This is a genomic window from Duganella sp. CF458 (assembly GCF_900113115.1).
In the GTDB taxonomy this organism is placed as follows: Bacteria; Pseudomonadota; Gammaproteobacteria; order Burkholderiales; family Burkholderiaceae_D; genus Rugamonas.
The window spans coordinates 1-57671 of sequence record NZ_FOOF01000016.1 but is presented as its reverse complement, the minus strand read 5'-3'; the positions used below and the strand labels follow the sequence as shown (position 1 = coordinate 57671).

Below are 57671 nucleotides of genomic sequence, written 5' to 3'. Positions count from 1 at the left end.
GAGCAGATAACCGCCGGTCGGCGCTTCCCAGTCCAGCATTTCGCCGGCCACGAAGACGCCCGGCATCGCCTTCAGCATCGTTCCATCCACAGCCTCGAAACGAACGCCGCCGGCGCTGCTGATGGCTTCATCGATCGGGCGCGGGGCACGCAACGTGACGGGCAGCGCCTTCAGCGTCGCCGCCACCCGTTGCGGATCATGGAAAGCTTCCTTGTCCAGCACCTCGTGCAGCAAGCCGGTCTTGACGCCCTTGATGTGGACGCGGCTTTGCAGGAAGCTCGACATCGAACGCGAGCCGCGCGGATGCGACAACTCCTGTTGCAGGCGCGCCAGCGGCCAGTCCGGCAGCAGGTCCAGTTCGATGGTGGCGCTGCCTTGCGCCGCGATGCGGTCGCGGATACCCGCCGACAGGGCGTAAATCAGGCTGCCTTCGACGCCGGTCGCAGTGACGACCATCTGGCCTTTGCGGCCGCCTATCGCCACGGTGGTGAGGGGCTGCCCCGCATATCTTTCGGAGAAATGCGCACTCCAGGAGGTGTCGAAGCCGCAGTTGGCGGGCACCAGTGGCGCGACTTCAACGCCGCGTTCAGCCAACAGCGCTTGCCAGGCGCCGTCCGAACCGAGCCGCGCCCAGCTTGCGCCGCCCAGGGCGAGCAAAACCGCGCCATGGCGCGCCGTGCGCTCTCCTTCCGGCGTCTCGAACCGCAAGGCGCCATCTGCCGACCAGCCGAGCCAGCGATGCCGCTGGTGGAAATGCACGCCACTTTCGCGCAAGCGGTGCAGCCAGGCACGCAGCATCGGTGCTGCCTTCATCTCGGTCGGGAACACCCGGCCCGAGGTGCCGACAAAGGTATCGATGCCCAAGCCATGGACCCAGGCGCGCAGGTCATCGGGTTTGAAGGCATCCAGCATCGGGCGCAAGGCGCCGGCACGGCTGCCGTAACGCGCCATAAAGGCTTCATACGGCTCGGAATGGGTGATGTTCATGCCGCCGCGCCCCGCCAGCAGGAATTTGCGGCCGACCGACGGCATGGCGTCATACACATCCACACGCACGCCTGCCGCTGCCAATACTTCGGCCGCCATCAGGCCGGCGGGCCCGCCGCCGATCACCGCTACGCCTTGTAATTGATTGCTTTCCATAGGGGCAGCATTGTATTCGATCTCGGGCGATCGGCTGCTAGGAGTTGGGCAAGGGCGTCTGCCGCCATCGGCAGATCGATGATGGAGGGGCAGCTTCCTGGGCCGAATGAAAGCTGGATGCCAATCGCCTTGAGTTCATTCTGCATCGACACGACCTCGCCGAGGAAGTCCTCGCCGATAGAATCAGTGATCTCAAAGCTCAGCATGGCGGGCGCGACGCCGTACTCCTCCATTGCCACTTCGATATGCTCAACGAAGCCGTCTTCGCCGAGCTGGCGCGGCGACAGCGTGATCGAGACCGGTAAAATCGGCCCGCCCGCCTCCCGCCACGCGCGTTGCTGGCGGCATACTTCGCGGATCGCCCATGCCCCCAGAGGAACGATCAGGCCGCTGCTTTCAGCCACTTGCACGAAGTCGGCCAATGCGACCAGCCCGCGCTTCGGGTGCTGCCAGAGTACCCGCGCTTCGGCGCCAACCGGTCCCTCCTCGGCCGCCCCCGCGCGCAGTTGGTAATGCAGCAGCAGCTCGCTGTGCAGCAAGGCGCGCCGCAGCTCGGCCTCCTGCGCAAACATGCGCGAAGCGCGATCATTCATTTCGTGCACCACGAAGCGGAAGCGATTGCCGCCATGGCCCTGCGCTTGCGCCATGGCTGAATTGGCTGAATGCAGCATGCCCGCGGCTTCGCTGCCACCCTGGCCCATCAATGCAATGCCAATGCTGGCAGTCGTGGTCAAGGGGCTGTCCTGCCAGTACATTGGCTGCTTGATTGCCTGCAGCAGCTTCGACGCCAGCGGCATCACATCGTCCTCGTTGGCCATATCGGGCAGGATCACTGCGAACTCGTTGCACAGCAAGTGCGCTACGGTATCGCATTCCCGCAAACAGGACTTGATGGCCAATGCCGCATGCATCAGCAGCGCGCTGCACGCCTCATGGCCCAGGCTGGACTTGACGCCACGATAGCAGTCCATGGTCAACGCCAGCACCGCGACGTTCCGGCCGCTGCGCCCGGCGGCCATCATCGCCGCGCGCAGGCGGTCGTTGAATAAGGATCTGCTGGCCAGGCCTGCCGCCGGATGTTGGCAAGCCGATGCATAGTCCGCCACGCGGCGCTCGGGCGCTTCATGCATGCTGCTCAGGGCCAGGTTTTCCATGGCGTCAATCCAGGTAAGGAACAAAGTCGAAGGCCGACAGGATGCCGTTCACTTGCGCCGAAAGGCAGAAGGCGAAGAAGCTTCGCGCGACGCCGGTTGGCGCATCCCTGCTTGCCAGGGTCAGTACGCGGCAGATCGGGTAACTGCCGTTGCGAATGTTCACTGTGCTGGCTGCGACGCCGGAAATCGGCAGCAGGCGCACCGACACGCCTTGGGAGATCGCGCGCTCAGCAGCGCCTACTGAAACGTAGGCGATCGCGTTCTCGCAGGAGGCCACGACGGCCAGGCGCTCGATGTTCGATTCGATCGCCGCGTTCAGGCTGAGAGCAGCCAGCGGCTGCCTGAGGAAGCGTGCAAACAAGGCACTGGAAGCACCGTCAACCGGCCCTCCCAGCGCATAAATCGAATCCCGGCCACCCTGGGCATCGCGCCATGCGCGCCTGCGGCCGGTGAAGATGGCCTGCAGCTCTTCGTCGCTCAATTGCCGCACCGGGTTATTCGCATGCACCACAACGCCAACCCCGTCGCGTGCAATCGGAATGCCATACAGGTCGCGTTCGGCCGGCGCCAATGCGCGCGACAGCATGGCGATATGCGCATGCCCGGAACGCACATCGTCCAGTCCACGTGACGATCCGCCCAGCTCCACCTCGACCCCGATCTCAGGGTGCATCAAGTTGTACTTGGCGGCGATTTCCTGCAACAGGGGCGCCATGGTGGTGGAACCGGCGATATGCAGCTTTTGTGCGCGCTTGCGCGGCGGGACGGGTGCGTGCCCCCGGGCGATGGCGTTCAAGCCAAGGGCGGCAAAGACGAAACCCATTGCGACTCTCCTTGCAGTGAAGGGAACAAGCCGCAGGGAGGAGGCGACGGGAAATGTGTGAGGTGATCGAGGCGGCGCAGGTTTTGGGCCGCATGCCAGCAAGTATAACGTGGCAAGGCTTACGGTCAACAGTCAGAACCCGACTGTTGCGTGCACACAGCAATAAGCGTTAACCGCCTGTCACTGGTGGGAAAAAGGCAACCTCGTCGCCAGGCGCCACACGCGTGCCGGCATCGCACATGCGCTGGTTGCAGGCCATGCGCAAGGCGCGCCCTTCAGCCAACGTACTTGCCCACGGCTCGCCGCGCGCCAGCAACCAGGCGCGCACATCGCCCACCGTCTCGGCGCTTGGCGGCAGTACCACCTGCTCGCCACCGCCCAGCACTTCGCGCACACTGGCAAAATATTTCAGGTTGATCAACATATCAATACATCAGTTCACTGAAGGGGATGAAGCGCACGACATCGCCCGCCGCGATCGGGTTGCCAGGCGGGTTGTCCACCAGGCCATCGCCCCACACGGTCGACGTCAATACGGCGGAGCCCTGGTTCGGGAACAGGTCCAGGCCGCCCTGCCCGTTCAGTTTAACGCGCAGGAATTCATTGCGGCGGTCCGCCTTCGGCCAGTTGAAATCGGCGCGCACCATCATGCCGCGCGCTTGCGCCGGCGCGTCGGCGCCCTGCAGGCGCAGCAAGAACGGCCGCACGAACAGCAGGAACGTCACGAAGCTCGACACCGGGTTCCCTGGCAGGCCAAGGAAGAACGCCTGTCCCACCTGGCCGAATGCCAACGGCTTGCCCGGCTTGACGGCGATCTGCCACATATTCAGCTTGCCCTCGGCTTCGACGGCCGGCTTGATGTGGTCCTCTTCGCCGACGGACACGCCGCCGGAGGTGATGATCAGGTCATTGCCCTGCGCAGCCTGGCGCAGCACACTGCGCGTGGCTTCCAGCGAATCGGGTACGATGCCGAAATCGCGCACTTCGCAGCCCAGGTTTTCCAGCAGGGCGCGCAGCGTGAAGCGGTTGGAATTGTAAATGGCGCCCGGCGCCAGCGGTTCTCCGGGCATCGTCAATTCGTCGCCGGTGAAGAACACCGCCACGCGCAGCTTGCGGCGCACGCTCAGCTCCGCCATGCCGATCGATGCAACAAGGCCCAGCTCCTGGCTGCGCAAGCGGGTACCGGCGGCCAGGATCACACTTCCCACACTGATGTCCTCACCAGTGCGGCGGATCCATTCACCTGCTTTCGGCGTGTGGCGGATGGTCACCAGGCCGTCATTCGCTTCGCATTGCTCCTGCATGACGACGGCATCGGCACCCTCGGGAATCAAGGCGCCGGTAAAAATGCGCGCGGCGCATCCAGGCAGCAGCGGCTGGCCTACATGGCCGGCGGGAATGCGCTGCGTCACCGTCAGCGTAGCATCGCCCCCGGCGCAATCCGCTGCACGCACAGCGTAGCCGTCCATCTGCGTGTTGTCATGGCCGGGCACGTTCATTCCGGATACCACGGCGCTCGCAAGCACACGGCCATTGGCTTCCAGCGTTGGGATCTTTTCCACTTCTGCCACCGGACGGGCGGCCGAGAGCAGGAAATCGAGGGCTTCGCGTACAGCGAGCATTGCCATGTTCTTACAGTCCTGTATTGGCGGCGATGTAAGCCTTCATCTTGCTCACATCGGCCGGCATCACTTCAAAGCGCTGCGGCAGCGCTTCGATATTTTCGAAACCGGCCGGGCGCTCGGCGTCTTCGCCCAATGCTTCCAGGATGGTTTCGTTGAACTTGGCGGCCAGTGCCGTTTCCAGCACGATCATCGGGACGCCCGCTTCCATGTTCTCCTTCGCGACCTTGATGCCGTCCGCGGTGTGGGTGTCGATCACGATGCCGTAATCGTCGGCCACGTCGCGAATGGTCTGCACACGGTCGTCGTGGGTCGACTTGCCTGACTTGAAGCCGTAGCCGGCGGCCAGCTTGAATTCATCGCCGTCGCTGCCCGGTGCACCGGATAGATCGAAGCCGCCGTCGGTTTCCACTTTCTTGAACAGCTCGCGCACGCGCTTGCCGTCGCCCTTCACCAGGTCGAACACGAAGCGCTCGAAGTTCGAGGCTTTCGAGATGTCCATCGATGGGCTGGAGGTGTGATAGGTCTCGGCCGACTTGCGCACGCGATAAATCCCGGTGCGGAAGAATTCGTCCAGCACGTCATTTTCGTTGGTGGCGACAACCAGCTTGTCGATCGGCAGGCCCATTTGGCGCGCTATATGGCCGGCGCAGATATTGCCGAAATTGCCCGATGGGACGGTGAACGACACCTTTTGCTCATTGCTCTTGGTCGCTGCCAGGTAGCCGCGGAAGTAGTACACCACCTGCGCCACCACGCGCGCCCAGTTGATTGAGTTCACGGTGCCAATCTTGTGGCGGGCTTTGAATTCCAGGTCGTTCGACACGGCCTTGACCATGTCCTGGCAGTCGTCGAACACGCCCTCGACAGCGATATTGAAGATGTTCGGATCCTGCAGGCTGAACATCTGGGCGGTCTGGAAAGCGCTCATCTTCTTGTGCGGCGACAGCATGAACACCTTGATGCCTTGTTTGCCGCGCATTGCATACTCGGCGGCGCTGCCGGTATCGCCCGAGGTGGCGCCGAAAATGTTCAGTTGCGCGTCCTTCTTGGCCAGCGCGTATTCGAACAGGTTGCCGAGCAACTGCATCGCCATGTCCTTGAAAGCCAGCGTCGGGCCGTTCGACAGCGACTGCAGCACCAGCTTCTTGCCGTCGGTTTCTTCCAACACGCGCAGCGGGGTGATGTCGGCCGCGTTTTCTCCATCGCGCACGTTGCGGTAAACGTCGGCGGTATAGGTCTTCTTGGCCAGGGCCCGCAGGTCGGCTTCCGGAATGTCGCCGGCAAACTTCTTCAGGATTTCTACTGCCAGGTCAGCGTAGGACAGGTAGCGCCACTTGTTCAGCTCTTCGCCGGTGACTTGCGGGTACTCGACTGGCAGGTACAGGCCGCCGTCTGGCGCCAGACCACCCAGGAGGATGTCGGAAAATTGCTGGGGAGAGTGTGATGCAGCCGACGCGTCGGCCCGGGTAGACACGTATTGCATAGAGTAGAAAGTCCGGTGGCGGGTGAAAACGGACACTTATTATAGTGCCACCAGACTTTCTTTGTGAATTTAGCTAAATTTCGGAATTTTCTAGCGTCAGCAAGCGGCGTGATTCACCGACACGACATGAATCGCCAGGCCGCCCAGCGACGTCTCTTTGTACTTGGCCTGCATGTCGGCGCCAGTCTGGCGCATGGTCTCGATCACATTGTCCAGGGTGACAAAGTGGGTGCCGTCGCCCTTCAGGGCCAGCGATGCGGCGGTAATCGCTTTCACCGCGCCCATGCCGTTGCGTTCGATGCACGGAATCTGTACCAGCCCACCGATCGGATCGCAGGTCATGCCCAGGTGATGCTCGATCCCGATTTCCGCGGCATTTTCGATCTGCGCGTTGCTACCGCCCAGTGCCGCCACCAGGCCGGCAGCCGCCATCGCGCATGCCACGCCGACCTCGCCCTGGCAGCCTACTTCGGCACCGGAGATCGACGCATTGCGCTTGCACAGCATGCCAATCGCCGCAGCGGTCAGCAAGAACGCGCGTACGCCGGTAATCGGGTCGACCGGTTTGCAGTCTTCCGCATAGTATTTCAGCACAGCGGGAATGATGCCGGCAGCGCCATTTGTAGGCGCCGTTACAACACGTCCGCCCGCTGCGTTCTCTTCATTGACAGCCATCGCGTACAAACTCACGCCGTTCAGCGCATCGTGCGGAAGCTGGTTGGCACGATCGCCGCCCTGCGCCTGGCGCCAAAGATCGGCTGCGCGGCGCTTCACATTCAGCCCGCCCGGCAGTTGGCCGCTGGTTTCCAGGCCATGCTGGATACAGTCGCGCATGACGTGCCAGATGCGGTCCATGCCCTCGTTGAGCTCAGCCTCGCTGATGCGCGTCAATTCGTTTGCACGCAGCATCTGTGGAATCGTCTTGCCGCTGCTGACGCCATGCCCCAGCAATTCAGCCATGGTGTTGAACGGGTATGGCAGCCGGACGGCAGGCTTGCCATCGGTGGCCGCCCCTTCGCCCTCGGCGCGAATGAAGCCGCCGCCAACGGAGTAGTAAATTTTGGAAGCGGTGCTGCCGTCCGTACGCGTCAGCGTGAAGCGCATGCCGTTCGGATGCTCAGGCAGGTTGTCCGCCATATGGAACACCAGGTGCTGCTTGCGCGTGAACGCAATTGTCTGCCCACCCAGCAGGCGCAATTCGCCGTCGACATCGGCTGCCGCCAGCATGTCTTCCACCGCGTCAGGATCGACGCCTTGCGGCGTTTCGCCCATCAGGCCAAGCAATACAGCCTTGTCGGTGCCGTGGCCGATACCGGTCAAGGCCAGTGAGCCGAACAGTTCCGCCGTCACCGAGGCGACATCGTCCAATGGACTGTTTTCGACCAGGAAGCGGCGTGCCGCCACCATTGGTCCCACCGTATGCGAGCTCGATGGGCCAATGCCGATCTTGAATAAGTCGAAAACACTCATGTCCATTGTTGCTTGTCTCTCTCTAGTTATGCGGCCTCGCTGAGGCTCACGTCGATATTCGCCAGCATGTCCTTCACCATTTCTTCCACGCCGATCTTGGCTTTCCAGTTCCAGTCCGCAGTCGCCTTGGAATCATCCAGGCTGCGCGGCCAGCTGTCGGCGATGGCCTGGCGGCTGTCCGGCGTGTAGGCGATCTTGAAGTCGGGCATTGCGCGGGTAATCGCCGCCGCCAGTTCTTCCGGGTTGAAGGAAACGCCGGCGACATTGTACGACGAACGAATCTTGATTTGTGAAGCGGGTGCGTCCATCAATTCAATGGTTGCGCGAATCGCGTCAGGCATGTAGATCATCGGCAGCGTGGTCTTCGGGCCGAGGAAGCAGTCGTAACGCTCACCGCGCAGCGCGGAGTGGAAGATCGCAATCGCGTAGTCGGTGGTACCGCCACCGGGAGGCGATTTGAAGCTGATGATGCCCGGGTAGCGGATCGAACGCACGTCCACGCCGTACTTCAGGAAGTAATATTCGCACAGTCGTTCGCCCGCCAGTTTGGAAATGCCGTAGATCGTGGTCGGGTCCATCACGGTGTACTGCGGGGTGTTCTCGGCCGGGGTGTTCGGGCCGAAAGCTGCGATCGACGACGGCCAGAAAATACGCAGCGGCTTGCCCTGCTCGCCGCGCTCACGCGCCACTTCCAGGATGTTCAGCAGGCCGTCCATGTTCAGGTCCCACGCCTTCAGCGGAGCCGCCTCGCCGGTGGCGGACAGCATTGCAGCCAACTGGTACACCTGGGTGATGCCTTCATCAGCGACCAATGCCTGCAGCGCGGCCTTGTCCATCACGTTCAGCACCTGGTAGCGCACTGCGTTGTACTTGTTGACCGGGCTGATGTCGGTTGCGATGACGTTTTGTTCGCCGTGCTGTTTGGCCAGGGCTTCCACCAGTTCACTACCGATTTGGCCATTGGCGCCGATGACGAGAATGCGTTCCATGATTCTTACCTGTTTTCCTGATTAATTCTTGATGATGCCCAGCTCTTTGCCGGCTTGTTCGAATGCTGCGAGGACCTTGTCCAGTTGCTCGCGGGTGTGGGCGGCGGAGAGTTGCACGCGCACGCGCGCCTGGCCCATCGGCACCACCGGGTAGAAGAAACCGGACAGCAGCACGCCCAGTTCATACATGCGGGCTGCGAACTTCTGCGCGACCGGTGCCTCGAACAGCATCACCGGCACGACCGGGTGGGTGCCTGGCTTGATGGTGAAGCCGATACGTTCGATCTCCTTGCGGAAGTAGGCGGTGTTTTCGTGCAGGCGATCGCGCAGTTCGGTTGACGCGGACAGGCGCTTCAGCACTTCCAGCGAAGCGCCGGCAATGGCTGGAGCCAGGGTGTTCGAGAACAGGTAAGGACGCGATTTCTGGCGCAGGGTGTCGATCACTTCCTTGCGGCCGGAGGTAAAGCCGCCCATAGCACCGCCCAATGCCTTGCCCAGGGTGCCGGTGATGATGTCGATCTTGCCCAGCACGTTGTGGTGCTCGTGGGTGCCGCGGCCGGTCTTGCCCATGAAGCCGGAAGCGTGGCACTCGTCGATCATGACCAGGGCGCCGTATTTTTCGGCCAGTTCAACGACCTTGTCCAACTGGGCGATGGTGCCGTCCATCGAGAATACACCGTCGGTGACGATGACTTTATGGCGCTTGTCGGCGGCTGCCTGCAGTTGCTTTTCCAGGTCGGCCATGTCGTTGTGGGCGTAGCGGAAGCGCGCGGCCTTGCACAGGCGGATGCCGTCAATGATCGATGCGTGGTTCAGCGCATCGGAGATGATCGCATCGTTTTCGTCGAACAAGGGTTCGAATACGCCGCCGTTTGCGTCAAAGGCCGCTGCGTACAGGATGGTGTCTTCGGTACCCAGGAATTCGGAGATGGCCTTCTCCAGCTGCTTGTGCACGGTCTGCGTGCCGCAAATGAAGCGCACCGACGACAGGCCGTAGCCGTACTTTTCGGTCGCTTCGATGGAGGCCTGCGCCACCCATTCCTGGCCCGACAGGCCCAGGTAATTGTTGGCGCACATATTGATCAGGGTACGGCCATCTTCCGACTGCACCTCGCTACCCTGGCGGGAAGCGATTACGCGCTCAGGTTTGTACAGGCCGTCACTGCGCAGCTTTTCCAGGTTTTGTTGCAGGCCGGTGTAAAACGCATTCGTCGCTTGGCTCATGGTCGTCCTCTGATGTAAAGTTTACTCTTATTTCACTATTTCGACGCGAATTCACTATATTGAACGTAAATTCGATATACGGGATCGTACTTTACTATATTGAACTCTGCAAGCGTGAAGCCGAACATTTCCACCAACGCTCCGCCGGAAGTCGGCGCCGCCCTCCAACGCTTGCGCCTGGCGCGCGGCCTGACACTGGAAGACCTGTCCCGTATTGCAGGCGTTTCCAAGTCCATGCTATCCCAGATTGAGCGTGAAAAAGCCAATCCGACCATCGCGATTACCTGGCGCCTGGCCAATGCACTGGGCGTACAGATCGGCGAGCTGTTGTCCGATGTCGAGAAGGATGTCGAAACGATAAAGTTGGTGGACGCGCACGAAACCCCTACCCTGCCAGGCGCCCACGCCGGCTACGTGCTGCGGATCCTGGGCCCGATGGAGTTGGCGGGCAAATATGAGTGGTACGAACTGACGCTGTCGCCGGGCGGCGAACTGGTGTCGCAGCCGCACGATCCGGGCACCACCGAGCACCTGACCATCCTGCATGGTTCGATGGAGCTGGAGGTAGGATCAAACAAGAAGAAGATCAAGCTGGGCGGCACCGCGCGCTACGCCGCCGACCTGCACCACGCCATCCGCAATCCGGGCAAATCCGAAGCAAAGGCGCTGCTGGTGGTTATTCACCGTTAAGTGGCTGCGAAGTGGGCGTCGATCTCGCGCGCAAGTGCCTCCACATAGGAGAACACTACCTGATCGGGATCGAATGGCATCCCAACTGTAACGGACAGGCTCGTCTGCTCAAGGCAGCTCATTACATTCTTTCGCTCGTCCTTAACAAAGATGCTCCAATGGGCCTGCTTGCCGAGTCCCGATTGAATCGGAATGGTGTCTTTTCTTGCAGCCTGGTCGAGCGTCAACTGGGAGGGTGCGTCTTCACCTCGCCAGTCCAGCACTGAGAAGACAGGATCGACACTTTTTCCCAAATCAAGAAACCCAACCAAGACAAGGAGCGCCCTGTTCGCGCTCGGCAGGCTCAATGCAAACACGGAACCAACAGGCAGGTTGGTCCGGAACTTTTTTGGTTTTGGTTTTGATACCTCGATCGCCTTTGGCACCGGCTGCTCGGAAAGCAAGCGCTGCTCGAGCGTGCGGAGCACTTTCTTTCGAGCGGTGACTTCAGCAGGTGCATCGCGCTCCCAGACGGCGATGTCACCGCCATGCCCGAGAAGCTCAAGTGCTTTGCTTCTGATGCTATTGTGGAGTCGCCCAAACTTCCAGGACGTGTCCGCGAGCGCGAAATACACAAGGCACGCAACCTCATCATCGCCAATCAGCCCACCATAGCCGTCCAGTATTCGTTCATATGCTTCGGTATCGGACAGTCCATGTTTCAGGTTCTCCTTGTACGCATCGCGCACTTCGCATGTCGTGTCATCTGAATACAGCCCCGCACCCCAAGCTCCCATAAAAACCCCTAACGTTTGCTAGCTTCACCACAATGCAAGGCACTGACAACATCCGCTTATGCCTCATGCATGCTGTTCAGAAAATACGCTCCGCCTCCGGCGGCGGGACTACCCAACTATGCATCCGTTCCTCATAGACTGAGACCCGCGGCGAAGGAAAGCTTGGATCGGCAAAGGCCCCAACTGGAATGCCCACGAAGCCGTCGACACTCTCGAGGCCGTAATAAACAGTCGAACCGCAAGTCGGGCAAAAATGGAACGTTACCTTGCCGCCTTCATCTCCCACCCGTTCGTACTGCGTGGATGCGCCGGACACAGTCACGTTCTCACGTGGGAATCTGGCTTGTTCACCGAACACGCTGCCGGTCCTCCGCTGACAGGCCAGGCAATGGCAGATCGAGATTCGCACAGGTTCTCCGATAACTTCGGCGGTGAGCTGCCCACAGCTGCAGGATGCGAGGCGTTTGGTCATCACATTGCTCCTATTTGACGATAGACCTGAAGGTCAGGCTGATACGCGGACCGGCATCTTCCATTTTCGGAATAGCGTGGAGCCAGTGATCTTGTACCTCTTTGGTCATATAGATCAACGACCCTGGCGGGAGTGGGTAATCGAACTCCACCGTTTTGTCGGTTTTACTTCTGAAAACGAGGGATCTAACGCTTCCAAGTGAGACAATCGCTACGCCAGTCCCTGCGCTGAGTTCTTCGCTCGAGTCGGAATGGAAGCCCATAGAGGAACTGCCATCCTCATAATAATTGAGCAGGCAGTTATTGGGCGTGAAACCGAGCACCTGTCCGATGCGCTCCGCAACCGAGGCGAGTTCGCGCGGCATTGGCGCCGGCTGGTACGATATCTGCGAGTAATCGTAGGAAACGCCAAAGCTCGCAGTCTTCCGGGCTTTCATCCGCTCGTCCCATTCGATAGACGTCAGCAGATAGTCGAACAGGTTCTCTGGCGACCCAAGAAACTGCGGCTCGAAACGTATTGGGGGGCGAGTCATAAATATTGAGGGAAAGCCCTAAGCTGCGTACAAACCGGGAAAGTACCGCTCCATGAGCGACTGTGGATACAAGGGCGCAGTAAATCCGAACTGTGCGTACAGCCCATGCGCATCCCCGGTGGCCAGCGTGAATCGGCGCAGCCCCTGAAGGTCCGGATGCGCGAAAACTGCGGTCATGAGGGCCTTGCCAAGCCCCTGGCCGCGACATTCGGGCAAGACGAAGACATCGACCAGATTGGCGAAAGTCGCGTAATCGGAGATAACCCGCGCAAATGCGACTTGTTCCTTGCCCAGAAATCCGCCGAAACAAAGCGAGTTGGCAATCGACCGATCGACCAAGTCGCGAGAAATACCCTTGGCCCAACTACTTTGCGATGAAAGGAAACGATGAACGAGCTCAATATCCAGCTCGTTCACCTGTGTGGTGACCCGAAATCCATCCATGCCCAAAGTTACACTCAATTGAAATTGCTGCAAATATTAGCATGGCTACATATGCCGTCGCTGACGGGGCGCTATCCCCAAGCTCATTCGCTAGTCCCGGCCAAATCCATGCGCGGGCTTCGACCATACGGCGACAGGTATCCGATTTCGCCGGTCGAAGAAGTCGTATGCCGCTGGCCCCTGCTGATAAGCGACGCCCTCTTCGAAGCCGGAGCGTTGCAATCCAATTCTATTATTGCCCTTGTAGGTGTACAAAGAGGTGCCATGGCCTTGCCCCGTTGCGACTACAACATAGTAGGTGAACGGCCCCTTGTCAAAGAAAACGATATCTTCGCCGGTATGCGGCGTGGTTGAGCCGCTGTAGATCCGGAACTTCGAACGGCGCGTTGCAACTGCTTCAATCTCCGGGTGCTTCAGCTTGCCGTAGCGGTAGGCCAGTTTTGTTGTCGACTCGCCTTGGCCCTCCGTGCAAAGGGATAGCAGCTTGCCGCTGGCCGGATAGCGCTCGCCGCCCCCCTGTTCGTCGTCAATTGGGCCCATCCATGCGTCAAGGAGCGCAACTTCGCCCGCCCGGCAATGCGTTGGCATAGAGTCCTGCGCTTGCGCCAACGGGCCGTGGAGAGCCAGCAATGTACAAGTAAGAATCAAGCGCATGATCGACAAATTACCTTCCTGCGCGCACTCAGATTGGCGCACCTGGCGGGATTGGCGGCAGCGTACGCAGCTTGACGCTGCGCGGATCAGCCAGATAACGCAATATGTGTTCGACCGCCTGGGCCCGGCTGGCGGCGATAGTGCCTTTACCGGGATTTGTTTTCAACCAGCCGGCAAAGGCACGCAGTTGCTGGCGCAGGCCGGCGTCCACGTTGGCGTGCAGTTTGCCGCCGTCCAGCGCTTGAAGCAGTGCGTCGAGCACGACCCAGTTGGCGGCGAGCTGCACTGCCTCGCCACCTGCCACGGTAGCGGGAACCGGGCCGCGCTTCCAGCCTCGGCCCAATGCCGCTTCGACCACTTCGTCGGCACCGGGCATTCCAGCGTCGCGCGCGTGCTGCCAATACAGGCGATTCAGGCGACCAGCGTCGAACAGGAAGCTGGCAGTCTGCGCGGCGCCCGATTCCGCGGCGGATAGCGCGTCAAACACAGCGCTCATGCGGGTGCCGAAGTACTCCTTATTGCGCTCAAATCCCGTCGATGGCGGCGACAACTGGTCGAGCACACCCGCCGGCAAGGCAAGGTATTCGGCGCGCAGCGTATCGGCCAGGCGCGCGAGCGCCGCCCGTTGCGTGGCGGCGGCGGTGGTCTTGATGCCTGCAACAGCGCGACCGGCGCGGATGTCGGCACCGGTGGCGGATTCGTATTCGCCGCCTGCCAGCAAACGCGCTACGGCTTCCCCCTGGTAACGCTGCAGCAGGTACACGGGCACCAGGCGCGCCTCCAGTTCGCCGGCCTGGCGTTCATCGGGCAGCACGTCGAAGGAGAAGTTGTCCAAGGCGCGGCGGCGGATGACGCCCAGTTGATCCCAGGTTGTCAAAGTGTCGGGGCCAAAGTCCCACAGCAGTCCATTCGGATGCGATGCGCCGGGTGCGCGCGCATCCTCGTCGGAGACATATTGCAGTCCGGCGGCACGGGCGTCGCTGCGCAGCTTGGCCAGTGCCGAGGCTTCAGCTTCGCCACTGCCAAAATCTCCGTAAATATGCTTCACGACATAATCGTCCCACGCCCCCACGCCAACACCATAGGCGTCCTGCAGGTCGATTGCACCGTCCGCGCCAAGCTTCAGGACCGGATGCGGGTAGTCCATTACCGAGCCATTGCCTTGCCGGCTGGCGGCAAAGTTATGGGCAAAGCCGAGAGTGTGTCCGACTTCATGGGCCGCCAACTGGCGCAAGCGTGCCAGCGCCATTTGCTCCGCAAGCTTGCGGCGCTCGGCGGGCGCGGATTTGCCATAAGGCGCCAACAGGGCTTCGGCAATCAGGATATCCTGCCGCACGCGCTGCGAGCCGAGCGTCACGGCGCCGCGAACGATCTGGCCCGTGCGCGGATCGGTGATCGCATTGCCGTACGACCAGCCACGCGTGGCGCGGTGCACCCAGGTGATGACGTTGTAGCGCACATCCGCGGGATCGGCCCCCTCCGGCATCAATTCGACGCGGAAACCGTCTTTGAAGCCAGCCTTTTCAAAGGCGTTTGCCCACCAGCGCGCACCTTCCAGCAATGCCGAGCGCACCGGCTCCGGGGCTCCGCGGTCAAGGTAGTAGATGATTGGTTTGCCGCCTTTTTCCAGGCGGTGGCGCACTTGCCAGCGCACGTCAAGGCTCGTCGCCAACGGTGTCGCGAAGTCGTAATAACCGGTGTCGAACCCGCCGGAGAACGGGTGGTAGCGGCGTGGCTGGTAGCCATTGTCCGGCAGCCGCACCATCGAGATGTGCTGGCGCATCGACAGGCTGGCAGGGTCGGCCGCCACCTGCTTTACATACTCGCCTGTGCCGGGGCCGGCAAAGGTCAGCAGGGCCTCCATCTCGATATTGTCAGGGAATGCCTTCGCTTCCGATGCCAGCACGGCGCTGCGCTTTTCATCCACGCGATATGCGCCCTGCTTGGTTTCATCGAGCCGCTGCACTACGCCATGCTGGTCGGCCAACAGGAAGCTGGAGAAGTCGACCAGGTGGCGCTGCCCCTCGCTGGCGAGGATCTCGCCCGACCACAGCACGGCCCCGGCGAAGGACTCCGCCACAGCATTGCGCTCGTCGGCATCGGCCGAACGCGCGACAAAGCGGGTGTTTTCCTGCAGCAGGAACAAGCGGTTGCCGAATTTCTGGAAGCGCACCAGCTTCGGGCTGCCCGGCTGCGCGCGGTCCAGGCCGACGTCGTTCGAACCAAGGGCGTAAGGCAGCGATGAAACCAGCAGGAATGGCTGGTCCAGTTCACTCACGGAGAGCAGCACCCTGCCCTTCGCCGCGTCGCGCCAGACTTCTATGAAGCCGGGCTGCGCGGCGAGTGACTGGGTCTGCTCGGCGAAGGTTTTTGGCGCTTCCGCCGCCGTGGCCGGCGCAAGCAAGGCTGTCCACAGCAGCAGGAGCGCGCGCATGGCTTACTGACCGCCGGTGGTGCTTGCCGGTGCGGCCGGATGCATGTCGAGGGCACGGGTCAGGAAGCCCCAACGGTCGGCCACTTCCTCGATCTGCTTGGTGGTCGGCTTGCCCGCGCCATGGCCTGCTTTGGAGTCGATGCGGATCAGGATCGGTGCCGCACCGGCTTGCGCGGCCTGTGCTGCAGCAGCGAACTTGAAGCTGTGCGCCGGCACCACGCGGTCGTCGTGATCGGCAGTCATGACCATGGTGGCCGGGTAACAGCCGCCCTGCTTCAGGTTGTGCAGCGGGGAATACTTGACCAGGGCCTTGAATTCATCCGCGTTGTCGGACGAACCGTAGTCCGAGGCCCATGCCCAGCCGATGGTGAACTTCTGGAAGCGCAGCATGTCCATCACACCCACCGCCGGCACCGCAGCGCCAAACAGATCCGGGCGCTGCGTCATCGCGGCGCCTACCAGCAAGCCGCCGTTCGAGCCTCCGCCGATCGACAGCTTGGCCGGCGAAGTCACCTTATTGGCCACCAGCCATTCGGCCGCGCCGATGAAGTCATCGAATACGTTCTGCTTCTGCAGCTTGGTACCAGCCTTGTGCCAGGCCTCGCCGTACTCGCCGCCGCCGCGCAGGTTGGCCACGACGTACACGCCGCCCATTTCGACCCATGCCAGGTTGGACACGGAGAAGCTTGGGGTCAGAGAGATGTTGAAGCCGCCGTAGCCATACAGGTAGGTCGGGTTGCTGCCATCCAGCTTCATGCCTTTCTTCGACACGATGAACATTGGCACCTTGGTGCCATCTTTGCTGGTGAAGAATTCCTGGCGGGTATCGAAGGCGCTCGGATCGAAGTCAACCTTCGGCTGGCGATAGATGCTCGATTTGCCGCTCTTCAGGTCCAGGCGGTAGATCGTGGCCGGCGTCGTGAAGCTGGTGTAGGCGTAGAAGGTCTCGGTATCCGTCGCCTTGCCGCCGAAACCGGAGGCGGTGCCGAGCCCCGGCAGCGCGATATCGCGCACCGGTTTGCCGTTCAGGTCGAACACCTTGACCGCGCTATGCGCGTCGCTCAGGTAGTTCAGCACAAGCTGCTTGTTGACGATGCTGGCGCCGGTCAGGGTTTGCTCGGTTTCCGCAACGATTTCCTTCCAGTTCTCGATGCCCGGCTTGCGAATATCGATCGCGACAATGCGCGAACGCGGCGCGTTCTTATCGGTCATGAAGTAGAACACCTGGCCGTCATTGTCGATGAAATTGTAGGAAGCATCGAACGCTTCCAGCAGGCCGACAACTTGCGCGTCCTTCGACTTCAGGTCCTTGATGAACACGCGGTTCTTGGCTTCCGTACCGTGCGAGCCGTTGATCAGCAGGTAGCGGCCGTCGTCGGTCACTTCCGCGCCAAAGCCCCATTCTTTCTGGTCCGGACGGTGGTAGGCCAGCGCATCGGCGCTTTGTGCGGTGCCCAGCTTGTGGAAGTAGACTTTCTGGAAGTAGTTCACGCCGGCCAGCTTGCCTTCTTCGGTCGGCTCGTCGTAGCGGCTGTAGTAGAAGCCGGAACCGTCGGCGGCCCAGGCGGTGTTGGAGAACTTGACCCATTTGATATGGTCGGCCATGTCCTTGCCGGTGGCGATGTCGCGAACCTTGATCTCGTTCCAGTCGGAGCCGGATGCGGCGGTGCTGTAGGCCAGGAACTTGCCGTTCGGGCTCACGGCGGTGCCGGCCAGCGCCACGGTGCCGTCTGCGGCCAGGGTGTTCGGGTCGAGCAGCACGCGCGGGGTTTCGGACAGGGTCTTGGCGATGTACAGGACCGCCTGGTTCTGCAGGCCGTCATTGCGGCTGTAGAAATAGCGGCCACCCTTCTTCGACGGCACGCCATAGCGCTCATAATTCCACAGCTTGGTCAGGCGCGCCTTGATCGCTTCACGCTCGGGAATCTGGGCCAGCCAGCCTTGCGTTACCTTGTTCTGCTCCACCACCCAAGCCTTGGTCTCGGCGCTGTTGGCATCTTCCAGCCAGCGGTACGGGTCGGCGACCATGGTGCCGTGGTAGTTGTCCTGCTGCTCGACCTTCTTGGTGGTCGGGTAGCTCACTGCTGCACTAGCTGCCGGGCAGGTCTGGGCCTGGGCCAGGGCTTGTGCGGAGAAGGCGGCAATCAGGGAAAGTGCAAGGGTGGCGCGCTTGAATGGCATGTGTCGTCCGTAGAGTAGTTATGATGCGGCAGCGATCATAACTTGAACTTTGACAAATAAGTAACTCTCCAAAGCCTGCGCCGCCGGTTTTTATTCGGCCAATGCGGTGGCTTTCCAGTTCTCGACCCAGCTCGCCAGCTCGCTGGCCGGGATCGGGCGGCTCATGTAGTAGCCTTGGCCCTGGTCGCATCCCATCTCGGCAAGGATGCACCAGGCGGCCTCGCTTTCGATCCCTTCGGCCACCACGCGCAAGCCCATGTTGTGGCCAAGGTCGATGGTGGACCGCACGATCTTGGCATCGCCCAAGTCGTTCGCCATGTTCAGTACAAACGATTTATCGATTTTCAGTTCGTCGACGGGCAGCCGTTTCAGGTAAGCCAGCGAGGAATAGCCTGTGCCGAAATCATCAATTGAAAGATCGCAGCCCATGCTGTGCAAGCGCTCCAGTGTTTGCTGGGCCCGCACCGGATCTTCCATGATGGCGCTTTCGGTGATCTCCAGGCAGAAGGCGCCCGGCGAAACATGGTGGCGCATGAAGATTTCGCCGAATTTGAACGGCAGCTCCTGGTCCAGTAAATCGCGGGTGGACAGGTTGACCGATACTTTCAGGTGGATGCCGCGCTGCGCCAGCTGGTGGCACAACTCCGCCGAACGCTCCAGCACCCAGTGGGTAATCACGCGGATAAAGCCGGTCTGCTCGGCGAACGGGATGAACTGGTCCGGGAAGACATTGCCGCGCACCGGATGCTGCCAACGCACCAGCGCTTCCATGCCCACCACATGCCCGGTCGCCAGCGTCACCTTCGGCTGCACGAACAGGCGCAGCTCATTGCTCTCCACCGCCTGGCGCAGCTCCGTCAGCAGGGACAGGCTTTGCTGGCTGCCCTTGTCGATCGCGTCCTCATAGACCACCGCGCCTTCGTTGCGCTGCTTGGCGGTGTACATGGCAATTTCCGACTTGCCAAGCAACTCCTCGCCATCCATGCCATGATCGGGGAAGCCCGCGATGCCGATGCCGGCACCGATGTCCACCATCTGCTCATCGAGCGACAGTGGCGATTCCAGCGCCTGCAGGATCTCAGCCGCCACCACCACCGCCTGGTCCAGGCCCGACCCGGGCAGCAGGACGGCAAATTCGTCGCCGCCCAGGCGCGCCACCTGCGCCGGGTTGCGGCGGTTGGCCAGCTTTTGCAACAGCCGGCCCGCCACCTGCTTCAGCAACGCGTCGCCAAAACTGTGCCCCATCACGTCGTTCACGTGCTTGAAGCGGTCCAGGTCCATCATCAGCACATAGACCGACCCGCCGCGCTTGCGCGCCTCGCCGATAGCCTCGTTCAACAGCAGCAGGAACTGTGCGCGGTTCGGCAGATTGGTCAACGGGTCCCAATACGCCAGGCGCCGGATCTCCTGTTCGCGCTTGGCGATACCGTCGCGCATGCTGCCGAAGGCGTGCGCCAGTGCGCCGATTTCGTCGGCACGGGAGGAGGCAATATCGACCTTGTAATCGCCCTGCTCCAGCTTTTTCGCGGTATCGGCCAATTGGCGCAACGGCTGTGCGATGCGCTTGGCGGTGACCACGCTGGCGATCACGCAGACCACCATCCCGGCCACGGTCAGGCCAAGCAGCCAACGCTCCAGGCGCGCATATTCGGCAGTGGCCTCGTCGATCGAGCGGCCCAGCATCGCCACCGCGGCATTGCCATCGTCCTCGCCGATCTTCGTCATGTGAACACTGAGCTTGTCGCCGCCGATGTCGACGTCGAATGCTGCCCCGGGCATGCCGCCCATGCCCTGCAGGTGCGACATGATGCGCTCCACGGCGGCAGACGCCAGGCTCGACGCCACCGGCAGCCAGCGCCCGTTCGGGTCGCGCGTCAGCAGCAGGGTTTGCAGCGCCGTGGTTTCCTGCATGTCCCGCGCCAGGCGCTCATCAAGCGGGAATGTCATCACCACAAAGCCGATGGTCACCGGCGCCTTGACCGGCACCACCACCACCTGGTACGGCAGGCGTTCCACGATGGCCACGCCATTTGCGCCATCGCCCTGCTCCGCTTTGTCCAGCATGGCCATCACCATGTGCTCCAGGCCCGCGGCCTGCGCATCGCTGGTCGAAGCGACAACCTTGCGTTCCGGACTAACCAGCATCGTCATTGCCGCCTTGATGCGACGGCCATGGTTGGCCAGCGCCGATTCGATGGTGGCGCGGTCATCGTCGTCCGTATTGCCGATCGCCGACAGGAAGCCGGCGTCGCGCGACAGCAGGCGCGCGCCATTGCGCAGGTTTTCCGCGTTCTGGTCCATCAGGCGCGCGAACACCTTGCTTCCGTTGACCAGTTCCGCGGCGATCGCAGAGCGGGCATTGCTGTCGATACCGCGCTGGATCACGACCAGCCCCACCAGCTGCACCACGATCAGCAGCACGAGGAACAGCGTGACGATACGGCTTTCGAGGCTGCGGAATCGCATGGTGTCAGTAGGCTTGCGCGTCCGGTTCGGTTGATGGTGGCTTCAACGTGAACTTGAAGCTGGCGCTGGCCGTGCCGTCGGCCAGGCGCACCGCCTGCTCCTGCGCATTGCCGCCGACGATGTCGGGATGCCATGCTTTCAGCACGTATTTGCCGGCCGGGGCATCAAGCGTCACGTCGCCGCCGGCATCGGACTTGCCGAAATATGGCGTGTCGACGATGCGCACAAAGGCGATCATCTTGTCGTGGATATTGCAGCCGAGCACCACGGTGCCCGGCTTGTCGAAGGTCTGCGGATCGGCGGTAGTGCCGGAGTACAGCTTCTGATCGAATTTGTGCGGCGCCGAGAACGAGTAAATATGGTGCCGGACTTTGTCGTTGTTCGGGAAGTAGATCTTGCTGCCGGTCTGGATCACCGTCACCAACGGGATGAACTTCAAGCCCTTCTGGCTGATTTCAGCCGATTTCTGCGGTTTGGGAATTGGCTGGCCACCGTCCGCCTCCAGGTAGACCACGGCGTCGGCCACCGGCTTTCCATTGGCGTCGGCAACATGCACGGTGATCCCGCCAGCCGCGGCGGCGACACCGTAAAAACACAACGCTGTAAAAGCGGCGGAACGGATCAAGGACTGGCTCGGCATCGTTCTCAGTCAAGGAAGGGTAAAGCTTATTGTAACGCCAAAAAGTGTTTCCGACGTTCATCACGCTGTCACAATTGCGACACAGAATCATCACGTTGCCATTTTTGCGATCGCCATCGTGAGCACTTCCACCGCCGCCCGCCCGAACAATGTGAGTTTTTTGCGTCCGCCGCCAAACGACACGCTCGGCCAGCACCTGCTGGACATCATCCGGCGACGCCAGTTGCACGCCCTGTTCCAGCCCATCGTCCACATGCAAAGCGGCGGGATCATCGCTTACGAAGGCCTGATCCGCGCTCCCTCGGACAGCCCGCTGCATTCGCCACTCAACCTGTTCCGTGTGGCGCGCGCCAACAACCTGGCGCGCGAAGTGGAATACCTGTGCCGGCGCATCGTCCTTGAGCGCTTCGCCGAGTTGCAGCTTCCTGGCAAACTGTTCCTGAACGTCAGCCCGGAATCGCTGGTGCGCCAACACCATGGCAGCCATGGCGAAACCCTCGGCTATATTCATGAATTCGGCCTCAATCCCGCCAACGTCATCATCGAGCTGACCGAGAACCAGCCCACCTACGACTACGGCCGGATGCGCGAGGCCGTGCTGCATTACAGGAAAATGGGATTCCAGATCGCGATCGACGACCTGGGCGAAGGCTTCTCCAGCCTGCGCCTGTGGTCCGAGCTGCGCCCGGAGTTCGTCAAGATCGACATGCACTTCATCCAGGGCATCGACCACGACCCGGTCAAGCTGCAGTTCGTGCGCTCGATCCAGGAGATCGCCGACAAGTCCAATACCCTCGTCATCGCGGAAGGCATCGAACAGGCGGCGGAGCTGCTGGTGCTGCGCGACCTGGGCATCGCCTACGGCCAGGGTTACCACCTGGGCCGCCCCCACCTCCAGCCGGCACGGGCCCTGCCGGCGGAAGTCGTCAAGGTACTGGGCCGCAATGGCGTGGCGGTCTATCCGCAACGCCCTGCCGAGAGAAACGCCGTGTCCATCCGCAAGTTGTTGCACGGCGTGGCCGCCGTGCCGCCCTCCATGAACAACAACGACGTTTATGAAATCTTCATGGCCGATCCCAAGCTGGTGATCATCCCGGTGGTCGACGCGGGCCGCCCGCTTGGCCTGGTGTCGCGCTTCGACATGATCGACCACTTCGCGCGCCCTTACCAGCGCGAGTTATACGGCAAGAAACCATGCACTCTTTTCATGGATGCCAAACCGATCATTGCCGACGTCGACACCAGCCTGCAAGAGCTGTCCTGCCGCATGGCCGAATCCGACGCCCATCACCTGTTCAATGGCTTCATCATTACGGAAGGCGGCAGCTATGCCGGCATGGGCACCGGCCATGACCTGATGCGCGAGATCACGCAGATGCAGATCAATGCGGCGCGCTACGCCAATCCGCTGACGCAGTTGCCGGGCAATGTGCCGATCAACGAGCATATCGACCGCTTGCTGGAGAGCGGCACACGGTTCTGGGTTTGCTATGTCGATCTCGACCACTTCAAGCCCTTCAACGATGTCTACGGCTACCGCCGCGGGGACGACGTGATCCAGCTCACCGGCCATATCCTGGCCAAGCACGGCGACCGCAATCGCGATTTCGTCGGGCATATCGGTGGCGACGACTTCGTGATCCTGTTCCAGAGCGAAGACTGGGAGCCGCGCTGCCACGCGGTGCTCGAGGATTTCGCCACCGCCATCTCGGATTTCTACAGCAACGAGGACCGCGAACGCGGTGGCTATATCAGCGAAGACCGCCAGGGCAAGAAAGTCTTTTACTCGCTAATGAGCCTGTCGGTTGGCGTGATCCGCGTCGAACCACACCAGTATTACTCGCACCACCAGATCGCCGCCAGCGCGGCCGATGCGAAGAAACAAGCCAAAAAGATACACGGCAACAGTCTTTTCCTCGACCGCAGGATGCAATCGCAAGGAGCGTAGTCTATATTGAACTCATGAGTCCATTCATCTACAGCCTGTGCCAGAAACCCATTGTCGGCTTAGCGATGGCGACTGTCGCACTGTGTGAATTCCCGCCGCTCATGAAAGACGTTCAGGTGAACCTTGGCGAAGCGGGCACCTTCGTCACCGCTGAGGTTGAAGTACCTGTCGATTTGAGCTACACGCTGATGCTTGATATGAGCAATCCTGCCGGTGACTCCCTGAGCAAGCAGGAAGTATCGATCATCGGCGACCGCCGCCTGGAAGACTGCGACGACAGCACCGACCTGGCCAAAGTGGCGAAACAAGAGCGTGCAAGCTATGGGCGCCCGATGGCGTTCAAGGTGGAGGTACGGCGCAAACCAGACAGTATGCTGGTGCATTCGCGCACCGTGAATACCCTGTGCGTGGCCAGCAAATGGGCCAACCAGCGCTCGCGCAGCCTCGGCAATATTCCGCTGGCGCGAGGCAGCTATAGTGTCCGCATCGAGAACGTGGACGCCCAGGCCGGGCTGGAACGCCTGAGCGCCACTGTGATGCTGGCGCCAATCTCCGATCGCCCATTGACCGCACAGCGATAAGCCGCTTCAGCGTGGGCTGTTGCGCGCCTCCGGCACGTGCGGGCGCAGTCGCAACGTTTCATCGAATTCCATGTCGCCATGCGCCCGTTCGTCGGGCAGCGCCGCGTTGGCTGCGCCTGCGCCGCCACGCAAGCCGGCCAGGTTGTGACGCGCCAGCGCATGACCCTGTGCAGCCGCCCGCCGGTACCAGCGCAGCGCTTCGGCTTGGTCCTGGCCTACACCCTGCCCGGTCGCATACAGCACGCCGAGATTGTTCTGGGCCGCCGCATCGCCTTTTTCAGCGGCGCTGCGATACCAGTGTACCGCTTGCACCAGGTCACGCTGCACGCCGTCGCCACTGGCATACAGCACCGCCACGCTGAATTGCGCCTGGGCCGAGCCGCCTTCCGCGGCCAGGCTGTACCACATCAGGGCCTGTACCGCGTCGCGCTGCACGCCCATCCCGTGGGCGAACATGCTTCCCAGCAGGCATTGGGCATGCATCTCGCCGCGCACCGCGGCCTTGCGCAGCCAGGCTTGCGCCAGCTTGCAGTCCGGTGCCACGCCACGTCCGTTCAGATAAGCTTCGCCGAGCAAAGCCTGGGCGCTGGAGACACCTTGTTCCGCCGCCCGGCTGAACCAGCGCGCGGCCATTTCTTCGTTGACGGGAACCCCGCGCCCGCGCCGATACATCTGACCGAGATTTTGCTGCGCGGCCGGGTCGCCCTGGCGCGCGGCGCGCCGGAACCAGTACACCGCTTCGGCATCGCTGTTGCCGGTGCCGACACCTTTGTAGTACATCGCACCAAGCTGGTTCTGGGCAAAGGCCAGGCCTTGTAGCGCCGACATGCGCATCCAGCTGAATGCCAGCCGCACGTCGGTCTCGACGCCATGCCCATTCTTGTAAAGAAGCGCCAGGTTGAACTGGGCGTAGGGATTGCCCCGCTGGGCGGGGCCAAGAAACCATTGGAAGATGCGCTCCCGGTCTGCCAGACGTTTGCCCATCGCCGCCTCCCATACCCTAGATTGTTATCTAAAGTATAAGAAGCGACTCCGTGCCACGCTTGATTTTGCGCAAACTCAGAACTTGGCGCGCACACCAAATACCAAACTGCGGCCAGGCAGCGGCGAAACATCCTTCAACAGCGAGGTCGATACGCGGATTTCATCATTCAGCAGGTTCTTCGCCAGCACGAACCAGGTCAGGTCCATGTCCTTCAGCTTCTGCGTGTACGACAGGTTGGCATTCAACTGGTTGTAGGAACCGGTTGGCGTGGACTCGAACGCTGCCAGGCGGTCCTGCGACTGCGCATGGATCCAGGTAGCGCCGGCACGCCAGTTGGCGCTACGGTAGCCGATGGTGGCCCCGACGCGCGATGCCGGCTGCAGCGGCAGGCTGCCGCTGTCTTTCAGGTCGCCGTGCGAGGTGTCGGCAAACAGGCGGCCGTTCAAGCCCATGGCCAGCGGGTTGTACTCGATCTCCGCTTCGGCGCCGCGCACGGTCGCATCGCCCTGGCTGAACAGGCGCTCGCGGAACTCGCCGCCGTCGTTGCCTTCCTCATCCAGCGTGCGGCCGGTAACGTGGCCGTAGATGAAATCGGAAATGCTGTTGTGGAACAGGTTGGCCTTCCAACGGATCAGGCCTGCGGTCTTCTGCAGCGAGAACTCGATATTGCGCGACGTTTCCTTGCGCAGGTTCGGGTCGCCTTGGTCGAACGTGATGGTCGCATCGTGCGGGCCACCGGAGTACAGCTCCTCGGTCGATGGAGCGCGCTGGGCGCGCGACAGGGTCAGGCCCGTTGCATAGCCTGGCATGAACGACCACAGGGCGCCCAGCGCACCGCTTTGCAGCGAGTACGAACGGTCCAGGCCGCTCACCGGCTCGCGCTTCACACGCTCCAGGCGCATGCCGGCGTTGACGCGCACCGGGCCCCATTCTTTTTCCTCGACCAGGAAGCCGGCCGTCGAATTCGACCGGGTGACCGGAACGGTGTCGGGTCCGCCTTCCGCACTGAGGGCCGAGAAGTGCGTCAACTCGGTCTGCATGCCGAACGTGCCGTGCCAGCCGCCGATCCCCTTGTGCACCGCTTCAGCGCGCGTTTCGACCGCGCGGTTCTTGAACAGGACTTCCGGCTGGCCGTCATCGCCCAGTTCCGCGTGACGGTAATCGGTGTAGCCGGCCTTGAACTTGGCCGACTCGATACCTGGCAGCGGGTTCTTGAACAAGCTGTCGATGTCGTAACGGGTCTGGTGCTGGTCGATGGTGGAACCTTCGGCGCTCGGAATGCCGTACTTGTTGTCCAGGCCCGAAACGGACGCGCCGACATAGCCCCAGCTATCGATGTAGGAACCGCCAAAGCCGGCGCCCTTTTCCTTGGTGCCGGAATGCGGCAGGCGGCCGGAAGCCGAGTCGGGATCGCCTTCGACACGGTTCCCCGGAATCTTGTAGTCGCCGGTCTGGCGGGTGTTCGCATCCAGGTGCAGCGCCACCTTGCCGATGGCGCCGTCGATGGTGCCGGAAGTCGCTTTGCCATCATCGACCGTGCTGTAGCGCGCCTCCGCCTGGCCGGTCAGCTTTTGTTCCAGCGCCGGCGGAATGCGTTCGTTCACCACGTTCACCAGGCCGCCAATGGCGCCGGAACCGTACATCAGCGAGGCCGGCCCGCGCAGGATCTCAATCTGGTGCGCCACCGCGCCTTCCGCGGAAACCGCATGGTCGTTGGACAGGCCGGACACATCGGATACCGCCATGCCGTTTTCCAGCATCTTCACCCGCGCACCTTCCAGGCCACGGATGATTGGCCGCGAAGCGCCGGCACCAAAGGCCGAAGATGACACGCCCAGTTCGGACGACAGCGTTTCGCCCAGCGAATTGGCCATCTTGTCGCGCAATTCGTCGCCGGACAGCACTTTGGCCGGCAGCAGGATCTGCTCGGTTTCGCCTTTGTGGAAAGGGTTGGCGGTCACAACGACCTTGGTCACTTCGCCATCATCGGCATAAGCAATGGCGGATACGGCCGACAGGACAGCGCCCGCCAGCAAGGAGTACTTGAAATTCATATTTAACCTCTGGATACGACAAACAATAGCCAGCGCGCGGCACGAACCGCGGCGGCAGCAAATGCACTACCTTGTTTGTGTCAAGCCAGAGGAGGAGCGCGCGAATCGTAAGCGCGTGCGGCGCGTGCGCCGTGAAGCTGCGGCAAAGCGACGCCGGCTTGCGGTGCGCTGTAGTCGACAGACGGGAAAGTGAAGCTCGGGGTGTGGATCGCGGTCGCCAGCGAAGCAAAGGCCGCGCATTGGCTGCAGTTGTGGTCCAGCGCCAGGCCGGCGCTCAGGCCGCTGCCATCGACATCGGAGGCCTGCTGCTGTTCACTGCTGTGGCGGAAGTCCGACCAGTGCGAAACCGCGTGCGCCATCCCGAGCTGCTGGGACAGGACCAGCAGCACCGCGAGCAAAACGTGCAGGAAATGGCGATTGGCTTTCTTCACGACGGCTATTGTAAGCAGATTATGCAAACTTGCGCAATGCATCACGTGCCAGGCCGGCGCCGATGCTGCCGAACAGGTCCCCCTCGACGCAACGGGCATCCGGCACCAGCGCTGCAATCCGCTCGCGCAGCAGGCGCACGCCGCTGGAGCCGCCGGTGAAGAAGATGGTGTCGACCTGTCCAGGCGACACACCGGCATCCGCCAGGAGCTGGGTGACGGTGGCGCCGACGCTCGACACCAGGTGATCCACCGCGCCATCGAAGCCGGCGCGCGTTTCCTCCAACAGCACCGGCGGCGTGAATCGCTCAAGCTTGAGCTGCACGTGGTCGGCGGTCGACAGGCCGATCTTGGCCTCCTCGACTTTCAGTGCCAGCCAGTGGCCCGCGCGTTCCTCGATCAGGTGCTGCAGGCGTTCCAGCTTGGCCGGCTCGCGCGCGTCGCGGATCATTTCGGTCAGCTGCGCCTGCATCTTGCGGGTGTAGGCCTGGTTGATGGTGTGCCAGGTCGCCAGGTTGAAGTAGTAGCTGGACGGCACCTCGGCGCCACTGCGGAACTGGCTGCCATAGCCCAGCAGCGGCATCACGCTCGACAGGCTGAGGTACTTATCGAAGTCGGTACCGCCGATATGCACACCGCCGGTCGCCAGGATATCGTCCATGCGCTCGGTGCGCGCCACGCGGTCCGGACCCAGGCGCACCAGGGTGAAGTCGGAAGTACCGCCGCCGATGTCGGCAATCAGGACCAATTCTTCACGGTCGATCTGCGATTCGTATTCGAATGCCGCCGCGATCGGCTCGTATTGGAAGGCCACCTCGCGGAAGCCGACGCTGCGCGCGATGTCCGCCAGGGTGTCCTCGGCCAGCTGGTCGGCCGCCTTGTCGTCATCGATGAAGTGGACCGGGCGCCCCATCACTACGTGGTCGAATTGGCGGCCGGCTGCGCTCTCGGCGCGGCGTTTCACCTCCCCGATGAACTGCGACAGCAGCAAGCGGAAAGGCAGCGCGCGGCCACCCACCTCAGTCTGGCCATCAATCAGGCTGGTGCCCAGCAGGCTTTTCAGGGAACGCATCAGGCGCCCTTCGCACCCGGCCAGGTACTCGGCCAAGGCGGCGCGCCCATAGCTGGTCTGCTCGTCTTCCGCATTGAAGAAAACCACCGACGGCAAGGTCATTTTGCCATCTTCGAGTTCCAGCATGATGGGCTGGCCGGGGCGCACCCATCCTACGGTGGAGTTGGAAGTGCCAAAGTCGATGCCGCAAGCCTGTGCCATCTTAATCATCCGAAACCAAAAGGGGCGGTATTTTAACAGAGCGCGGCGCGGCTTGTGCGCCACACCGCAACCCTGTGGGGGCCTGCAAACGCCGGGAAACTATTGCCATGTGGTAAGATTGGAGTTTATTTTCAAATTCGCAAGCCCACAAGCCGCAAACCCGCATTCATGCGCCAAACCACGCCACAACCTGCCGTCAGCCTTGCCGAACAAAAGGCCATCATCCTCCTGGAGGGACGCCGCGTCACCTCCTACGATGTGGCGCTGGTGGCGGGCGTATCGCAATCGGCGGTTTCGCGCTGCTTCAAGCCGGGCGCCAGCGTGTCGAAGGCAACTTATGCGCGGGTGATGAAGGCGGCCGAGGGGCTGGAGTACATCCCGAACGCCGCCGCGCGCAGCCTGATTACGCGCCGCACCAATATCGTGGCGATCGTGGTGTCGCATACCAGCATGCTGTACAACCCGGCGGCTTTGTCGGAATTGAGCCAGCAGCTGAATCGCCGGGGCAAGCGCGCCCTGCTCTTCACCATGCAGCATGAAGGCGAGATCGAGAACATCCTGACCGAAATCTGGCAGTTCCAGGTGGACGGCGTGGTGGCAGCCTCCCGGCTGACCGAGGCACATGTCAACGAATTCAAGCGGCGCAAAGTGCCGCTGGTGGTGTTTAACCGCCATTTGCGCGACCTGGACGTCAATACCGTGCTGTGCGACCAGTACGATGCCAGCCGTGCGCTGGTGACGCGCCTGGCGGCTGCCGGGCACCGCCAGTTTGCCCTGATCGGCGGCCCCGCCCAGAACTCCGTCGCGCGCGAACGCTTGCGCGGGGCGCTGGACCGGATCGCCGAACTGGGCCTGCCGAATGCGCCGGTATTCCACGGTAGCTTTGACTATTCCAGCGGCGTGGCGGGCCTGCATGAGCTGATTGCGCGCATTGGCGCGGTGCCGGATACGGTTATTTGCGGCAATGACGCGATGGCCATGGGCTGCGTCGATGCGGCGCGCCAGCATTTGCATATCGACGTGCCGTCGCAGATGTCGGTCGTGGGCTGCGATGCGGTGGAAGGCTCGCACTGGCTGAGCTATGAGTTGACCACGCTGAAGCAGCCATTGCACAAGATGGCCGTGGCTACTGCTGACCTGATTTGCGGCCTGATCGAGGCTGACGGGGAAGTTGCGGCTGAGAAGCGGGTGTTTGCGGCGCAGTTCGTGGAGGGCGAAACGGCGCGGCTGGTGGCACCGAAGGCTGTGTTGGTTGCCTGAGAACCGGTAAACCAGGGTCCGAGCTGCGGCCGCGGGCCGGGTCGTGCGCCGGTGACTTTCGAAGAAGATCAACCGCCTGGAACCAACACCAACATCGGGCGCTCCGAAGGGGTCTGACCCTGTGGGTCGGACCCCGCCTTACCGGTTTCAGCCCGCCGCAATCCGCTCAGCAATATGCCGCAGCGACTCCTCCACCTGATCCACCAGGATCAGGCACAGATCCCCATCCTGCAAGCGGTCCATCGCCGTATCAATCGCAATGAACTCACCGGTAATGGTGTCGATACGGCTGGTGCGAGTAGCGCCTTCCAGGCCCTGGCGCAGCAAGCCAACCACTTCACCGTCGGATCGGCCGCGCTGGCAAGCATCCTGGTACAGGATCACATCATCAAACGCCTTGCCGAGGATCTCGGTCTGTTCGCGGATATCCTGGTCACGGCGGTCGCCGGCGCCCGAAATCACCACCGAACGGCGCTTGGCAGGCATCGCATCGACCGCCTGTACCAGTGCCAGCATCGCATCCGGATTATGGCCATAGTCCGCAATCACGGTGGCACCGCGATACTTGAAGATGTTGAAACGGCCCGGCGCATTGTGGCTGTCGGTGGTAAAGGTCAGCAGGCCGCGACGGATCGCATCCCAGTCGATGCCTGCCGCCCATGCCGCCGCCACGGCTGCCATGGTGTTTTCCACCTGGAAGCCGATGGTGCCGTTGAACGTGATCGGCACGTCCGCCAGCGGAATGCGCTGCTCGTTCTTGCCTTCCACCGCCACCAGCTGGCCGTTCTCGATGTACACGGTGCGCTTGCCCTGCGCCAGGTGCGTCGCCACCACTGGATGGTAGCGGTCGGCGCCAAAGAAGATCACCTTGCCCTTGCACTTGGCCGCCATGGCAGCCACGATCGGATCGGTCGCATTCAGCACGGCATAGCCATGCTCGTCGACGTTCATCACGATCACGCGCTTCAGCACGGCCAGGTCTTCCACGGTGGTGATGTAGTTCAGTCCCAGGTGGTCGCCGGCGCCGATATTGGTCACCACCGCCACTTTGCAGCGGTCGTAGGCCAGGCCTTCGCGCAGGATGCCGCCACGGGCAGTCTCGAACACCGCCGCATCGACGTCAGGGTGCTGCAGCACGTTGCGCGCCGAGCGCGGGCCCGAGCAGTCGCCGGAATCGATCTGGCGGCCGTTGACGTACACGCCGTCGGTATTGGTCATGCCCACGCGCAGGCCGGAAGACGCGATCAGGTGCGCGGCCAGGCGCACGGTGGTGGTCTTGCCGTTGGTGCCGGTCACCGCGATCACAGGGATGCGGCCATCGTCGCCTTCGGGGAACATCGAGCTGACGATCGCTTCGCCGATCGGGCGGCCCTTGCCGTAGGACGGCGACAGGTGCATGCGCAGGCCGGGCGCGGCATTCACTTCCACCACGCCGCCATTCTGTTCTTCGATAGGACGCAGCACGGAATCGCACACCACGTCCACGCCGCAGATATCCAGGCCGATCATCTGCGCCGCTTCGACCGCGCGCGCCGCTACTTCAGGGTGCACGTCGTCCGTTACGTCGGTGGCGGAACCACCGGTCGACAGGTTGGCGTTATTGCGCAGCACCACGCGCTGGCCGATCGGCGGCACGGAATCGGCCGCCAGGCCTTGCAGCGCCAGGCGCGCCAGGGCGATATCGTCGAAACGGATCTTGGTCAGTGCAGTGCCGTGGCCGGTGCCGCGGCGCGGGTCGGAATTGACGATGTCGACCAGTTCGCGCACGGAGTGCACGCCATCGCCCACCACGTGTGGAGGATCACGGCGTGCAGCAGCGACCAGCTTGTTGCCGATCACCAGCAGGCGGAAGTCGTGGCCGGCCAGGAAGCGTTCGACCATGATGTCGTCGCGGAACTCCCTGGCGGCGTTGTAGGCGGCGATGGTCTGCTCGCGGGTGGTGATGTTGACCGTTACGCCCTTGCCCTGGTTGCCGTCCTTCGGCTTGACCACGACCGGCAGGCCGATTTCCAGCGCAGCCTTCCATGCGTCTTCCGCATTCTCGGCGGTGCGGCCGGTAGGCACCGGCACGCCGGCGGCGTCCAGCAGCTTCTTGGTCAGTTCCTTGTCCTGCGCAATGGTTTCGGCAATCGCGCTGGTGGTGTCCATTTCGGCAGCCTGGATGCGGCGCTGCTTGGAGCCCCAGCCAAAGCTCACCATCGAGCCTTCAGTCATGCGGCGGAACGGGATTTTGCGCGCCACGGCGGCGTACACGATGGAGCCGGTCGATGGGCCCAGGCGCACATCTTCGTCCAGCTCGCGCAGTTCGTGCAGCGCAGCGGCCAGGTCGAACGGCGTATCGTCAACCGAGGCCTTGATCAGCTTTTCAGCCCATTCCATGGCCAGGCGGCCAACGGCTTCCTCGGTATATTCGACCACGGTCTGGTAGATGCCGTCTTCCACCGTCTGGGTGGTGCGGCTGAAGGTGACCGGGCAGCCGGCTTCGGCTTGCAGGCCGAGGGCAGCCAGTTCCAGCACGTGCGCCATCGGAATGGTGTCGGCGTGGCCGTCCGGCTGCAACTGCGCCAGGCGTGGGAAGCGGGTGCGCAGGCGCACTTCGAAACCAGGGATCTTGTCGACGGAGCGTTCTTCCGGCGCGCAGGACACGATGGCCTCGACAGCCGTATGGTGGCTCCACAGATTAGGGCCGCGCAGTGCGCGGAGGCGAATAACTTCCATTCCTGGTAATCCTTAGTTTTTCTTGGTATTCCACTCGAAGGTGCGCAGCGCGGCACCGATCAGGTCCGGCGACAGGCCCATGGCCCAGCCGGCGCCAATCGCGGCCAATACGGCTTCCTTGCGGTCTTCCCCGCTGGCCGGCAGGCACGACGGCGGCAGCACTGCCAGTTCGTCGCGGCCGGCAGCCATGACGAAACCGCCATCGCGCAGGAACACGGCCCGGCCGCCGTCCTGGCGGTGCGAGTCAATGGCGGGTACGTGTTCGTCGGTGCCGTAGAAGATCACGTCGCCGTCGCACAGTTCGGCCATCTCGACCACTTGCGCGTCGGAGGCGTTCAGCACCGCTGCGCCTTCCGGCAGCACCACGTCAACCTGGGTGCGCAGCACGCCGTACATCTGCTCCGGCGTGTTGATGTAGAACTCGCCCAGCTCTTCATGGCCGGCGGCGTCGGTCACCACGCCCACCATGCACTTATCGTAGGAGAAGCCTTCGCTCAGGATCATGCGGCCGGCGTTGGCAAACACCGCCGCTTCCACGTTCTTGTTCAGCAGCAGGCGCTCGCCCGATTCCCATTCGCTCAGCGGACCGCGCGCCACGTTGCGGCCGTTCAGGTACACGCCCTGTTCGGTCGCGGTACCGACGTAGCGGCCGCTCATTTGCAGCAACCAGCCGATCAGGCGTGCGATCAATGCGTTCTGGCGGCTGCCGGCCACGCCCACGATCGGGATGCGGCCATCGTCTTCTTCAGCGAACAGTTGATCCGCGATCGCATGGCCAACCGGACGCGCGACACCGCCGGCGGCCGGTTTCAGGTGGGCCAGCAAGCCGGGGCTCGCGTTCACTTCGATGATCGCGCCGCCCTGCTCTTCCAGCGGTTTGGAAATGTCGGCGGCAACCAGGTCGATGCCGGCGATGTCCAGGCCGATGGTGCGTGCCGCCAGCGCTGCCATTTCGGCAACGGCAGGGTGCACCAGGTCGGTCACGTCGTTGGCCACGTTGCCGTTGACCTGGATCAGGACCTTGCGGCCTGCTTCCACCACGGAATCCGGTGTCAGGCCCTGGCGTTTCAAGTCCAGCAGCACTTCCTCCGACTTCTTCGGCTCGACGATATTCAGCGGGAATTCTTCGGTCGTGCCGCGGCGCGGATCGGTGTTGATCTGGCTATCCACCAGTTCCTGCACCGAGGATTTGCCGTCGCCGGTCACCCACAGCGATTCGCCCATGGAGGCGGCAACCATGCGGCGGCCGACCACCAAGAGTCGGTGTTCATTACCGACGATGAATTTCTCGACAATCACGCTCTTGCTGCCGCCGCGCGCCACGGCGATATCGTAGGCTGCGCGCACGTCGGCTTCGGTCATCAGGTTCAGCGACACGCCGCGCCCATGGTTACCGTCGTATGGCTTGACTGCCACCGGCAGGCCGATGTCCTGCGCTTCTTCCCACGCTTCGTCGGCGCTTTTGACCAGGGTGCCTTCCGGTACCGGCACGCCAACGGACTTCAGCAAGTCCTTGGTCATGTCCTTGTCGGAGGCAATGCCTTCGGCGATGGCGGAGGTGTTGTCGGTTTCCGCGGTCCAGATGCGGCGCTGGCGCGAGCCGTGGCCCAGTTGCACCAGGTTGCCGTCGGTCAGGCGGATATGCGGGATCTTGCGGTCGGTCGCCGCATCCACGATGGAGCCGGTCGATGGCCCCAAGCACAGCGATTCGACCATCGAGGTCAGTTTTTCAACGGTGGCGGCCAGGTCGTATGGCTTGTCGTCGATGGCAGCCATCAGCAGGTCCTTGCCGGCGACCAGTGCGGCGCGGCCAACCTGTTCCTGACGGGTGCGGAATGCCATTTTGTAAATGCCGCTGCCTTCAGCGGTCTGGCGCGTCTTGCCAAAACCGGTGCGCATGCCGGCCAGGTTCTGCAATTCCAGCACCACGTGTTCCAGGATATGGCCGGCGTACGTGCCGTCGCGCAGCCGCTCCAGGAAGCCGCCGCGCTCACCGACGCCGCAGCGATGCTCGACCAGGCCTGGCAGGAAGGCGATCAAGCGCTCATAAAAACCGGGGAGTTTGTTCGAGGGGTAGTTTTCAAGCTCGCCGATATCCAGCCAGGCCTCGATCACCGGGCGATAGGTCCAGATGTTCGGTCCGCGCAGGTGTGTTACACGGAGAAACTCAATGTCTTTCTTTTTTGTCATGTTTTAGCTCTTGTACCTCTTGCGGTATACTCCGCCCGTCCTTCTATTTTCCCACTGTTTCGCAATTCTTGCCACTTGGCAAAGAGTGCCGGAGTCTGATCCACAATGATAACAAACCAACTTTCCTCTGAGCTCAGCCTGACAGAACTTCCCGACAGGTGGCGCACAGAGTTGCCAGCGCTCGCACCGGAAGAAAACGTACTCAGCGCGCTGGAGGTTGACCTGGACTCCAAGCTTCACTTCAACAAAGGCCTGGTGCTCCTTACGGAGCGCCGCATTATGGCACGCGCGCCCGGTGAAACGGTATGGCGGGATTGGACTTATCGTCCTGGCATGTCGCTAAAACTGCACGACCACGCCGGCGTGGGCCACCTGGAGCTGGTCGACGACACGCAGCGCCTGTGCGCGTGGCGCTTCACCCTGGGCCAGAACCTGCTGGCGTTGCGCCTGTCCGAAACCTTCCCGCGCTTGCTGGAAGCGCACGTGCACGGCAAGCCGCTGCAGCATATTGAACAAAATTCCTGCCCTACCTGCAAGGCGCCGCTGGAAGCAGACCAGGAGGAATGCCCGGTGTGCACCAAGGTGGTCCACACGCCCCCCTCCACCTGGACCCTATTCCGCCTGTGGCGCTTTGCACGGCCATACCAATGGCAGCTGGCATTGGGCTTCGGGATGATGCTGCTGTCCACCGGGGCGCACCTGATCCCGCCGTACATCATCATGCCGCTGACGGATAATGTGCTGATCCCTTACCAGAACGGCAAGCCGGTGGAACACATGCTGGTGGTGCAGTACATGGCCGCACTGACCGGCGCCGCCGTACTGGCCTGGATCTTTGGCTGGGCCAAGACGTATGTGCTGGCGCTGGTCTCCGAGCGCATCGGCGCCGACCTGCGCACCACCACGTATGAACACCTGCTGCGCATGTCGCTCGAGTACTTCGGCGGCAAGCGTACCGGCGACCTGATGTCGCGTATCGGCTCCGAGTCGGACCGCATCTGCGTCTTCCTGTCCCTGCACCTGCTGGATTTTGCCTCCGACGTCCTGATGATCATCATGACCGGCCTGATCCTGTTTACGATCGATCCATGGCTAGCCATTGCGACGCTGCTGCCGCTGCCGTTCATCGCCTGGATGATCCACCTGGTGCGCGACAAGCTGCGCACCGGCTTCGAGAAGATCGACCGCGTATGGGGCGAAGTGACCAACGTGCTGGCCGATACGATTCCCGGCATCCGCGTGGTGAAAGCCTTTGCGCAGGAAACCCGCGAAGCCACCCGCTTCCGCACCGCCAACAGGCACAACCTGGCTGTCAACGACAAGCTGAACAAGGTATGGTCGCTGTTCTCGCCGACCGTCTCCTTCCTGACCGAACTGGGCATCCTGGTGATCTACGTATTCGGCATCTGGATGATCTCCAAGCACAACATCACCGTCGGTGTACTGAGCTCGTTCGTCCTGTACGCCAACCGCTTCTACGGCAAGCTCGATTCGATGAGCCGCATCGTGTCGGTGACGCAGAAATCCGCCTCCGCAGCCAAGCGCATCTTCGACATCCTGGACCACGTATCGAGCGTGCCCGAGCCGGTGCAGCCCGTGAAGGTCGAGAAGGTCCGCGGCGACATCACCCTGCGTGAAGTCGGCTTCCGCTACGGCAACCGCGCCGTCAACCGCGGCGTCAACCTGGAGATCAAGGCCGGCGAAATGATTGGTTTGGTGGGCCATTCCGGTTCCGGCAAATCGACCCTGGTCAACCTGATCTGCCGCTTCTACGATGTGGCGGAAGGCGCGATCCTGCTGGATGGCGTGGACATCCGCAACTACGCGGTGTCGGACTACCGCCGCAATATCGGCCTGGTGCTGCAGGAGCCGTTCCTGTTCTTCGGCACCATTGCCGAGAACATCGCCTACGGCAAGCCGGAAGCGACCCGCGAAGAGATCATGAAGGCTGCGCGCGCCGCGCACGCCCACGACTTCATCCTGCGCCTGCCGCAAGGCTACGATTCGATGGTCGGTGAACGCGGCCAGGGCCTGTCGGGCGGCGAGCGCCAGCGTATTTCGATTGCGCGCGCCCTGCTGATCGACCCGCGCATCCTGATCCTGGACGAAGCGACGGCATCGGTCGACTCGGAAACCGAGAAAGAAATCCAGAAGGCGCTGGACAACCTGGTTGCCGGCCGCACGACGATCGCGATCGCCCACCGCCTGTCGACGCTGCAGCGCGCGAATCGCCTGGTGGTGATGGACCGCGGCAAGGTGGTCGAGGAAGGCCCGCATGAAGAGCTGATGGCCAAGGAAGGCGCCTACTACCGCCTCTACCAGGCGCAGGCACGTAACGTCGATACCGACATGGATGACAAGGCAAAGAGCCGTGAAGATGATTAATTTTACTTTGAGCCGGGACAGCTTCGGTAAGCTGAACCTGATCGACGCCAACGGCGTGTTGCATGAAGGCGTGTCGCCGGTGCGTGCATTTCCCATCCAGGCGCCGGAAGAAGGCCTGTCGCTGGTGAACACCGATGGCAAGGAAGTGGCCTGGCTCGACCACATTTCCGACTTGTCGCCGGAACTGGCCGACATCGTGCGCGAAGAACTGGCCGGCCGCGAGTTCATGCCGGAGATTAAACGGATTGTAGAAGTGGGCAGCTATGCCTGCCCGTCCACGTGGACTGTCGATACCGACCGCGGTGAAACCAGCTTCGTGCTGCGCGGCGAAGAAGATATCCGCCGCATTGGCAGCGTATCGCTGCTGGTGTCGGACAGCCACGGCATCCATTTCCTGATCCGAGACCAGTTCTCGCTGGATAAGCACAGTAAGAAAATCCTGGACCGTTTCCTTTAAATGCTTCATTTAAGTGCTTGACTTAGAGCGCGCTCGAAGTTCTACGATCACCCCATGGAATCGCACCTGAGCATCGACGAAGTCGCGAAACGCACCGGCCTCACGGCCCACACCCTCCGCTATTACGAGCGCATCGGGCTGATTGCCCCGCTCAATCGTGCAGCGGGCGGCCAGCGGCGTTACGCGGCATCGGACCTTGCGTGGATCGAATTCCTGCTGCGTTTGCGAACGACCCATATGCCAATCGGCAAAATGCAATCGTTCGCAAAACTTCGCGGCGCTGGGGACTCGACGGTGCCGGAGCGGCGCCAGATGTTGGAACAGCATATGCAAGACGTCCTCGCCGAAATCGAGGCAATGCGGCAATCGGCCGCATCCTTGCAGGCAAAGATCGAGCATTACCGCTCCCTGGAGCAGTCCCTGGCGTCGAATCCAACCACCGATGGAGGATATGCCAATGAACACAGAAAACCGCTACGAGCGCGGGCTCGCAAAACTGCGTGAAGTCGACGGCCGGGCTGGCGACCGGGTGATCCAGAGCCTGGAAGACATAGCGCCCGACTTTGCGCGCTACCTGATCGAATTCCCATTTGGCGACATCTACTCGCGCCCCGGCCTCGACCTGAAGTCGCGCGAAATCGCCGTGGTGGCCGCGCTGACCGCCATGGGCAATGCGACGCCTCAGCTCAAGGTTCACATCCACGCCGCCCTCAACGTCGGCGTCACCCAGGAGGAAATCGTCGAGACCATCATGCAAATGGCGGTCTACGCCGGCTTTCCCGCAGCCCTCAACGGACTGATGGCCGCCAAAGAGGTCTTCGCGCAATAAAAAAGGGGCAGCAAGAGCTGCCCCATACACCCCCTACAGGTGATAAAACCGGTTCGCGGGTCAGGCAACTGCCAGTTCTTGCGCCATCCCGCCGGACGACATGTTTTCCAGCTTGGCGCGGTCGGTAATGCGCAGGTCGCGGTTTTGCAGCACGATCGAACCATCCTGGCGCAGGCGCGCCAGCTGGCGGCTGACGCTTTCCACGGTCAGGCCCAGGTAGCCGCCGATATCTTCACGCGACATGCGCAGCTGGAAGCTGGTTGAAGAATAGCCGCGCTGGGCGTAACGGCCGGCGAGGTTCAGCAGGAACATGGCCAGGCGCTGCTCGGCGCGCATATGGCTCAGGAACAGCATCACTGACTGTTCGCGCTGGATTTCGCGGCTCATGGTGCGGTGGAACTGTTGCAACAGGCCAGGGATCTGCATCACCAGCTCTTGCAGGCGATTGAACGGAATCTCACAGACTTCGCTGTCTTCCAGCGCCACCGCATTGCAGGAATGCTGGCCGTTGCCGATCGCTTCCATGCCCAGCAGGTCCCCGGCCATGTGGAAGCCGCCGATGGTCTGCTCGCCGCGCTGGTTCACCTGCACGGTCTTGAAGTGGCCGAAGCGCACCGCATACAGGCTATGGAAGCTGTCGCCGGTCTTGTACAGCGGTTCGTCGCGGTTCACGCGGCGGCGGCGCGAAATGATCTGGTCAAGGCGGGCAACATCTTCGTCGGCCAGGCCCTGCGGCAGGCACAGGCGGTTGAAGCTGCACAGCGAGCATTTCGCTGCGACGGGTGCGCAGGATTTGGTGGCGTTTGCAGGGGTGATTTGGATGACCGGGCTCATGATGCTGCTCCTTGTTTTCGATGTAAGCAGTATCGCGCCCGGCTTCATTTCCCGGTATCAAGCTTTCTGTGTAGTTGCTGTAGTGGTTCCCCTACAGAAGGTCAGATCAGCCCGTGCTCGAGGGCGTAGCGGGTCAGTTCAGCATTGCTGGACATGCCCATTTTCTCGAGGATGCGGCTGCGATAGGTTGTCACGGTATTAGGGCTGAGATGTAGCTTTTCCCCTATTCGCACCAGTGACTCGCCCTGGGCGATCAGCTTGAAAACTTCCAGTTCACGGTTGGAGAGCTCCTCGTGGTCGCCACTAGGGCCGCCGCCAACCAAGGTTGCCAGTTTTTCAAGCAGTGCCGGGCTGACATGCTTGCCGCCGGAGGCAGCTTTGCGCACCGCCTCGATCAGGGTCGAGGTCGGGGCATCCTTGGTCAGATAGCCGGAGGCGCCCGACTTGAGCGCCCGCACCGCATAAATCTCTTCCGAATAGGTGCTCAGCACCAGTACAGCCATGCGCGGGCATTCACTGCGCAGCGTTTTGAGCAGGTCCAGGCCATTTTTGCCCGGCATTTTGATGTCCACCAGCGCCACGTCGAAACTGCGTTCGCCCACGCGCTGCATCGCCTCCACGGCGTTGCCGGCTTCACCCTCCACGCTGATATCGGGCGCGGTACCCAGCATCAGGCGCACGCCATTGCGTGCGATCGCATGGTCGTCGACCAGCAACACGGTGATCTTGTCACCCATTCTTGTCCTCCAAAGGCAGGCGCAGTTGCAAGGTGGTGCCCTGCCCGGCCTTACCGCTGATAATCAGTTCGCCGGCAAAGCGGCGCGTACGTTCGTGCATGCCGAAGAGGCCCCAGGATTCGCGGTCGGACAGGCCGGCGCTCTCGATCCCCTTGCCATTGTCTTCCACGCGCAGCACCACGTTCTCGCCGTCGGTATCCACGATGACGCGCGCTTCGCTCGCTTCCGCATGGCGCACCACATTGGTCAGCGCCTCCTGCGCCACGCGGAACAGCATGGTGCTGCGTTCCGCGTCCAGCTCCAGCGCCTGTGCCTCGGGAGTGATGTTGCAGCTGCATTGCAGTCCGCTGCGCTGCCCCACCTGCTCGGCATACCATTCCAGCGCGGGCCAGATGCCCAATTGGTCCAGTACACTTGGGCGCAAATCGGTGATCACGCGGCGCACCGTTTCAATCGCATCCTGCGCCAGCTTGGCAGCATCCTTCAGCAGCGGGTCGGACTGTTCGCCGGCACGTTCGATGGCGACGGAAATATAGGCCTTGATGCCAGTCAGCAGGCCGCCCAGCTCGTCATGGATTTCCTGCGCAATGCGGGTGCGCTCATGTTCTTTCAGCTTTTCCTGATAGGCGGCCAGTTCGCGCAGCTCTTTCTGGGACTGGCGCAGTACGCGTTCCGCCTGCAGCTTTTCGTCGATCAGGCGCTGCTCGCGCAGCAGGCGGTCGATAGCACCGGCCAGGAAATCGAGGTAGCGGCCATCGCTGTCCTTCACCAGGTAGTCGCGCGCGCCCCGGCGCATCGCTTCCGCCGCCACGGTGGCGCTGTCGGCGCCGGTCAGCATCATCACCGGGATGTTGGGTTGGGGTTCGCCGCGGTCGGCCGCAAGCCGAGCCAGGAATTCAAGGCCGGTCAGGTCGGGCAAGTGATAGTCGAGCAGGATGCAGTCGGGCTTTTCGCGCAAGGCGATATCCAGGCCTTCCTGCCCGCTTTCCGCCTCCAGCAGTTCGCAGCTGAAACCAGGCGCTTGCGCAAAGGCGCGGCGGCACGCAATACGGTCGACGATATCGTCTTCGACGATAAGGACCCTTACCGTGTTCATGGCAGCTCGCTGATGGTCCAGTACAGGTTAATCGAGCGCACCACTTCCACGAACTGGCGATAGTCGACCGGCTTGGTCATATAACCGGCCACACCCAGGTCGAAGCTGCGCATCTTGTCCTGCTGCTCCTCGGATGTGGTCAGGACGATGACCGGGATCCGGCGCAGCAGGGGGTCCTGCTTGACGTTCTGCAGGAACTCGATGCCGTTCATGATAGGCATATTCAAGTCCAGCAGGATGATGCAAGGCTGCTCGCTGCCCGGTTCGCGCAGGTATTCCAGCGCGGCCTCGCCGTTCTCCATCGCCACCACACGGTTGCCGACATGGACTTCCTTCAGCGCGCGCAGGATGGTCATCACGTCAACCTGGTCGTCTTCAACCAGCAGAATCGGCTTGCTCGTATTATTCATGCGTTACTCTTTCTTTTCTTCGGCAAGGTGAAATAGAAGGTGGTGCCCTGGCCCAGCTCGGACTCCAACCACACCCTGCCCTGGTACATTTCCACAATCTTTTTCACCAGCGCCAGGCCGACACCTGTGCTCTCAACGCGGTCGCGCGGCGCCAGGGTCTGGAACAACTGGAAAATTCGTTCAAAGTGCCGCTCCGCGATGCCAGGACCGTTGTCGCGCACATGGAAGCGCCACTGGCCACCCTCGTCGGCCCAGCCCACTTCAATCTCGCCCTGGGGCTTGTCCATGTACTTGACCGCGTTCGACACCAGGTTATGGAACAACTGCTGGATGCGGGTCGGTTCGCCCGTCACAGTTGGCATGCCCGGCATGACGGTGACCTTGATATGTGCCGGTACGGCGAGCAAATCGATCACTTCGGCTACCAATTGGTCGAGCTGCACCGGCACCACGGCTTCCTTGATGCGGCCAACGCGCGAATACTGCAGGATGCCGTCGATCAGTGCCCCCATGCGGTGCACGCGGTTGATCAGCAGCCGCATATGCTCCTTGCCTTCATCGTTGAACTTGTCGGCATAATCGTGCGCCAGCCAATCGGCCAGCGAGCCGATGCCGCGCAGGGGTGCCTTCAGGTCGTGCGAAACAACGTAGGCGAAGTTGGTCAATTCTTCGTTGGCGCTGGTCAGCTCCTGCAGCAGTTGCTGCGCCTTTTCCTCGGCGTGCTTGCGCTCCGTGATGTCGCGCACCAGACCAGTGAACATGCGGCGCCCGCCGAGCCACATTTCGGTCACCGCCAGGTCCATCGGGAAGATGCTGCCATCGCGGCGCAAGCCCTGCACTTCACGGCCTTTGCCGATGATGCGCTTTTCGCCGGTCGTCATGTAGTTGTGCAGGTACCCATCATGCGCTTCGCGGTGCGGCGCAGGCATCAGGATCTTGACGTTGCGCCCCTGCACTTCCGCCTCCGGGTAACCGAACATGCGCTCGGCGGCCGGGTTCACGCGCTCGATGATGCCGTGTTCGTCGATCGTGATGATTGCGTCCACCACCGTATCAAAGATGGCGCGCATGCGGGCTTCGCTTTCCTGCAGTCCGTGTTCGGCTTTCTTGCGGGCGCTGATGTCGTGGATGGTCGCCATCACCATCGGCTGCGTGTCATTGTCCTGCAGCGGTGACAGGCTCACTTCGACCGGGAATTCGGTACCGTCCTTGCGCGTGGCGAACAGTTCGAAACCTGCGCCCATGGCGCGCGGGTGCGGGCGCTCGAAATAGCTGCCGCGCAGGCCCACGTGGCCGTGGCGGAAGCGCTCGGGGATCAGCGTTTCCAGCGATTTCCCCGGCAGCTCGCCGGGTTCATAGCCAAACAGCTTTTCCAGCGCGGGGTTGACCAGTAACAGTTGTCCATCCTTGTCGATGATCAGCATCGCGTCAGTGGCTGATGCCAACAGCCATTGCAGGCTGCGTTCCGCAATCGTTGAATGTGTCAAAGCCTGGTCCTGTCGGTGGTCAAATCCTGTCATCCTATGATTGTACTGTCCATCGCGGCAAGGGGCCAGATGCGCGCCCCTGGGAATAAATCAGCCAAACTTGACCTAGGTCAAGCGGTGCCGGTGACGCGGCTCAAGATGCCCGCTAAAGTGGCGCCAAAAGCGGAGACAAGCCATGCTACCTGAAGAAATTGACCGTTGGACTGCCATCCTGCGCCAGCGGCGCGAGGTACTGGCCGGCCGCGACGCCGCCGAAGCGGCGGCGATCGACGCTGCCCTGGAGCGCCTGCAGGAAGGGACGTTTGGCCAGTGCAAACGCTGTGGGAGCGCGATTTCCGCCGGGCGCATGCAGGTGCAGCCCAGCGCGGCGACCTGCCTGGCGTGCCAGGAGCTCGCTGAGCGTCAGCGCTCTTTCATCTCACTACCTATCGCCTAACGCAGCTTTCCGCGATATGGCCTGCAAGCCTGGCCTTCGCTTTCGGCGCCATTGCAGATATGCCGGCGGCACTCCACCGCGCCGGCTGCTCCGGGCGACGGGCAGCGCTTGAATACCTCGGAGTACGTCTCCGCTTTGGCCGCCTTGCGGCGCACCACGTACTTCTTGCGCTCCGGCTGTCTGGCGCTGACTTGATGCTGCGCGTGTGTTGCACTGCCGTTGGACGCGCTTGCGCCGCGCCGGCGCGTCGTCTTAACTTTGCGAACGCCTTCGTCCTGGCCGGACGTACCCTCCATTGCTGACGAATGAGGCTTCCCGGCGAGCACCGGCTCCGGCTCCGGCACCACCTGCCGCCGCGCTGCGCTCTCGGCGGGGGACGGAGTCGCACGGGCCTCCTCACGCGGCGGCAGCGTTGTCGCCACCGCCATCAGATCACGCTCGACGCCGACGCGCTGCGCAAGGACAACGGCGCCACCCGTCAGCCCTGCCAGCAATGCTCCGCACGACATCCAGAAGGCCGGGCCTTGCCAATCCGCCAGCCTCCCGCGCGCCGGTGGCTCCGGACGCGCTGGCGGCTCCGCGCCGGCACCGGTGGATGACGGCGGCTGCGTCTCTTTGCTGCCTGCTTGTTGTTCTGTCATATGCCAAACATAGCAATAATTACATTGGAATGTCGCATGCTTGTAGCGCCATCGGCGCTTGAGCTAAGATAGTTACTCCGGTGCAAATGGGCCACACCCAGATGAAAAGCTTCCAGGGCTTCTTCCGTGATCTTGGACTCCAGCGCAAGCTCTTGCTGGTGTCGGTTCTTACGACGATCGCGGCGATGCTGGTTGCGCTGATTGCCCTCGCCAGCTACGACTTGCTGGTCGCCCGTCCCCGCGTGGTGCAAGACCTGACCGTGCGCAGCGAATTGTTCGCGCTGAATCTCGACGCCGACTTGAACTTCGGCGACCGTAATAGCGCCGCCCGCAAGCTCGCGGGCCTGCGCAGCAGTCCCGAAATCTCCCGGGCTTGCCTGTTCACTGCCGATAGGCGCGTGTTCGCCGACTTCAACCGCGACCCCGCCGCGGCATGCGAATGGTCACCGGAATTGGAACACATGGGACACAGCTTCGACGGTTACGCCTTGACGCTGTTATCGCCAATCCGCTTCGAACGCGAAGTGGTTGGCTACCTGGCCACCTACTACCATCTGCCGTCCATGTTGGAACGCCTGCGCCAATACGGCCTGGTGCTTGGTGTCGTGCTTCTCACCTTGTCGTTCGGCGGCATCCTGTATGCGGTCAGCTCGCGCCGCCTGGTCACCCAACCACTGCTCGCCTTGTCCGCCGTGGCCGACCGCGTCACGCGCGAACAGCGTTTCGACCTGCGCTCACCGGTCAGCAGCCGCGATGAAGTGGGCCGGCTCGCCACCGCCTTCAACGCCATGCTTGCCACCATCGCCGCGCGCGACGCGGCGCTGCGCCGCAGCCAGGCCCTGCTCACCAACATCGTCGAGAAGTCGTCGGCAGTGGTCTATGTGAAGGACCTCGATGGACGCTACCTGATGGTCAACCACAGCTTTCGCATGCTGCTGCCTCCCGGCTCGCCCGAACCGCTCGGGAATACCGACGACATGCTCTTCAGCCAAGAAATGGCCCATGCGATCCGCCGGGCCGACCGCGCCGTGCTGGCCAGCGGCCGCGCCTCCAGCCATGAAGAAACGTCGGGAGGCACGGTTGGCGGGCCCCGTACTTACATTTCCGAGAAATTCCCGCTGATCGATGAGTTCGGGCATATCTGGGCATTGGGCGGGGTCTCCACCGACATCACCGACCGCAAGCGCAGCGAGCTGGAACTGGAAGAGCTGGTGAATGTCCGCACGCGCCAGATCGCCGACACCAACCGCGAACTGGCCGACTCCCTCGGCACCCTCCAGCGCGCGCAGGAAGAACTGGTTCGCAGTGAAAAGCTGGCCGCGCTCGGTTCGCTGGTTGCCGGTGTGGCGCACGAATTGAATACGCCCATCGGCAACAGCCTGCTGGCGGTCAGCACGCTATTGGACCAGACCACGGCTTTCGCGGCTGCAGTGGAATCAGGCGTAAGGCGCTCTGCCCTCAACGCCTATCTCGGTGATGTCAACAACGGCAGCCAGATCGTGCTACGCAACCTTCATCGCGCGGTGGACCTGGTGTCCAGTTTCAAGCAGGTCGCAGTCGACCGGGCGACGTCACAGAGCCGCGAATTCCAGCTGGACGAGCTGGTTTCGGAAATCCTGCTGGTGCTGATGCCGACGTTTAAGAAGTCCGGCATCCGCGTCACCCACACCATTCCGCACGGGATCGTGATGGCCAGCTATCCGGGACCATTTGGCCAGGTGCTGATCAATCTGGTCAACAATGGCCTGATCCATGCCTTTGAAGGCAATGACAGCGGCGAAATCGTCATCAGCGCAGAAACCATCGGCACCGACTCGGTCGCGATCGCGGTGCGCGACAACGGCATCGGCATTGCGCCCGAAAACATGGGGAAGATCTACGACCCCTTCTTTACCACCAAGCTTGGACGCGGCGGCTCCGGCCTCGGCCTGAATATCGTCTACAACATCGTGTACGGCTTGCTCGGCGGACGTATCGACGTAAAAAGTGACCTTGGCGAGGGCACCAGTTTCATCCTGACCTTGCCGGTCAGGGTGTAGTTTCATGAAAGACAACGACTTTTTTCAATCGGAAATAAGTGCTAAGCTACTCTTTTGTGAAATTTACATCGGAGTAGCGAATGATTGTCGGCATCGACCTCGGCACAACCAACAGCCTCATCGCCGTTTGGCACAACGGCGAGCCCCGGTTGATTCCCAACAGCCTGGGGGATTTCCTGACCCCGTCCTGCGTCAGCGTTGACGAAGACGGCACGATCCTGATCGGCAAGGCGGCGCGCGAGCGTTTGCAGACGCATCCGACGCACAGTGCGGCGGTGTTCAAGCGCCATATGGGCAGCAACAAGCAGTTCACGCTGGGCGGCCGCAATTTCCGCGCCGAGGAGCTGTCGGCCCTGATCCTGCGCGCCCTGAAGGAAGACGCGGAAGCCGCACTTGGTGAGCCGATCACCGAGGCGATCATCACCGTTCCCGCCTATTTCTCCGATGCGCAGCGCAAAGCGACCCGCGCGGCCGGCCAGTTGGCAGGCCTGAAAGTCGAGCGGCTGTTGAACGAACCAACTGCCGCCGCGCTCGCCTATGGCATCCATCAGCGCGGCAAGGAAACCCAGTTCCTGGTGTTCGACCTTGGCGGGGGCACCTTCGATGTTTCGGTACTCGACCTGTTTGAAGGCGTGATGGAAGTGCGCGCATCCGCCGGCGATAACTTCCTTGGCGGAGAAGACTTCGTCAACCTGTTGATCGAGGAGTTCTTCAAGCAGGCATCCATCCCCCTCGCATTGAAGCAGGACGGCCGTTTCATGCAAAGCCTGGTGGCGCAAGCCGAACAAGCCAAGCGCAAGCTCTCCGAAGCGCCGGAAGCCCTGCTGCAGATCAACCACGCCGGTACCACCTACTCCATGCCGCTGGATGAAGCCGGGCTGGAACGCATTACCGCACCGCTGTTGGCGCGCCTTCGTTCGCCGGTTGAACGCGCGCTGCGCGACGCCAACCTGCAGACAGCCAGCCTGGATAACATCGTCCTGGCCGGCGGCGCCACACGCATGCCGATCGTGCGCCGCATGGTCGCGCGCATGTTCGGCCGTTTCCCATCCTGCGACATCAATCCCGACGAAGTGGTGGCAATGGGCGCGGCCGTGCAAGCCGGCCTGAAGATGAACGATGCTGCCCTGGATGAAGTGGTGATGACCGACGTGGCGCCGTATTCGCTGGGCGTCGAGGTATCGATGCACCTGGGCGGCGACCAGTACTCGCATGGCCACTTCGACCCCGTCATCGAACGCAACACGGTGGTCCCGGTCAGCAAGGTCAAGAACTACCACCCGACCTCGGAACGGCAGACCGCCTTGCGCATCAACGTGTTCCAGGGCGAAGCGCGCATGGCGCGCGACAACATCGAGCTTGGGACCATCGAGGTACCGATTTCCCAGGTCCCGGGCCAGAACAACGGCGTGGACGTGCGCTTTACCTACGACGCAAACGGCCTGCTGCAAGTCGAGGCGACCGTGCTGCAGACCCAGCAGACCCAAACGCTGGTGATTGAAGGCAATCCTGGCTTGCTGAGCCAGGAGGAAATCAAGGAGCGCTTCGCCGCCCTGTCCGAGCTGAAGATCCACCCGCGCGACCGGATCGAGTTCCGCACCATGCTGGCCCGCGGCGAACGCCTGTACCAGCAATTGCGAGGCGAAGCCCGCGAACACCTGGGCCGCCAGATCATGCAGTTCGAGCGTGCGCTGGAAGCGCAAGATATCCGCATTTCGCGCCAGGCCGCCCGCACCTTCAACGAAGCGCTTGAGTACTTTGAGCACCAGAGCTTCCTGAACCTGGATTCGTGATCGGCTATGCAGGACATTACCCAAGCGCTGGCCCACCTCGGGCTCGAAGCCGGTGCGACCGACCAGGAAGTGCGCCGTGCCTATGCACGTGCACTGAAGCTGATCGACCAGGAAACCGAGCTGGCGGCATTCCAGGCCTTGCGCGGCGCCTATGAACTCGCTATCGGCTTGCGTTCCGGAGGCGAACCCGAGATTCCGGAACCCTTCGGCGTAGACGAAGCGCAGGAAGCCTTCGAATGGATCATCGCCGCAGTCGCCGTGATTTCGGGTGGCCGCCGCATTGCAGACGAGACCATCTGGGTCGACGATTTGCGCGAGCAATTGGCCGAGCAGCAGCCGGTGGGTCTGGACGCAGGCCCCTATCTCGAGGCAGCTATCTGCCGCTTCCTGCTAAATGGGTGGCAACCGGGCCACGAAGCGCTCCTGCTTGCTGCAACCGACCATTTCGGCTGGGCCGATGAGGGAACCTGGCCGAATATCCAGATCGCAGAAGCATGGCAGGAACGTTGGCTATTGCACCGCCAACCGGAGACACTCAGAGCGCCACTGGTACGGGTCATCCGCGATTTGCGTCAAGCGCACGAACCGGAACTGAGCCGCCTGCGCCGCGACCACGGCTATTTCGAACTTCTTGCCACTTACTACGCGAATCTCGCGCCAATCATTGTCGACATGCAGATGCTGCAGCGCTGGCGCGAACTGGCCAAACCGCTTGGCCTTGCACCTGACGTTTCGTGGACTGCGCCGTGGCAACGCCCCTGAGAACAATTGACATGCGTGACACTCTACCCTTTTTGATACGCCTCGGCCTGGATGCCGATGCGGATGCCAAGACTATCCGCCGCGCCTATGCGCGCGAGTTGAAGAGGATCGACCAGCGGGCTGACCCCGAGGGTTTTCAGGAACTGCGCCAGGCGTATGAAGTTGCACTTCACTGGCAGGCGCACCAGGAATTCGTGCGAGATGATGCCGCTTCGCCGATCCCTGTGGAAGTGGCCGAACCCGGATTGGCGTCCGAACCAGTGACGGCGCCGGCTCTCGACGATCCCTACCGGCTCGCCGACCAGGCGTTCACCCAGTTCCAAGTAAGGACACAGGTACTCGTGGCGAACAATGAATCCCGACTGCAGTCCCGCTGGAGGGAGGTTCTCCGGGAGTCGCTGGAGCAAGAATGCCTGCTGAACCTTACCGCTCGGACCATCTTCGAGGCGCGCATCGTCCATTTGCTCGCCACCGGTTGGAAGCCCGGGCACGAAACGCTGTTCGTAGTAGCCAGCGAAATGCTGGATTGGGCGCGGGACAGCCGCCGGATCCTGCAGTTTGGTGAATCCGGTGCGATGGTGGACCGCGCCATTGACCAGTGGAAGCTGTACGAGTCAATGTCGGCAAATGCCATGGGCACCGTCAAGCAACTCATTCAAGCCATCCGCAACACCCCTAATCCACAAGGCGTGGCTGCCAGCGACGACCTGCGGCTGTTCCATCAATTGACGGATCGATTCTATAGCTGGTTCTCAATCATCATCGATCGCGAGAGTCTACAGAAATGGCATGAGGCAGCGCAGGCGGAGATTCAGCGCAGCGGCACGGCCGCCGCCGTTCCGCTTGGCAAAGCACCGGCGGAGTCCGGCGGCAAATCCAGCTGGAGTTGGTCAGGTTGGCAGATCACGTTCCTGATATTGCTCCTTGTGAAAGGTTGCGCGGCGCTCCTTACCAGCAACAGCGCCCCCCCAAATTATATGCCTGCGCCAACCCAGCAGACCGCGCACGAAAACGCCGTCAGAGAAGCCATTCTTGAAGAGCTGCAAGCCAGCAAGGATTTGGCAATGGCCACCCAGACAGGGATGCCGCCAACCGACGCGCAGATAGAGGCAGTTCGAAGGCAGATCTTCTATGTGCCCGAGCCAAACCAAGTGTTCGGCGCACTCAAGGTCAGTTTCGATGTCGAACTGGACAGCGGCGGCAAAGTCGTCAACGTCACGCGAACTCAGGGTTCGCGTGACCAGGCATATGACGAAGCGGTTGCACGTACATTAAAGCACACGAACGTTTTCCCGCCGGGCACCCAACGCAAGTTCTCCGTTTCGTATTCATACAAGGCAGGAGGCCTTTGACAGGAAGCAATTTTACGCACAAACTTACTTGATGCGGGCAGCCCCGACCACGATCAGTTTCCGGTTCGATCTACGTCGCCGATTCACACAGGCGGCAGCGATACTTTGTTGCCTGATTTGCCTGTCGCCCGCGCCTGCAGCATCCGAGCAACTCGTCATCGACTACATCGTTTCCCATAGTGCACAGCGCACCGCCTGATTACGCATCATCAATGAATTCTCTGCAGCTAACCCCGATGTCCACGTAACACAACATGGCTATCCTCAGGAGCAATACAAGCGCGATTTTACGACGCGCCTGAAAAGCGGCAAGGTCGACGTGGCATTCTGGTATGCCGGTGAACGCTTGCGCGACGCTGCCGCAAACAAGCTTCTCGCGCCGCTCGACCCCGACACCGTCACCCTACTGAAAAAGAAGAAGTTCTCCCCCGTCACCATCGATGGCACCCGCATCGATGGCGAAGTGTATGGATTCCCTTTGTATTACTACCCTTGGGGCTTCGTCTACCGCAAATCTCTGTTCAAGCGGCTCGGCATCAAGCCTCCTTCGACGTGGGACGAATTCCTCCACGTCTGCGAGCGATTGTCGGCGCAGGGTGTTACGCCGATCGGCTTGGGCGCCTCAGCCAACTGGCCGGCGGCGGGCTGGTTCGATTACTTCGACTTGCGGCTCAACGGTCTTGAGTTCCACCGCAAGCTGCTGCGCGGCGACGTTCCATTTACCGACCCCAGGGTGCGCCATGTCTTCGACGTGTGGGGAGGCCTGCTGCGCAAAGGCTACTTCCTACCAACGACTTTGGAGCAGGAGCACGAACGCGTGTTGCCCTACCTGTACCGCAATCACGTCGGCATGATGCTGATGGGGAGTTTTATAGCCGCCAAATTTCCGCAAGCGATAGCCGATGACATGGGCTTCTTCGCATTCCCGGCCATTTCTCCCGATATGCCAGCCTACGAAGACGCGCCGCTCGATGTCCTGGTTCTGCCGGCAAAGTCACCGAATCCGCAGGTCCGCAAACGCTTTCTCACCTTCCTTGCGGAGAGCGGCGCCATTCGCCACATAGCGGAGGCTGACCAGACCTTGCCTGCACAATCGGATACAACCTTCCCGCCCATCCTTTTGGGAGATCCCGCACGCCGGGTCCTGAATCACGCAGCCGGACTGTCTTCCTTCTTTGACAGGGAGGCTGACGCCGACTTGATAGGGCCGGTATCCGAAGGCTTGCGCTTGTTTCTCAAGCCTCCGCACGACACAGAACAGGCCGTGGCCACAATAGAAAAGTTGCGGCAGAAGTAGCGGTCGACTGCGTCAGGCCGATTTCTTCAATGGCGCGTCAACCTGGGGTTCGAGAAGCGGCGACTCCCGCTCCATCCAGTCGGGACCAAACAGCTCCGAGGGATGCTGGGTTCGCTCTGAACCATTGCCGCACGCAAGGCTATCGGTGGGACAGTACTTGTCGCAACCCCAGCAGACTCGCTCAGGATGCAGGGGAATGATGGGAAACTTCTTTGCCATACCCCAATCGTAGCCTTGCCACCACTGGCAATTCCTTAACCCAGATCAAGTTTCGGCTGGCCTACGTGGTCCGTTCGCTGTCGAACTGACCCGTTGCGATGCCTGTGGCACATTTTCTCCAGCATAGGAGGCAAATATGACGGAAGTCCGCAAAGGCCAAGCCCCCGCCAAGCTGAAACGTGGCGAGTTCCACTTACGCTTCCAGCGCAGTTTCGCCGATCCTCGTTTTGACGGCGTGCGCGAGCAAGTGGCGATGCTCGAGGAGGTCGCGTGGCAAAACTTCCACGACAGCCGCAAGGCGCCACTGACCAAACCGGCCGGGCCGGGATATGCCGATCCAGGCTACGAACTATCAGTCGAATGGAAGGCCGCCGCGGCCCGTTTGCAAGCCGCGGACCAACGCCAGAAAGATCCGGCCACGCCGTCACGCGTCTTGCTGATCTGCGGCGCGGCACGCAATGACGGCACCTGCCCGGGCGAAATGTCCAAGACCTGGCGCATGCTGAAACTGGCGGAAGCCACGCTTGCCGCCGACGGAATCGGCACCGATATTCTTGACCTGAGCCGCCTTACCTCCGAATTCGAGTTGCACATCCACCCTTGCAAGGGTTGCGTTTCAACCGCCATGCCGCTTTGCCATTGGCCATGTAGCTGCTACCCGAATCACAGCCTCGGCCAGGTGAATGACTGGATGAACGAGATCTATGAGCAGTGGGTATCCGCCCACGGGGTCATCATCTTCACCCCTGTGTATTGGTACCAGGCGCCTTCTGTACTGAAACTGATGATCGACCGCCTGGTGTGTGCTGACGGCGGCAATCCGGATCCAACCAGCACGCACGGAAAGAAAGCAGAGGAAGCCAAGGCGCTCGAACTGGCCGGCTGGCCCTATCCGAAGCACCTGGCCGGGCGAGCCTACGGCCTGGTGGTGCACGGCGACGTCGCCGGAATCGAAAGCGTACGACGCAATCTCTCCGACTGGCTCGACTGGATGAAGTTAATCGATGCCGGTGCACAGGCACGACTTGACCGCTATCTGGGCTATTACGAACCCTATGCGACCAGCCACGACACCATGGACAAGGACGAAGACTTCCAGGAGGAGGTCCGCAACGTCGCACGTGCCGTCGCACATGCCGTCCGGATGCTGCGCGCGGGCACACTCCCTCGCCCTGACGATGGCCTGAGGTCTCCTCGCCCGAAGTGAATTGAAAAGGGTCGGCAAATCCTCGTGGATAGCCGACCCCGGTTCTATAGCATTACTGCGCGGCGGTTGTGAACGTCCAGGACTTGTTGATGGTCTTTCCGTCCGCCATGGCGATCAAGGCCACGCTGTACACTGTGCTTGGCTTGAGCCGCTGTACCGGAACCAGCGTAGCGGTGAAGCCTTGCATATTGCCGTCGTCCGTCAAAGCCGGGCCGTTGGTCGTGATGACCGGGCCAAGCTTGCCGCCTTTGTTCACCAGGATGCGGGCGTCGACTACCGTGCCACCGGCAGGCGTCAGGCTGAACTGGCTGATCGCAATCGGCGCGGTCACGGCCATGCCCCGGGTTTCGAAGCTGACCGTTACCGGCGTACCCGCTTCGACCAGATCCGGCACAGGCGTCGGCGTTTCCGTGCGATTGAAGAACACGAACGGTACATCCGTCTGGTTTGCGTATGGATACGCACGAATACTGCCTGCCCCCGGCAACTGCGCCGATTGCGTTGTACTCGTAGCGACGTCCACGACGCAGAGCGTTGATGCGCCCTCGACCGGATTGAAGTTGTTTGCAGCAATGCCGATATCGATCGTGCTGGCAAACAGCAGGGCCGCGTGGTAAACCGAATTGGCCCACTCCGCAACACAAGTCAGGTACTTGTCGGTACCGACCGTGCTGTAGATCGCCTCCCCCGAGACCGAGGCGGAATAACCTGCCGCCGCAATCCTGTCCCCGGCACGCCCGCCCGTATATCCCGGCTTGCCGGCCGTTTCGCCATGCAGTTCGCTGATGCCGTTCTGGTTGATGTAGCTCCAGTGGGCCCCCGCCGACTTGTCCAGCAACAGGCTCTGGGCCAACAGCCCGGAGCCTATCTTGCTGCGCAAGGCGTTGATGGCATTGAAGATACTGAGATTGCCGCTGCCGGCGGGATAAGTTGGGGTGGGAACCGTGGTGACGATGTTCCCTTCCAGTGGGGCCGGTAGGCTTGTCGGCGGATTGTTGGACGCAACCGGCGAGCCCCCCGACCCGCCTCCGCCACATGCCGCCAGTAACAATGTAACTACCAGTGCTGCATACCCACGGGATTTAACCATGGGAACCCTCCCGGCGACGCAGGCACAGCAAAACGCAGCCCAAACCCAGCAAAGCCAAGGTTCCCGGTTCCGGGACGGCCAATGCCGCCTGCGGCGTATCCGGCGCGGTGATCACTGCAGGTGCGTCGGTTTGGGCATTCGTCGAAGGCAGGTAAACCTCAACGACTGGAAGAATTTCCTGTGGGGACGGAATGGGCGTAACCGAGGGCGTTGGAATGATGTCGAAACTTGGCAACGGCTGATTGCTGAAAGATTGTGAAGCGGTGCTGCTATAGCTCATGAAGCTGAATTCAATACTGTTTACGGTGCCGGGACCGGCAATCGCTTGTGCACCCGCCAGAACGGAGCAGGCCAGCAGGCAAGACTTGAACAGCGTATTAGCTTTCATATCGCGCTCCATAATTTGGTTAAGGAAACTACAACCTGAACGAAGCATCAACCGTGCCTACCATATAAGTATCTGATTACGCTGAGTTACCCCAACTTCACGCATGAAAGGTGTTAAATTTGGCGACAATTAAATTTGCAATTAGGAAAGTTCACAAGGCGATCTGAGCAAACGAGTGCAACAATACGCATAACTTTGATAACATACGGGATTCCCTTATAAGTACATGGAAAGAGAAGCGGGTGTCTACTTGGGTTATTGCTTACCGGAGTGCCGACCGGTCTGAGCATCAAATAACGGCAGATTCAGCGGGTATGCTGACGGAGCAAGGCGCGGCCATGCTGGTTAGTGATTACCTTAGGCAACAGCAATTGAACAATGGAGGCGGCCCTCTGGCTGCGGAGCAGTACAACTTTCAAATCATCCGCATTCATCGACTTCCTGGCGAGCTTGAAGGGGAATAACGTCCGCGGCAGGGCCTTTTACGTCCAGCGGCCTAGCCACCTCGCGTAGATCCCATCCGCCATCGCCCGTTAGTCGCAGCACATGCGTATGGTGGCGGCGCACAGCCGCCCGGTGGGCGATGCTGATCAAGGTGGCGCCGGTTTCACGCAGGCTTTTGTATAGCGAGGCTTCGTTGCCACTGTCCAGCGCACTGGTTGCTTCGTCCAGGATCACGATGCTCGGCTCATGCACCAGCACGCGGCCAAAGGCCAGCCGCTGTTGCTCGCCAACGGAGAGCAGCTTTTCCCAGTCCTGGACCGCATCCAGGCCGCCGACCCGGTCAACAAGATCCGGCAGATGAACCCTTTCTAGAATCTCCAGCAGCTGTTCGTCGCTCAAGCTGGTCTGCACGCTTGGGTAGATAAGCTGGCTGCGCAAGGTGCCATGCTGTAGATACGGCTGCTGGGGGAGGAAGAAGAAATCTTCCAACGGTGGATGGTGTATCAAGCCGCTGCCGGTATCCCAGAGTCCGGCAATCGCACGCAACAGCGAGCTCTTGCCGCAACCGCTATCGCCCGTGATCAGCAAGGCGTCGCCCGGCGCCAACTCAAACGACAAGTCCTTGACCAGCACCCGTTCGGATTGGGGCGGACACACCGTCAAGGCATCCACAGAAATCTGCTTGCCGGGCCGCATGAGGATCCGCGAGCTCTTGCTGTCGGCAAGCGGCTCGCCTTCGGCCGCAGGCAGGACCAGCCTCGACAACGTCTGCAGACGCTCGGTGCCAGCAACGAAACGGCTCAGGCTTTCAAAGTTGTCGACGATAACGCCCACGGCGCCGAGTACCGCAGTGAATGCACCTGCCGCCTGAATTGCCCGCCCTACTTCCAACTCGCCGGACAGCACACCGTCTGCGAGGATCATCCCCGGCAGCACCAAGGTCAGTTGGCTGAAAGTACGTTGGAACAAGTTCAGCATTCGCTGCTTTTTGATCAGCCTGCTGAAATTGTGAAACACCTTGTCGAACTTGGTGTCGATGAAAGCACGCTCCTGCGCCTCGCCCCGGTAAAAGGCAATCGATTCGGCGTTCTCACGCAAGCGCATCAGGCCGAAGCGGAAATCCGCCTCGCGCCGCAGTTGCCAGAAATTGAGCCGGATCAGCGGATTGCCGAACACATAAAGCGCAACAACGGTACCTGTCAGCGCATACACCGCTAGTACGCCAACCAGCAAATGCGAAATCGACCACAGCACGGCGCTGAACGCAACCAGCTGCATGATCGAACCTAGGAAGATCAGCAGGAAATGAATGGACCGGCCTGTGAAGGTGTTGATGTCTTCACTGATACGCTGGTCCGGATTGTCGATCTCACTTTCCGCCGTCAGCGCATAATATTTGCGTCCCTGAAGATAACCGTCGAGGAAGCGCCCCGTGAGCCAACGCCGCCACTGGTTGGCGAACATGTCCCGCATGTAGTAATAGAAGGCATAGATGGGCACTGCGAATACCAGAATGAGCAGGCAGGCCCGCACCGATTTCCAGAAACGATCACCATCACGGCCCGCGAGCGCCGAGGTCATCTCTCCCGACTGGTTGTTCAGCATCACAGCAAGCTGGGTTTCGGCGAGCATCAGCACGATCAACAGCACCAACAAGCCCCAGGCTGTCTTCTTCTCATTCCCGAGCCAATAGGGCTTGGCCACGCTGACAAACTGTTTCCAGGCGGCCAGCGATAAGGGGGGCACACGGCGCCGCTTTCCGGGCACTGCTGGATCTTCTGAGGCTGCAGAGGTATCGGCTGTCATCTTCATAGCCAGAGCATACGACTCAGCATGAAGCCGCTCAGTGCGGAAACGGACATAGCGGCTGGCGCGACAATCTTGCTACTACATGGCATTCAGACGCGAAATCGAATTCGTCCAACCCGGGGATCACCGCAGCGAATGCTACTTGATAGACTCTCAGACCGCATCCAGGCAGATCACCGCAGTTTCTGCTCTTCCAATAGGATTCGTGTCGCGAGCTTCTTAATTTTGCTTGGGAAAAGTCGAACCAAGAATCTTTCATATATGCTGAGACGGTATTCTTTCTCAAATACCGCCCACGCCGCACCTGCCGCAGGAACTACCACGGTCATTAGATAAGTGCCGTCATCATCTTCGCAAAGTGTATAACTTGAGTTCACTTGTTCAATGATTTTCATAACGCTGCCTACACAACCCGCACCGATAGAAGACGGTGCCAACCAGGTAACTGAAGGAGAAAATGGGAGGGGCAATGCCATTTAGTTTTCATGCTAATCCGAAGCCCTGATCGACGATGACGGGCCTGGAAAGACCCGGTCGCCGCTCGCCACACCATGCCTAACGCTAAATCGAAGTAGCCTTCTGGCGCGGGATCATTCAAAGGCGGCTGACCGGAAAAAATGGTCAATCTTTGAGTGACATGGCAAATCTTCGAGTGACGTGAACACAATAGTTTTCACTTATTCTTCTGCATGATTTGCCGCATTTTATTCATCTGTTCGTTGTTATCTTTTTGTACCTTCTGCGTCAGCTCATTTGGCACCGGATACTCCGGGACGTTTGGGGGGCGCGACGCCGCACGGGCGCTCCATTTCATATCTGAAGTGACAATCGGCTGGCATTGCGAATACTCGCGGTATGTCATGTTCTTGCAATAGGGGCCGTTCAGACGCTTTTCAACGCTGGGTTGGCGGACCGGTGAGTTAGGGGTGCAGGGGGACAGATTCGGGACGACTCGCTGCGTACGGGTTCGATTTCACACCCAACGGGACGACCGGCAGGCATTGTGGATATTCGCGATACTCCTTGACCCTGCAATAGGGACTATTAAGTCTCTTTTCAACGCTGGGAATCGGAACCGGTGCACTTGGAGCACAGGCTCGGTCCAAAGCCTCAATCTGCTCTCCCGAAAAATATTTCCTTGTCTCGACAAAAGAGTAGTACCTGCATTCACTTTGACTACCCTCACCAAACTTCTCAGTGAAACCCTGCGACTCCATGCATTTTTCCGCTAGCAGGCTGCTGAAATACCGCCCCGAAGCATCAACCGGGGCGGTCGGCCGAATGTTATCCTGACATCCCGTCATTTCCTACCTGAGAATCAA

Annotated in this window: 51 protein-coding genes (1 of these 51 running past the window's edge); 15 read left to right on the top strand and 36 right to left on the bottom strand. The window is 61.5% G+C overall.

The genetic code is table 11. The annotated features are described in order from the left end of the window. The 9 genes from BM269_RS22720 to kbl form a co-directional block, all read right to left on the bottom strand. A protein-coding gene (locus BM269_RS22720) for a TIGR03862 family flavoprotein (RefSeq protein ID WP_090442577.1) crosses the window boundary here: on the bottom strand, window positions 1–1143 show its 5' portion. The gene continues 78 nt to the left of window position 1, outside the view; the window shows 1143 of its 1221 coding nt (coding positions 1–1143); the start codon lies at window positions 1141–1143; its stop codon lies beyond the left edge, outside the window. Continuing rightward, on the bottom strand, window positions 1116–2297 hold the full coding sequence (locus BM269_RS22715; protein WP_090442575.1) for a diguanylate cyclase domain-containing protein: 1182 nt from the start codon (window positions 2295–2297) through the stop codon (window positions 1116–1118). Before BM269_RS22715 ends, BM269_RS22720 begins: the two co-directional genes overlap by 28 nt. A 4-nt stretch (window positions 2298–2301) precedes the next feature. Further along, window positions 2302–3120 (bottom strand): substrate-binding domain-containing protein, encoded by an 819-nt coding sequence (locus BM269_RS22710; protein WP_090442573.1) that lies wholly within the window; start codon window positions 3118–3120, stop codon window positions 2302–2304. A gap of 169 nt (window positions 3121–3289) precedes the next feature. Then, window positions 3290–3544, bottom strand: a complete 255-nt coding sequence (locus BM269_RS22705; RefSeq protein ID WP_090442570.1) for a MoaD/ThiS family protein — start codon at window positions 3542–3544, stop codon at window positions 3290–3292. Window position 3545: 1 nt separating this feature from the next. After that, complete coding sequence (glp, locus tag BM269_RS22700; protein WP_090442792.1) at window positions 3546–4742, bottom strand: molybdopterin molybdotransferase MoeA; 1197 nt, start codon at window positions 4740–4742, stop codon at window positions 3546–3548. 10 nt (window positions 4743–4752) lie between these two features. Next, complete coding sequence (gene thrC / locus BM269_RS22695) at window positions 4753–6228, bottom strand: threonine synthase (protein WP_090442565.1); 1476 nt, start codon at window positions 6226–6228, stop codon at window positions 4753–4755. Between the two features lie 96 nt (window positions 6229–6324). Beyond that, entirely contained in the window at window positions 6325–7704 is a 1380-nt protein-coding gene (locus tag BM269_RS22690) for an L-serine ammonia-lyase (protein WP_090442562.1), read from the bottom strand. 20 nt (window positions 7705–7724) lie between these two features. Continuing rightward, window positions 7725–8687: an NAD-dependent epimerase/dehydratase family protein gene (locus BM269_RS22685; RefSeq protein ID WP_090442560.1), complete on the bottom strand. Its 963-nt coding sequence runs from the start codon at window positions 8685–8687 to the stop codon at window positions 7725–7727. A 21-nt stretch (window positions 8688–8708) separates the two neighbouring features. Next, window positions 8709–9911 (bottom strand): glycine C-acetyltransferase, encoded by a 1203-nt coding sequence (gene kbl, locus BM269_RS22680; protein WP_090442557.1) that lies wholly within the window; start codon window positions 9909–9911, stop codon window positions 8709–8711. 114 nt (window positions 9912–10025) lie between these two features. Here kbl and BM269_RS22675 point away from each other — a divergent pair, with 114 nt between their 5' ends. Further along, a complete protein-coding gene (locus tag BM269_RS22675; RefSeq protein WP_090442554.1) occupies window positions 10026–10601 on the top strand; it encodes a helix-turn-helix domain-containing protein in 576 nt (191 codons plus the stop codon). On the opposite strand, the gene BM269_RS22670 is transcribed toward BM269_RS22675, so the two are convergent. The 9 genes from BM269_RS22670 to BM269_RS22630 form a co-directional block, all read right to left on the bottom strand. Beyond that, window positions 10598–11377 carry a hypothetical protein gene (locus BM269_RS22670; RefSeq protein ID WP_090442552.1) on the bottom strand — a complete coding sequence of 260 codons (780 nt, stop codon included), beginning with the start codon at window positions 11375–11377 and terminating at the stop codon, window positions 10598–10600. The genes BM269_RS22675 and BM269_RS22670 overlap by 4 nt on opposite strands. A 76-nt stretch (window positions 11378–11453) precedes the next feature. Beyond that, window positions 11454–11849 carry a GFA family protein gene (locus BM269_RS22665; RefSeq protein WP_090442549.1) on the bottom strand — a complete coding sequence of 132 codons (396 nt, stop codon included), beginning with the start codon at window positions 11847–11849 and terminating at the stop codon, window positions 11454–11456. Between the two features lie 10 nt (window positions 11850–11859). After that, the gene (locus BM269_RS22660) at window positions 11860–12381 is read right to left on the bottom strand and encodes an alpha-ketoglutarate-dependent dioxygenase AlkB family protein (RefSeq protein ID WP_090442546.1); all 522 of its coding nucleotides are present in this window, start codon (window positions 12379–12381) and stop codon (window positions 11860–11862) included. A gap of 18 nt (window positions 12382–12399) precedes the next feature. Continuing rightward, a complete protein-coding gene (locus BM269_RS22655) occupies window positions 12400–12843 on the bottom strand; it encodes a GNAT family N-acetyltransferase (RefSeq protein WP_307154351.1) in 444 nt (147 codons plus the stop codon). A 72-nt stretch (window positions 12844–12915) separates the two neighbouring features. Further along, complete coding sequence (locus BM269_RS22650) at window positions 12916–13488, bottom strand: hypothetical protein (protein ID WP_090442540.1); 573 nt, start codon at window positions 13486–13488, stop codon at window positions 12916–12918. 19 nt (window positions 13489–13507) lie between these two features. Then, window positions 13508–15913, bottom strand: coding sequence for a zinc-dependent metalloprotease (locus tag BM269_RS22645; RefSeq protein WP_090442537.1), 2406 nt, complete (start codon window positions 15911–15913; stop codon window positions 13508–13510). Window positions 15914–15916: 3 nt separating this feature from the next. Next, the gene (locus BM269_RS22640) at window positions 15917–18094 is read right to left on the bottom strand and encodes a prolyl oligopeptidase family serine peptidase (RefSeq protein WP_090442534.1); all 2178 of its coding nucleotides are present in this window, start codon (window positions 18092–18094) and stop codon (window positions 15917–15919) included. A 90-nt stretch (window positions 18095–18184) separates the two neighbouring features. Then, the gene (locus BM269_RS22635; RefSeq protein WP_090442532.1) at window positions 18185–20560 is read right to left on the bottom strand and encodes a bifunctional diguanylate cyclase/phosphodiesterase; all 2376 of its coding nucleotides are present in this window, start codon (window positions 20558–20560) and stop codon (window positions 18185–18187) included. A 4-nt stretch (window positions 20561–20564) separates the two neighbouring features. Further along, window positions 20565–21200, bottom strand: coding sequence for a methylamine utilization protein (locus tag BM269_RS22630; protein WP_090442527.1), 636 nt, complete (start codon window positions 21198–21200; stop codon window positions 20565–20567). 118 nt (window positions 21201–21318) lie between these two features. Between BM269_RS22630 and BM269_RS22625 the strand changes: the two genes are divergently transcribed. Both BM269_RS22625 and BM269_RS22620 read left to right on the top strand, forming a co-directional pair. Further along, window positions 21319–23148, top strand: a complete 1830-nt coding sequence (locus tag BM269_RS22625) for a GGDEF domain-containing protein (RefSeq protein WP_090442524.1) — start codon at window positions 21319–21321, stop codon at window positions 23146–23148. 101 nt (window positions 23149–23249) lie between these two features. Next, a complete protein-coding gene (locus BM269_RS22620) occupies window positions 23250–23729 on the top strand; it encodes a DUF5625 family protein (RefSeq protein ID WP_139232837.1) in 480 nt (159 codons plus the stop codon). Between the two features lie 6 nt (window positions 23730–23735). On the opposite strand, the gene BM269_RS22615 is transcribed toward BM269_RS22620, so the two are convergent. The 4 genes from BM269_RS22615 to BM269_RS22600 form a co-directional block, all read right to left on the bottom strand. Continuing rightward, window positions 23736–24713 carry a tetratricopeptide repeat protein gene (locus tag BM269_RS22615; RefSeq protein ID WP_090442519.1) on the bottom strand — a complete coding sequence of 326 codons (978 nt, stop codon included), beginning with the start codon at window positions 24711–24713 and terminating at the stop codon, window positions 23736–23738. 75 nt (window positions 24714–24788) lie between these two features. Beyond that, window positions 24789–26768 (bottom strand): TonB-dependent receptor, encoded by a 1980-nt coding sequence (locus BM269_RS22610; protein WP_090442516.1) that lies wholly within the window; start codon window positions 26766–26768, stop codon window positions 24789–24791. Window positions 26769–26848: 80 nt separating this feature from the next. Continuing rightward, window positions 26849–27199: a hypothetical protein gene (locus BM269_RS22605; protein WP_090442514.1), complete on the bottom strand. Its 351-nt coding sequence runs from the start codon at window positions 27197–27199 to the stop codon at window positions 26849–26851. Between the two features lie 19 nt (window positions 27200–27218). Continuing rightward, window positions 27219–28469: an Hsp70 family protein gene (locus BM269_RS22600; RefSeq protein WP_090442789.1), complete on the bottom strand. Its 1251-nt coding sequence runs from the start codon at window positions 28467–28469 to the stop codon at window positions 27219–27221. Window positions 28470–28637: 168 nt separating this feature from the next. Between BM269_RS22600 and BM269_RS22595 the strand changes: the two genes are divergently transcribed. Then, on the top strand, window positions 28638–29729 hold the full coding sequence (locus tag BM269_RS22595; RefSeq protein WP_090442511.1) for a LacI family DNA-binding transcriptional regulator: 1092 nt from the start codon (window positions 28638–28640) through the stop codon (window positions 29727–29729). A gap of 147 nt (window positions 29730–29876) precedes the next feature. Here BM269_RS22595 and cphA (BM269_RS22590) read toward each other — a convergent pair whose 3' ends face one another. Both cphA (BM269_RS22590) and cphA (BM269_RS22585) read right to left on the bottom strand, forming a co-directional pair. Continuing rightward, window positions 29877–32447: a cyanophycin synthetase gene (cphA, locus tag BM269_RS22590; protein WP_090442508.1), complete on the bottom strand. Its 2571-nt coding sequence runs from the start codon at window positions 32445–32447 to the stop codon at window positions 29877–29879. A 12-nt stretch (window positions 32448–32459) separates the two neighbouring features. Beyond that, complete coding sequence (gene cphA / locus BM269_RS22585) at window positions 32460–34637, bottom strand: cyanophycin synthetase (RefSeq protein WP_090442505.1); 2178 nt, start codon at window positions 34635–34637, stop codon at window positions 32460–32462. Between the two features lie 105 nt (window positions 34638–34742). On the opposite strand from cphA (BM269_RS22585), the gene BM269_RS22580 reads away from it, so the two are divergent. Genes BM269_RS22580 through BM269_RS22565 form a run of 4 tightly spaced genes read left to right on the top strand, consistent with a single transcriptional unit; the run spans window position 34743 to window position 38308 of the window. Then, the gene (locus tag BM269_RS22580) at window positions 34743–37022 is read left to right on the top strand and encodes a cyanophycin metabolism-associated ABC transporter (RefSeq protein WP_090442503.1); all 2280 of its coding nucleotides are present in this window, start codon (window positions 34743–34745) and stop codon (window positions 37020–37022) included. Next, window positions 37015–37479 (top strand): cyanophycin metabolism-associated DUF1854 family protein, encoded by a 465-nt coding sequence (locus BM269_RS22575; protein WP_090442500.1) that lies wholly within the window; start codon window positions 37015–37017, stop codon window positions 37477–37479. Before BM269_RS22580 ends, BM269_RS22575 begins: the two co-directional genes overlap by 8 nt. 54 nt (window positions 37480–37533) lie before the next feature. Then, a complete protein-coding gene (locus tag BM269_RS22570; RefSeq protein WP_090442498.1) occupies window positions 37534–37983 on the top strand; it encodes a MerR family transcriptional regulator in 450 nt (149 codons plus the stop codon). Further along, window positions 37937–38308: a carboxymuconolactone decarboxylase family protein gene (locus BM269_RS22565; protein ID WP_090442495.1), complete on the top strand. Its 372-nt coding sequence runs from the start codon at window positions 37937–37939 to the stop codon at window positions 38306–38308. The genes BM269_RS22570 and BM269_RS22565 overlap by 47 nt, the downstream gene beginning before the upstream one ends. A gap of 60 nt (window positions 38309–38368) precedes the next feature. Here BM269_RS22565 and fnr read toward each other — a convergent pair whose 3' ends face one another. From fnr to BM269_RS22540, 5 genes are all read right to left on the bottom strand, one after another. Next, window positions 38369–39142, bottom strand: a complete 774-nt coding sequence (gene fnr / locus BM269_RS22560; RefSeq protein ID WP_090442493.1) for a fumarate/nitrate reduction transcriptional regulator Fnr — start codon at window positions 39140–39142, stop codon at window positions 38369–38371. A 101-nt stretch (window positions 39143–39243) separates the two neighbouring features. Then, on the bottom strand, window positions 39244–39879 hold the full coding sequence (locus BM269_RS22555) for a response regulator (RefSeq protein WP_090442490.1): 636 nt from the start codon (window positions 39877–39879) through the stop codon (window positions 39244–39246). Continuing rightward, on the bottom strand, window positions 39872–40975 hold the full coding sequence (locus BM269_RS22550) for an ATP-binding response regulator (RefSeq protein WP_090442487.1): 1104 nt from the start codon (window positions 40973–40975) through the stop codon (window positions 39872–39874). Before BM269_RS22550 ends, BM269_RS22555 begins: the two co-directional genes overlap by 8 nt. Next, window positions 40972–41385 carry a response regulator gene (locus BM269_RS22545; RefSeq protein ID WP_090442484.1) on the bottom strand — a complete coding sequence of 138 codons (414 nt, stop codon included), beginning with the start codon at window positions 41383–41385 and terminating at the stop codon, window positions 40972–40974. Before BM269_RS22545 ends, BM269_RS22550 begins: the two co-directional genes overlap by 4 nt. Then, entirely contained in the window at window positions 41382–42872 is a 1491-nt protein-coding gene (locus BM269_RS22540) for a sensor histidine kinase (RefSeq protein WP_229204751.1), read from the bottom strand. Before BM269_RS22540 ends, BM269_RS22545 begins: the two co-directional genes overlap by 4 nt. A 175-nt stretch (window positions 42873–43047) precedes the next feature. On the opposite strand from BM269_RS22540, the gene BM269_RS22535 reads away from it, so the two are divergent. Further along, window positions 43048–43308: a TraR/DksA family transcriptional regulator gene (locus tag BM269_RS22535; protein WP_090442477.1), complete on the top strand. Its 261-nt coding sequence runs from the start codon at window positions 43048–43050 to the stop codon at window positions 43306–43308. Here BM269_RS22535 and BM269_RS22530 read toward each other — a convergent pair. Then, window positions 43305–43949: a hypothetical protein gene (locus BM269_RS22530; protein WP_090442474.1), complete on the bottom strand. Its 645-nt coding sequence runs from the start codon at window positions 43947–43949 to the stop codon at window positions 43305–43307. The two genes, BM269_RS22535 and BM269_RS22530, sit on opposite strands and share 4 nt — an antisense overlap. A gap of 101 nt (window positions 43950–44050) precedes the next feature. On the opposite strand from BM269_RS22530, the gene BM269_RS22525 reads away from it, so the two are divergent. The 5 genes from BM269_RS22525 to BM269_RS22505 all read left to right on the top strand — a co-directional run bounded on the left by BM269_RS22525 (window position 44051) and on the right by BM269_RS22505 (window position 51192). Next, on the top strand, window positions 44051–45988 hold the full coding sequence (locus BM269_RS22525; RefSeq protein ID WP_090442786.1) for an ATP-binding protein: 1938 nt from the start codon (window positions 44051–44053) through the stop codon (window positions 45986–45988). 80 nt (window positions 45989–46068) lie between these two features. Beyond that, window positions 46069–47781 carry a molecular chaperone HscC gene (locus BM269_RS22520; protein WP_090442471.1) on the top strand — a complete coding sequence of 571 codons (1713 nt, stop codon included), beginning with the start codon at window positions 46069–46071 and terminating at the stop codon, window positions 47779–47781. 6 nt (window positions 47782–47787) lie between these two features. Further along, window positions 47788–48543: a J domain-containing protein gene (locus BM269_RS22515; RefSeq protein WP_090442468.1), complete on the top strand. Its 756-nt coding sequence runs from the start codon at window positions 47788–47790 to the stop codon at window positions 48541–48543. 11 nt (window positions 48544–48554) lie between these two features. Beyond that, entirely contained in the window at window positions 48555–49895 is a 1341-nt protein-coding gene (locus BM269_RS22510) for a TonB C-terminal domain-containing protein (RefSeq protein ID WP_090442465.1), read from the top strand. A 205-nt stretch (window positions 49896–50100) separates the two neighbouring features. After that, window positions 50101–51192, top strand: coding sequence for an ABC transporter substrate-binding protein (locus BM269_RS22505; protein WP_090442462.1), 1092 nt, complete (start codon window positions 50101–50103; stop codon window positions 51190–51192). A 12-nt stretch (window positions 51193–51204) separates the two neighbouring features. Here the strand turns inward: BM269_RS22505 and BM269_RS22500 are convergent, their stop codons facing one another. Beyond that, window positions 51205–51411 carry a DUF3079 domain-containing protein gene (locus BM269_RS22500; protein ID WP_090442460.1) on the bottom strand — a complete coding sequence of 69 codons (207 nt, stop codon included), beginning with the start codon at window positions 51409–51411 and terminating at the stop codon, window positions 51205–51207. A 136-nt stretch (window positions 51412–51547) separates the two neighbouring features. On the opposite strand from BM269_RS22500, the gene BM269_RS22495 reads away from it, so the two are divergent. Further along, window positions 51548–52618: a flavodoxin family protein gene (locus BM269_RS22495; protein WP_090442457.1), complete on the top strand. Its 1071-nt coding sequence runs from the start codon at window positions 51548–51550 to the stop codon at window positions 52616–52618. A 52-nt stretch (window positions 52619–52670) separates the two neighbouring features. On the opposite strand, the gene BM269_RS22490 is transcribed toward BM269_RS22495, so the two are convergent. From BM269_RS22490 to BM269_RS29530, 5 genes are all read right to left on the bottom strand, one after another. Next, a complete protein-coding gene (locus tag BM269_RS22490; protein ID WP_139232836.1) occupies window positions 52671–53708 on the bottom strand; it encodes a CAP domain-containing protein in 1038 nt (345 codons plus the stop codon). Beyond that, on the bottom strand, window positions 53701–54096 hold the full coding sequence (locus BM269_RS22485) for a PEP-CTERM sorting domain-containing protein (RefSeq protein ID WP_170860457.1): 396 nt from the start codon (window positions 54094–54096) through the stop codon (window positions 53701–53703). Before BM269_RS22485 ends, BM269_RS22490 begins: the two co-directional genes overlap by 8 nt. Window positions 54097–54516: 420 nt before the next feature. Continuing rightward, entirely contained in the window at window positions 54517–56346 is a 1830-nt protein-coding gene (locus BM269_RS22480; RefSeq protein WP_090442783.1) for an ABC transporter ATP-binding protein/permease, read from the bottom strand. A gap of 176 nt (window positions 56347–56522) precedes the next feature. After that, window positions 56523–56825: a hypothetical protein gene (locus BM269_RS22475; RefSeq protein WP_139232835.1), complete on the bottom strand. Its 303-nt coding sequence runs from the start codon at window positions 56823–56825 to the stop codon at window positions 56523–56525. A gap of 197 nt (window positions 56826–57022) precedes the next feature. Further along, window positions 57023–57211 (bottom strand): hypothetical protein, encoded by a 189-nt coding sequence (locus tag BM269_RS29530; protein WP_090442443.1) that lies wholly within the window; start codon window positions 57209–57211, stop codon window positions 57023–57025. Window positions 57212–57671 lie beyond the last annotated feature (460 nt).

Bases quoted from the DNA above. Each gene is read 5' to 3' on its own strand.
- BM269_RS22610 (WP_090442516.1), bottom strand. From the start codon at position 26,768: ATGAATTTCAAGTACTCCTTGCTGGCGGGCGCTGTCCTGTCGGCCGTA.
- BM269_RS22690 (WP_090442562.1), bottom strand. From the start codon at position 7,704: ATGGACATGAGTGTTTTCGACTTATTCAAGATCGGCATTGGCCCATCG.
- BM269_RS22565 (WP_090442495.1), top strand. From the start codon at position 37,937: ATGAACACAGAAAACCGCTACGAGCGCGGGCTCGCAAAACTGCGTGAA.
- BM269_RS22685 (WP_090442560.1), bottom strand. From the start codon at position 8,687: ATGGAACGCATTCTCGTCATCGGCGCCAATGGCCAAATCGGTAGTGAA.
- BM269_RS22670 (WP_090442552.1), bottom strand. From the start codon at position 11,377: ATGGGAGCTTGGGGTGCGGGGCTGTATTCAGATGACACGACATGCGAA.
- BM269_RS22500 (WP_090442460.1), bottom strand. From the start codon at position 51,411: ATGGCAAAGAAGTTTCCCATCATTCCCCTGCATCCTGAGCGAGTCTGC.
- BM269_RS22545 (WP_090442484.1), bottom strand. From the start codon at position 41,385: ATGAATAATACGAGCAAGCCGATTCTGCTGGTTGAAGACGACCAGGTT.
- glp (WP_090442792.1), bottom strand. From the start codon at position 4,742: ATGCTCGCTGTACGCGAAGCCCTCGATTTCCTGCTCTCGGCCGCCCGT.
- BM269_RS22660 (WP_090442546.1), bottom strand. From the start codon at position 12,381: ATGACTCGCCCCCCAATACGTTTCGAGCCGCAGTTTCTTGGGTCGCCA.
- cphA (WP_090442505.1), bottom strand. From the start codon at position 34,637: ATGACAAAAAAGAAAGACATTGAGTTTCTCCGTGTAACACACCTGCGC.
- BM269_RS29530 (WP_090442443.1), bottom strand. From the start codon at position 57,211: ATGACATACCGCGAGTATTCGCAATGCCAGCCGATTGTCACTTCAGAT.
- BM269_RS22595 (WP_090442511.1), top strand. From the start codon at position 28,638: ATGCGCCAAACCACGCCACAACCTGCCGTCAGCCTTGCCGAACAAAAG.
- BM269_RS22555 (WP_090442490.1), bottom strand. From the start codon at position 39,879: ATGGGTGACAAGATCACCGTGTTGCTGGTCGACGACCATGCGATCGCA.
- BM269_RS22515 (WP_090442468.1), top strand. From the start codon at position 47,788: ATGCAGGACATTACCCAAGCGCTGGCCCACCTCGGGCTCGAAGCCGGT.
- fnr (WP_090442493.1), bottom strand. From the start codon at position 39,142: ATGAGCCCGGTCATCCAAATCACCCCTGCAAACGCCACCAAATCCTGC.
- cphA (WP_090442508.1), bottom strand. From the start codon at position 32,447: ATGGAAGTTATTCGCCTCCGCGCACTGCGCGGCCCTAATCTGTGGAGC.
- BM269_RS22705 (WP_090442570.1), bottom strand. From the start codon at position 3,544: ATGTTGATCAACCTGAAATATTTTGCCAGTGTGCGCGAAGTGCTGGGC.
- thrC (WP_090442565.1), bottom strand. From the start codon at position 6,228: ATGCAATACGTGTCTACCCGGGCCGACGCGTCGGCTGCATCACACTCT.
- BM269_RS22630 (WP_090442527.1), bottom strand. From the start codon at position 21,200: ATGCCGAGCCAGTCCTTGATCCGTTCCGCCGCTTTTACAGCGTTGTGT.
- kbl (WP_090442557.1), bottom strand. From the start codon at position 9,911: ATGAGCCAAGCGACGAATGCGTTTTACACCGGCCTGCAACAAAACCTG.
- BM269_RS22570 (WP_090442498.1), top strand. From the start codon at position 37,534: ATGGAATCGCACCTGAGCATCGACGAAGTCGCGAAACGCACCGGCCTC.
- BM269_RS22600 (WP_090442789.1), bottom strand. From the start codon at position 28,469: ATGGCACAGGCTTGCGGCATCGACTTTGGCACTTCCAACTCCACCGTA.
- BM269_RS22580 (WP_090442503.1), top strand. From the start codon at position 34,743: ATGATAACAAACCAACTTTCCTCTGAGCTCAGCCTGACAGAACTTCCC.
- BM269_RS22640 (WP_090442534.1), bottom strand. From the start codon at position 18,094: ATGCCATTCAAGCGCGCCACCCTTGCACTTTCCCTGATTGCCGCCTTC.
- BM269_RS22635 (WP_090442532.1), bottom strand. From the start codon at position 20,560: ATGCGATTCCGCAGCCTCGAAAGCCGTATCGTCACGCTGTTCCTCGTG.
- BM269_RS22550 (WP_090442487.1), bottom strand. From the start codon at position 40,975: ATGAACACGGTAAGGGTCCTTATCGTCGAAGACGATATCGTCGACCGT.
- BM269_RS22520 (WP_090442471.1), top strand. From the start codon at position 46,069: ATGATTGTCGGCATCGACCTCGGCACAACCAACAGCCTCATCGCCGTT.
- BM269_RS22615 (WP_090442519.1), bottom strand. From the start codon at position 24,713: ATGGGCAAACGTCTGGCAGACCGGGAGCGCATCTTCCAATGGTTTCTT.
- BM269_RS22715 (WP_090442575.1), bottom strand. From the start codon at position 2,297: ATGGAAAACCTGGCCCTGAGCAGCATGCATGAAGCGCCCGAGCGCCGC.
- BM269_RS22485 (WP_170860457.1), bottom strand. From the start codon at position 54,096: ATGAAAGCTAATACGCTGTTCAAGTCTTGCCTGCTGGCCTGCTCCGTT.
- BM269_RS22525 (WP_090442786.1), top strand. From the start codon at position 44,051: ATGAAAAGCTTCCAGGGCTTCTTCCGTGATCTTGGACTCCAGCGCAAG.
- BM269_RS22575 (WP_090442500.1), top strand. From the start codon at position 37,015: ATGATTAATTTTACTTTGAGCCGGGACAGCTTCGGTAAGCTGAACCTG.
- BM269_RS22475 (WP_139232835.1), bottom strand. From the start codon at position 56,825: ATGGCATTGCCCCTCCCATTTTCTCCTTCAGTTACCTGGTTGGCACCG.
- BM269_RS22710 (WP_090442573.1), bottom strand. From the start codon at position 3,120: ATGGGTTTCGTCTTTGCCGCCCTTGGCTTGAACGCCATCGCCCGGGGG.
- BM269_RS22665 (WP_090442549.1), bottom strand. From the start codon at position 11,849: ATGACCAAACGCCTCGCATCCTGCAGCTGTGGGCAGCTCACCGCCGAA.
- BM269_RS22620 (WP_139232837.1), top strand. From the start codon at position 23,250: ATGAAAGACGTTCAGGTGAACCTTGGCGAAGCGGGCACCTTCGTCACC.
- BM269_RS22530 (WP_090442474.1), bottom strand. From the start codon at position 43,949: ATGACAGAACAACAAGCAGGCAGCAAAGAGACGCAGCCGCCGTCATCC.
- BM269_RS22480 (WP_090442783.1), bottom strand. From the start codon at position 56,346: ATGACAGCCGATACCTCTGCAGCCTCAGAAGATCCAGCAGTGCCCGGA.
- BM269_RS22510 (WP_090442465.1), top strand. From the start codon at position 48,555: ATGCGTGACACTCTACCCTTTTTGATACGCCTCGGCCTGGATGCCGAT.
- BM269_RS22495 (WP_090442457.1), top strand. From the start codon at position 51,548: ATGACGGAAGTCCGCAAAGGCCAAGCCCCCGCCAAGCTGAAACGTGGC.
- BM269_RS22490 (WP_139232836.1), bottom strand. From the start codon at position 53,708: ATGGTTAAATCCCGTGGGTATGCAGCACTGGTAGTTACATTGTTACTG.
- BM269_RS22535 (WP_090442477.1), top strand. From the start codon at position 43,048: ATGCTACCTGAAGAAATTGACCGTTGGACTGCCATCCTGCGCCAGCGG.
- BM269_RS22645 (WP_090442537.1), bottom strand. From the start codon at position 15,913: ATGCGCGCGCTCCTGCTGCTGTGGACAGCCTTGCTTGCGCCGGCCACG.